General features: G+C 62.5%; 47 protein-coding genes and 1 tRNA gene (1 of these 48 running past the window's edge). 25 read left to right on the top strand and 23 right to left on the bottom strand.

Annotated features, from left to right (window positions below; translation table 11 throughout):
- From ACK41V_RS01970 to ACK41V_RS01945, 6 genes are all read right to left on the bottom strand, one after another.
- A protein-coding gene (locus ACK41V_RS01970; protein WP_409777055.1) for a lysophospholipid acyltransferase family protein crosses the window boundary here: on the bottom strand, positions 1-269 show its 5' portion. Its footprint begins 469 nt before the window's first position; 269 of the gene's 738 nt are visible here — the first part of the coding sequence; its start codon is at positions 267-269; its stop codon lies beyond the left edge, outside the window.
- A 27-nt stretch (positions 270-296) separates the two neighbouring features.
- Complete coding sequence (locus ACK41V_RS01965) at positions 297-1,592, bottom strand: dihydroorotase (protein ID WP_409777052.1); 1,296 nt, start codon at positions 1,590-1,592, stop codon at positions 297-299.
- Positions 1,593-1,671: 79 nt separating this feature from the next.
- Positions 1,672-2,634, bottom strand: a complete 963-nt coding sequence (locus ACK41V_RS01960; RefSeq protein WP_409777049.1) for an aspartate carbamoyltransferase catalytic subunit — start codon at positions 2,632-2,634, stop codon at positions 1,672-1,674.
- A gap of 2 nt (positions 2,635-2,636) precedes the next feature.
- Positions 2,637-3,158, bottom strand: coding sequence for a bifunctional pyr operon transcriptional regulator/uracil phosphoribosyltransferase PyrR (gene pyrR / locus ACK41V_RS01955; protein WP_409777046.1), 522 nt, complete (start codon positions 3,156-3,158; stop codon positions 2,637-2,639).
- Positions 3,155-3,574 (bottom strand): Holliday junction resolvase RuvX, encoded by a 420-nt coding sequence (gene ruvX / locus ACK41V_RS01950; RefSeq protein ID WP_409777043.1) that lies wholly within the window; start codon positions 3,572-3,574, stop codon positions 3,155-3,157. Before ruvX ends, pyrR begins: the two co-directional genes overlap by 4 nt.
- Positions 3,571-4,170, bottom strand: a complete 600-nt coding sequence (locus tag ACK41V_RS01945) for a YqgE/AlgH family protein (protein ID WP_409777040.1) — start codon at positions 4,168-4,170, stop codon at positions 3,571-3,573. Before ACK41V_RS01945 ends, ruvX begins: the two co-directional genes overlap by 4 nt.
- 21 nt (positions 4,171-4,191) lie before the next feature.
- On the opposite strand from ACK41V_RS01945, the gene ACK41V_RS01940 reads away from it, so the two are divergent.
- Entirely contained in the window at positions 4,192-5,679 is a 1,488-nt protein-coding gene (locus ACK41V_RS01940; RefSeq protein WP_409777037.1) for a cryptochrome/photolyase family protein, read from the top strand.
- A gap of 51 nt (positions 5,680-5,730) precedes the next feature.
- On the opposite strand, the gene ACK41V_RS01935 is transcribed toward ACK41V_RS01940, so the two are convergent.
- From ACK41V_RS01935 to ACK41V_RS01905, 7 genes are all read right to left on the bottom strand, one after another.
- Entirely contained in the window at positions 5,731-6,921 is a 1,191-nt protein-coding gene (locus tag ACK41V_RS01935; RefSeq protein ID WP_409777034.1) for a PilT/PilU family type 4a pilus ATPase, read from the bottom strand.
- Between the two features lie 85 nt (positions 6,922-7,006).
- On the bottom strand, positions 7,007-13,141 hold the full coding sequence (locus ACK41V_RS01930) for an Hpt domain-containing protein (RefSeq protein ID WP_409777031.1): 6,135 nt from the start codon (positions 13,139-13,141) through the stop codon (positions 7,007-7,009).
- A 44-nt stretch (positions 13,142-13,185) separates the two neighbouring features.
- Positions 13,186-15,459, bottom strand: coding sequence for a methyl-accepting chemotaxis protein (locus ACK41V_RS01925; protein WP_409777028.1), 2,274 nt, complete (start codon positions 15,457-15,459; stop codon positions 13,186-13,188).
- Positions 15,460-15,480: 21 nt separating this feature from the next.
- Positions 15,481-16,008: a chemotaxis protein CheW gene (locus ACK41V_RS01920; RefSeq protein WP_409777025.1), complete on the bottom strand. Its 528-nt coding sequence runs from the start codon at positions 16,006-16,008 to the stop codon at positions 15,481-15,483.
- A gap of 15 nt (positions 16,009-16,023) precedes the next feature.
- Positions 16,024-16,389, bottom strand: a complete 366-nt coding sequence (locus ACK41V_RS01915) for a PleD family two-component system response regulator (RefSeq protein ID WP_010459520.1) — start codon at positions 16,387-16,389, stop codon at positions 16,024-16,026.
- Positions 16,389-16,787, bottom strand: coding sequence for a PleD family two-component system response regulator (locus tag ACK41V_RS01910; protein WP_034692846.1), 399 nt, complete (start codon positions 16,785-16,787; stop codon positions 16,389-16,391). Before ACK41V_RS01910 ends, ACK41V_RS01915 begins: the two co-directional genes overlap by 1 nt.
- Positions 16,788-16,836: 49 nt before the next feature.
- The gene (locus ACK41V_RS01905; RefSeq protein WP_008903269.1) at positions 16,837-17,010 is read right to left on the bottom strand and encodes a rubredoxin; all 174 of its coding nucleotides are present in this window, start codon (positions 17,008-17,010) and stop codon (positions 16,837-16,839) included.
- 94 nt (positions 17,011-17,104) lie between these two features.
- Here ACK41V_RS01905 and ACK41V_RS01900 point away from each other — a divergent pair, with 94 nt between their 5' ends.
- The gene (locus ACK41V_RS01900) at positions 17,105-18,064 is read left to right on the top strand and encodes a hydroxymethylpyrimidine/phosphomethylpyrimidine kinase (protein WP_409777019.1); all 960 of its coding nucleotides are present in this window, start codon (positions 17,105-17,107) and stop codon (positions 18,062-18,064) included.
- Positions 18,048-19,358, top strand: coding sequence for a glutamate-1-semialdehyde 2,1-aminomutase (gene hemL, locus ACK41V_RS01895; protein WP_409777016.1), 1,311 nt, complete (start codon positions 18,048-18,050; stop codon positions 19,356-19,358). Before ACK41V_RS01900 ends, hemL begins: the two co-directional genes overlap by 17 nt.
- A gap of 238 nt (positions 19,359-19,596) precedes the next feature.
- Here the strand turns inward: hemL and ACK41V_RS01890 are convergent, their stop codons facing one another.
- Positions 19,597-20,376 (bottom strand): IclR family transcriptional regulator C-terminal domain-containing protein, encoded by a 780-nt coding sequence (locus ACK41V_RS01890; protein WP_409777013.1) that lies wholly within the window; start codon positions 20,374-20,376, stop codon positions 19,597-19,599.
- Positions 20,377-20,620: 244 nt separating this feature from the next.
- Here ACK41V_RS01890 and pobA point away from each other — a divergent pair, with 244 nt between their 5' ends.
- A complete protein-coding gene (gene pobA / locus ACK41V_RS01885) occupies positions 20,621-21,814 on the top strand; it encodes a 4-hydroxybenzoate 3-monooxygenase (RefSeq protein WP_409777011.1) in 1,194 nt (397 codons plus the stop codon).
- A gap of 225 nt (positions 21,815-22,039) precedes the next feature.
- Here pobA and purH read toward each other — a convergent pair whose 3' ends face one another.
- The 4 genes from purH to ACK41V_RS01865 form a co-directional block, all read right to left on the bottom strand.
- A complete protein-coding gene (purH, locus tag ACK41V_RS01880) occupies positions 22,040-23,641 on the bottom strand; it encodes a bifunctional phosphoribosylaminoimidazolecarboxamide formyltransferase/IMP cyclohydrolase (RefSeq protein ID WP_409777008.1) in 1,602 nt (533 codons plus the stop codon).
- A 95-nt stretch (positions 23,642-23,736) separates the two neighbouring features.
- Positions 23,737-23,970 carry a Fis family transcriptional regulator gene (locus ACK41V_RS01875; protein WP_063458953.1) on the bottom strand — a complete coding sequence of 78 codons (234 nt, stop codon included), beginning with the start codon at positions 23,968-23,970 and terminating at the stop codon, positions 23,737-23,739.
- A complete protein-coding gene (gene dusB / locus ACK41V_RS01870) occupies positions 23,967-25,013 on the bottom strand; it encodes a tRNA dihydrouridine synthase DusB (RefSeq protein ID WP_409777005.1) in 1,047 nt (348 codons plus the stop codon). Before dusB ends, ACK41V_RS01875 begins: the two co-directional genes overlap by 4 nt.
- 177 nt (positions 25,014-25,190) lie before the next feature.
- Complete coding sequence (locus ACK41V_RS01865) at positions 25,191-25,790, bottom strand: M15 family metallopeptidase (RefSeq protein ID WP_409777002.1); 600 nt, start codon at positions 25,788-25,790, stop codon at positions 25,191-25,193.
- A 169-nt stretch (positions 25,791-25,959) separates the two neighbouring features.
- Here ACK41V_RS01865 and ACK41V_RS01860 point away from each other — a divergent pair, with 169 nt between their 5' ends.
- Positions 25,960-26,430: a YqaA family protein gene (locus ACK41V_RS01860; protein ID WP_409776999.1), complete on the top strand. Its 471-nt coding sequence runs from the start codon at positions 25,960-25,962 to the stop codon at positions 26,428-26,430.
- Positions 26,431-26,457: 27 nt separating this feature from the next.
- Here ACK41V_RS01860 and ACK41V_RS01855 read toward each other — a convergent pair whose 3' ends face one another.
- From ACK41V_RS01855 to ACK41V_RS01845, 3 genes are all read right to left on the bottom strand, one after another.
- The gene (locus tag ACK41V_RS01855; protein WP_409776996.1) at positions 26,458-27,693 is read right to left on the bottom strand and encodes a diguanylate cyclase; all 1,236 of its coding nucleotides are present in this window, start codon (positions 27,691-27,693) and stop codon (positions 26,458-26,460) included.
- 312 nt (positions 27,694-28,005) lie between these two features.
- The gene (gene ychF / locus ACK41V_RS01850; RefSeq protein WP_409776993.1) at positions 28,006-29,097 is read right to left on the bottom strand and encodes a redox-regulated ATPase YchF; all 1,092 of its coding nucleotides are present in this window, start codon (positions 29,095-29,097) and stop codon (positions 28,006-28,008) included.
- 84 nt (positions 29,098-29,181) lie between these two features.
- Positions 29,182-30,054 carry an MOSC domain-containing protein gene (locus ACK41V_RS01845; protein ID WP_409776990.1) on the bottom strand — a complete coding sequence of 291 codons (873 nt, stop codon included), beginning with the start codon at positions 30,052-30,054 and terminating at the stop codon, positions 29,182-29,184.
- 92 nt (positions 30,055-30,146) lie between these two features.
- On the opposite strand from ACK41V_RS01845, the gene ACK41V_RS01840 reads away from it, so the two are divergent.
- The 5 genes from ACK41V_RS01840 to ACK41V_RS01820 all read left to right on the top strand — a co-directional run bounded on the left by ACK41V_RS01840 (position 30,147) and on the right by ACK41V_RS01820 (position 34,933).
- Positions 30,147-31,280, top strand: coding sequence for an FAD-dependent monooxygenase (locus ACK41V_RS01840; protein WP_409776987.1), 1,134 nt, complete (start codon positions 30,147-30,149; stop codon positions 31,278-31,280).
- Between the two features lie 58 nt (positions 31,281-31,338).
- A complete protein-coding gene (locus ACK41V_RS01835; protein WP_409776984.1) occupies positions 31,339-32,070 on the top strand; it encodes a DsbC family protein in 732 nt (243 codons plus the stop codon).
- A 78-nt stretch (positions 32,071-32,148) separates the two neighbouring features.
- On the top strand, positions 32,149-33,978 hold the full coding sequence (locus ACK41V_RS01830) for a M61 family metallopeptidase (RefSeq protein WP_409776981.1): 1,830 nt from the start codon (positions 32,149-32,151) through the stop codon (positions 33,976-33,978).
- Positions 33,979-34,051: 73 nt separating this feature from the next.
- A complete protein-coding gene (locus tag ACK41V_RS01825) occupies positions 34,052-34,831 on the top strand; it encodes an enoyl-CoA hydratase (protein ID WP_409776979.1) in 780 nt (259 codons plus the stop codon).
- A 25-nt stretch (positions 34,832-34,856) separates the two neighbouring features.
- Positions 34,857-34,933: transfer RNA gene (locus ACK41V_RS01820), tRNA-Met, on the top strand.
- Between the two features lie 148 nt (positions 34,934-35,081).
- Here ACK41V_RS01820 and ACK41V_RS01815 read toward each other — a convergent pair.
- Positions 35,082-36,296, bottom strand: a complete 1,215-nt coding sequence (locus ACK41V_RS01815; protein ID WP_409776976.1) for a methyltransferase domain-containing protein — start codon at positions 36,294-36,296, stop codon at positions 35,082-35,084.
- A 95-nt stretch (positions 36,297-36,391) separates the two neighbouring features.
- Between ACK41V_RS01815 and ACK41V_RS01810 the strand changes: the two genes are divergently transcribed.
- From ACK41V_RS01810 to ACK41V_RS01775, 8 genes are all read left to right on the top strand, one after another.
- Positions 36,392-36,823, top strand: coding sequence for a hypothetical protein (locus ACK41V_RS01810; protein WP_409776973.1), 432 nt, complete (start codon positions 36,392-36,394; stop codon positions 36,821-36,823).
- Between the two features lie 95 nt (positions 36,824-36,918).
- A complete protein-coding gene (gene miaB / locus ACK41V_RS01805) occupies positions 36,919-38,262 on the top strand; it encodes a tRNA (N6-isopentenyl adenosine(37)-C2)-methylthiotransferase MiaB (RefSeq protein WP_409776970.1) in 1,344 nt (447 codons plus the stop codon).
- 21 nt (positions 38,263-38,283) lie between these two features.
- Complete coding sequence (locus ACK41V_RS01800; protein ID WP_409776968.1) at positions 38,284-39,744, top strand: sensor histidine kinase; 1,461 nt, start codon at positions 38,284-38,286, stop codon at positions 39,742-39,744.
- Positions 39,745-39,796: 52 nt separating this feature from the next.
- On the top strand, positions 39,797-40,426 hold the full coding sequence (locus tag ACK41V_RS01795; protein ID WP_409776965.1) for a hypothetical protein: 630 nt from the start codon (positions 39,797-39,799) through the stop codon (positions 40,424-40,426).
- A 17-nt stretch (positions 40,427-40,443) separates the two neighbouring features.
- Positions 40,444-41,856: a sigma 54-interacting transcriptional regulator gene (locus ACK41V_RS01790; RefSeq protein WP_409776962.1), complete on the top strand. Its 1,413-nt coding sequence runs from the start codon at positions 40,444-40,446 to the stop codon at positions 41,854-41,856.
- A 182-nt stretch (positions 41,857-42,038) separates the two neighbouring features.
- Positions 42,039-43,607 (top strand): glucan biosynthesis protein G, encoded by a 1,569-nt coding sequence (locus ACK41V_RS01785; RefSeq protein WP_409776959.1) that lies wholly within the window; start codon positions 42,039-42,041, stop codon positions 43,605-43,607.
- The gene (gene mdoH, locus ACK41V_RS01780) at positions 43,580-45,655 is read left to right on the top strand and encodes a glucans biosynthesis glucosyltransferase MdoH (RefSeq protein ID WP_409776956.1); all 2,076 of its coding nucleotides are present in this window, start codon (positions 43,580-43,582) and stop codon (positions 45,653-45,655) included. Before ACK41V_RS01785 ends, mdoH begins: the two co-directional genes overlap by 28 nt.
- A gap of 336 nt (positions 45,656-45,991) precedes the next feature.
- On the top strand, positions 45,992-46,753 hold the full coding sequence (locus ACK41V_RS01775) for a C13 family peptidase (RefSeq protein ID WP_409776952.1): 762 nt from the start codon (positions 45,992-45,994) through the stop codon (positions 46,751-46,753).
- Between the two features lie 83 nt (positions 46,754-46,836).
- Here the strand turns inward: ACK41V_RS01775 and ffh are convergent, their stop codons facing one another.
- On the bottom strand, positions 46,837-48,216 hold the full coding sequence (gene ffh / locus ACK41V_RS01770) for a signal recognition particle protein (RefSeq protein ID WP_409776949.1): 1,380 nt from the start codon (positions 48,214-48,216) through the stop codon (positions 46,837-46,839).
- Positions 48,217-48,316: 100 nt separating this feature from the next.
- On the opposite strand from ffh, the gene ACK41V_RS01765 reads away from it, so the two are divergent.
- The 7 genes from ACK41V_RS01765 to ACK41V_RS01735 form a co-directional block, all read left to right on the top strand.
- Positions 48,317-49,114 carry an inner membrane protein YpjD gene (locus ACK41V_RS01765; protein WP_409776946.1) on the top strand — a complete coding sequence of 266 codons (798 nt, stop codon included), beginning with the start codon at positions 48,317-48,319 and terminating at the stop codon, positions 49,112-49,114.
- A complete protein-coding gene (locus tag ACK41V_RS01760; RefSeq protein ID WP_409776944.1) occupies positions 49,111-49,338 on the top strand; it encodes a PP0621 family protein in 228 nt (75 codons plus the stop codon). Before ACK41V_RS01765 ends, ACK41V_RS01760 begins: the two co-directional genes overlap by 4 nt.
- A gap of 4 nt (positions 49,339-49,342) precedes the next feature.
- Positions 49,343-51,049: a sensor histidine kinase gene (locus ACK41V_RS01755; RefSeq protein ID WP_409776941.1), complete on the top strand. Its 1,707-nt coding sequence runs from the start codon at positions 49,343-49,345 to the stop codon at positions 51,047-51,049.
- 12 nt (positions 51,050-51,061) lie between these two features.
- Positions 51,062-52,576, top strand: coding sequence for a sigma-54-dependent transcriptional regulator (locus ACK41V_RS01750; RefSeq protein ID WP_409776938.1), 1,515 nt, complete (start codon positions 51,062-51,064; stop codon positions 52,574-52,576).
- Positions 52,560-53,174, top strand: coding sequence for a 1,6-anhydro-N-acetylmuramyl-L-alanine amidase AmpD (gene ampD, locus ACK41V_RS01745; protein ID WP_409776935.1), 615 nt, complete (start codon positions 52,560-52,562; stop codon positions 53,172-53,174). The genes ACK41V_RS01750 and ampD overlap by 17 nt, the downstream gene beginning before the upstream one ends.
- Positions 53,175-53,552: 378 nt before the next feature.
- The gene (locus ACK41V_RS01740) at positions 53,553-56,474 is read left to right on the top strand and encodes a ribonucleoside-diphosphate reductase subunit alpha (protein ID WP_409776932.1); all 2,922 of its coding nucleotides are present in this window, start codon (positions 53,553-53,555) and stop codon (positions 56,472-56,474) included.
- Positions 56,475-56,609: 135 nt separating this feature from the next.
- Positions 56,610-57,671 (top strand): ribonucleotide-diphosphate reductase subunit beta (locus ACK41V_RS01735; protein WP_409776929.1); only part of this gene is annotated, 1,062 nt, incomplete at its 3' end.

Here is a 57,671-nt window from a genome sequence, read left to right as displayed (position 1 = left end):
AAACGACAGTGCCGCGCAGCGTGCATCACCGGGATATCGAGCCAAGAAATATGGTTGGCCACCAGCATCACCGGCCCGATGAGCGGCGGCTGGCCCTGAATGCGCAGGCTGATGCCAAGGTGCGCCAACAGCTGCAGCGACCACACCTGCACCCTGGCATGCTGCTGGTCGGGTGAGAGCCCCGGGAAACGCAGCGCCACGATGCCAAGGCCTTTGGCGATGTGGCCCAGTAGACGCAGCAGGCGCCAGATGGCGCGCAAAGACTTCACCTCAGGGCCGCTCCGCACCGCACATGCTTAGGCACGGTCAAAGGCTACCTGCCCACCGACCAGCGTCATGCGCACACGGCCGGGCAGCTCATATCCCGAGAACGGCGTATGTTTGCCCTGGCTGCACAGCGCGTCGTCCTGCACGGTCCAGGACGCCAGCGGGTCGAGGATGCAGATGTCTCCCACGCCGCCTTCCACGATCTGGCCCACGCTGGCCTGCAAGGTGCCCAGGGCGTTGCCCAGCACGCGTGCGGGTTCGGACGTGACCACGGCCAGTGCGCGCTGCAGCGGCACGCCGCTGTCCTGCGACCACTTGAGGGCCAGGCTCAGCAGCAGCTCCAGGCCCGTGGCGCCGGGTTCGGCCTCGGCAAACGGCAAAGTCTTGGCGTCTTCATCAACAGGCGTGTGGTCGGATACCAGCGCATCGACGGTGCCATCGAGCAGCGCCGCGCTCAGGGCATCGCGGTCGCGCTGCTGGCGCAGTGGGGGCGTCAGGCGCGCGCGGCTGTCGAAGAAGCCGATGTCGTTTTCGGTCAGGTGCAGCGTGTTGATGCTGATGTCGCAGGTCACCTGGAGGCCCTCGGCCTTGGCCCGGCGCACCAGTTCGACACCGGCCGCACTGCTGAGGCGGCACAGGTGCACACGCGCGCCGGTGGTCTTGAGCAGCTCGAAGATGGTGTGCAGTGCAATGGTCTCGGCCGCCACGGGAACGCCCGACAGGCCCAGGCGCGTGGCCAGCGCACCGCTGGCGGCCACCCCACGCCCCAAGTGCATCTCCTGCGGGCGCAGCCACACGGTGTAGCCAAAGGTGGCGGCGTACTGCAGCGCGCGCTGCAGCACCTGGGTGCTGGCCAGAGGCACCTCGGCCTGGCCAAAGCCCACGCAGCCCGATTCGGTCAGCTCGGCCATCTCGGTCAGCACCTCGCCCGCGAGGTTGCGCGTGAGCGCGCCCAGCGGAAACAGGCGTGACTGGTGCAGCTTCTCGGCGCGGAACTTGAGCATCTCCACCAGGCCCGGCTCGTCGAGCACGGGGTCGGTATCGGGCGGACACACCAGGCTGGTCACGCCACCGGCCACCGCAGCGGCCATCTCGGATTCGAGCATGCCTTCATGCTCATGGCCGGGCTCGCGCAGGCGCGCGGCCAAGTCCACCAGACCGGGCAGCACGATGCAGCCCGTGGCGTCCACCACGCGCTTGGGCGCAAAGTCGGGCGGCACACGGTTGACGCCGACGATGCGGCCCGCCGCAATCGCGATGTCACAGATCTGGTCGAGGCCCGAAGCGGGGTCGATCACACGGCCGTTCTGGATCAGTATCTTCATGATTTCAAGCCAAATTGGCTGCTAGCGCTTATGGGATAAACGCTAGCAGCTATGAAAACAGGAGTATTCATCCCGAGCGTCATGCTTCGTTACCAGCAACGATGGACATCACAGCCATGCGCACAGCGATGCCAAAAGTCACCTGCGGCAGGATCACGCTCTGCTTGCCATCGACCACGGCGGAGTCAATCTCGACCCCTCGGTTGATCGGGCCGGGGTGCATCACGATGGCATCAGGCTTGGCCAGTTGAAGCTTGTCCTGCGTGAGGCCGAAGCTCTTGAAATACTCCTGGCTCGACGGCAGTAGCGCACCGCTCATGCGCTCGTTCTGCAGGCGCAGCGTGATGATCACATCCGCGTCCTTGATGCCTTCTTCGAGCGTGTGGCACACGCGCACGCCCATCTGCGCCATGTCCGACGGCACCAGGGTGCGCGGGCCCACCACGCGCACTTCAGCGCAGCCCAACGTGGTCAGGCCATGGATGTCCGAGCGCGCCACGCGTGAGTGCAGCACGTCGCCGACGATGGCCACCGTGAGGTTGCTGAAATCCTTCTTGTAGTGGCGGATGGTGTACATGTCCAGCAGCCCCTGCGTGGGGTGGGCATGCCGACCATCGCCCGCGTTGATCACGTGCACATGCGGCGCCACGTGCTGGGCGATGAGGTAAGGTGCGCCCGATTCGCTGTGCCGCACCACGAAGATGTCAGCCGCCATCGCACTCAGGTTGGCGATGGTGTCGAGCAGCGATTCGCCCTTGCTGGCCGAGCTGCGCGCGATATCGAGGTTGATCACGTCGGCCGACAGCCGCTTGGCCGCGATCTCGAAGGTGGTGCGCGTGCGGGTGCTGTTCTCGAAGAACAGGTTGAACACGCTCTTGCCGCGCAAGAGGGGCACCTTCTTGACCTCGCGGTCGCTCACGCTGACAAAGTTGGCGGCCGTGTCGAGGATGTGCGTGACGATGTCGCGCGGCAGGCCCTCGATGGACAGCAGGTGGATGAGTTCGCCGTTGCCGTTGAGTTGGGGGTTGCGCTTGTGCAGCACGGTCAGGCCTCTTTGACTTGGAATTGGAAGGTGCCGCTGTCGTCACGCGCCAGGGCCAGCGACTGGGCGGCAGGCAGCGCTACGCGGGCTGCGGCAAAGTCGGCCTGCACGGGCAGCTCACGCCCGCCCCGGTCCACCAGCACGGCCAGGCGCACGCTGGCCGGGCGGCCATAGTCGAACAACTCGTTGAGCACGGCGCGGATGGTGCGGCCGGTGTAGAGCACGTCGTCGAGCACCAGCACGTCGGCGCCGTTCACATCGAACGGCAGCGCGGTTTGCGCGCCGGCCGAAAGGCCACGCTGGGCAAAGTCGTCGCGGTGCATCACCGACGAAAGCACACCGGCAGGCCCTTCCAGGCCCAGGTCTTTTTGCAGGCGCTCGGCCAGCCAGGCACCACCCGAGGCGATGCCTGCCAGGCGCGTGGTGGGGGTCAGCATGCTGCGCACGCCGCGCAGCAGCTCGCGGTACAGCGCCTCGGCATCTAGCACCAGGCTGCCTGCGGCGGCGGGGGATGGGTTGCTCATGGAAGATTCCTCAAAAACTGTTCCAGGATGATGCAGGCCGACGCAGCGTCCGCATCCTTGGCGCCACCGGAGAGGGCTTCGGTGGTGCTGTAGCGCTCGTCCACCTCAAAAACTTGCAGGCCAAAACGACCGCGCAGCTGGCGGCCGAACTTGAGCGCACGCTCGGTGTTCTCGTGGCTCGCGCCATCGGGGTGGTAGGGCACGCCGATCACCAGTGCGTCGGGTTGCCATTCCTTGATGCGCTGCGCCACCTGCACAAAACGGGCATCGCCCTCGGCCTTGATGGTGGCTTGCGGCGTAGCGCCGCGCAGCATGCGGTTGCCCGAGGCCACGCCCGTGCGCTTGAGGCCAAAATCGAAAGCAAGAAAGGTCTGGAAATGCGCAGGAACAGCGGGCTGAGCGGGCAAGCCGGTCATGCGTGCCCCGCTTCGGGCGACAGCATCCACGCCTTGAGGCCCAGCAGCGCCAAGGCGCGGTCGTAGCGCTCTGGCACGGGGGTGTCGAAGATCACCGACAGATCCGCCGCCACGGTCAACCACGCGTTCTCGGCCAGTTCGGATTCGAGCTGGCCTTCGCCCCACGACGAATACCCCAGCGTGATGAGCACCCGGCGGGGGCCCGCCCCGGTGGAAAGCGCTTCGAGCACGTCCTTGGAGGTGGTCATCTCCAGCCCACCCGGGATGGTCATGGTAGAGGCGTAGGCTGATTCGTCGGTCTCGGCCCTGTCCATGAGCATGGGCTCGTGCAACACAAAGCCACGCTCGGTCTGCACAGGGCCACCCTGGAACACGGGCTCTCTGGTGAGGTCCTCGCGCCGCAACGACAGGTCCACCTTGTCGAAAAGACTTTTGAGGGTGATGTCAGAGGGCTTGTTGATGATGAGACCGAGGGCACCGCGCTCGCTGTGCTCGCACAGGTAAACGACGCTGCGGGAGAAAGACTCATCTTCCAGACCGGGCATCGCAATCAGGAAGTGATGCGTCAGGTTGATGGGCGCAGAATCGAAAGACATCCGGCAATTTTAACGGTGAACATGCCCCCCTCCCTCGAGCCTTCGTACCCCAGCGGTCTTGTCTGGTTCCGCCGCGACCTGCGCGCGCACGATCAGGCTGCCCTGTACCGCGCACTGACACAGTGCCAGCAGGTGCATTGCGCCTTTGTTTTTGACCGCGAGATCCTGGACGCCCTGCCCCGGGCCGACCGGCGGGTGGAGTTCATCCGAGAGTCGCTGGTGGAACTGGATGAAACGCTGCGCACGCTCTCCGGCCATGCGCAGGCTGGTCTGATCGTGCTGCACGCGGTGGCCAGCGATGCCATTCCGGCACTGGCCAACGCCCTGGGCGTACAGGCCGTGTTTGCCAACCACGACGACGAGCCCCAGGCGCTCGCGCGCGACAGCCTGGTGCGCACGCAACTGGCCGCCGCTGGCAAGGCCTTTCACACCTTCAAAGACCACACGCTCCTGGAGCGCAGCGAAGTGCTGACGCAGACCGGGAACCCGTACAGCGTGTTCACGCCCTACAAAAACGCCTGGCTCAAAAAGGTCGATGCCTTTCAGCTCAAGAGCTACCCGGTAGAGCGCCATGCACACCACCTCGCTCCGCGCCCGCCGGAGCACTGCCAAGCGGTGCCAATGCTGGCATCACTGGGTTTCGAGGCCACCGCACTGTCGCAGCTGCGCTTGCCCACAGGAGCCAGCGGCGCGCAGCAGTTGTTTGACGATTTCCTCGGTCGCATGGAGCGTTACGACGACACACGCAACTTTCCGGCCATCAAAGGGCCCAGTTACCTGAGCGTGCACCTGCGTTTTGGCACCATGTCGCCGCGCTTGTTGGCGCGCTCCGCACACCGCCTGATGCTGCAGGGCAACCCGGGCGCCACGACCTGGCTGAGCGAGCTGATCTGGCGCGACTTTTATTTTCAGATCCTGCACCACCATCCGCATGTGGTGGGCAACAGCTTCAAACCGGCCTATGACGCGATCCAGTGGGAATCAGGCGCTGAGGCCGATGCCCTGTTTGCCGCCTGGTGCGAGGGCCGCACAGGCTACCCGCTGGTGGATGCGGCCATGGCGCAGATCAACCAGACAGGCTACATGCACAACCGACTGCGCATGGTGGTGGCGAGTTTTCTCGTGAAGGATTTGGGCATCGACTGGCGCTGGGGCGAGGCCTACTTTGCCAAGCACCTCAATGACTTTGACCTGGCCGCCAACAACGGTGGCTGGCAATGGGCCAGCTCCAGCGGCTGTGATGCCCAGCCCTACTTCCGCATTTTCAACCCGGTCAGCCAGAGCGAGAAGTTTGATTCGGAGGGCAAGTTCATCCGCCGCTACCTGCCGCAGTTGGCGCAGTTGCCTGCCAAGGCGTTACACGCCCCGTGGCTGGCACGGCCGCTGGAATTGCAAGAGGCGGGTGTGCAGTTGGGCGGCAACTACCCTTTGCCGGTGGTGGAACACGATGTGGCACGACAGCGGACGCTGGAGCGCTATGCAGTGGTCAAGGCCGCTGCCACTCACTGACGGAGTGCTAAGAGGACTAAGAGGAGCACGCGGCTTCCGCTGAAGGGGTTGTTAGCGCCCGTTCTGGGAATTGGCCTCTTGTTGCGCGCTCATGCTCATGCCGTCCACGCTCAACGTACCGCCAGCGGCCAGGCGCAGCTTGAGAGAAAGGTCTGTGCGATTGTCTGCATGGGCAATCGCCTCCTCGACAGAAATTGCGCCAGATTCGACCAGTTTGAACAGAGACTGGTCAAAACTGCACATGCCCTGCTCTGTCCCCCGGTTGATCGCCGTTTTGAGCTCGTCAACCTGCCCTTTCTGAATCAAGTCAGCCACATAAGGGGTGAGCAACATGATCTCGGTGGCGGGCACCAGTCGGCCCTGAATGCCCTTGATCAAGCGTTGTGCCACTACAGCCCGCAGATTGAGCGATAGGTCCATCTGCAATTGCTTGTGCGCATGCTCCGGGAAAAAATTGAGAATGCGTTGCACCGCCTGATTGGCGTTGTGGGCATGCAGCGTAGACACACAAAGGTGCCCAGACTCGGCGTAGTGCAGCGCGTGCTGCATGGTGGCGCGGTCTCGAATCTCCCCGATCATGATCACGTTGGGTGCCTCGCGCATTGCGCGGCGCAGGGCTTCGTCGTACGAGCGCGTGTCGATACCCACTTCACGCTGCGTGATCAGTGACTTTTTGTGCGGGTGCAGGTACTCGATGGGATCTTCGATGGTGAGAATGTGACCACTCTCGTTGGTGTTGCGATGGTCTATCAGCGCTGCCAATGTAGTGGTCTTGCCGGAACCCGCTGAACCCACCGTGAGGATGAGCCCGCCTTTGAGGAAAGCCAGATCCTTCAGCACCTGGGGCAAGCCCAACTCATCCAGGCTGGCAATGCTGCCAGCCACATGGCGAATCACCATGCCCACCTGGCCGCGCTGCAGGTGCACATTCACGCGAAAACGATCGCCCTCCGCGGTCGCATACGAAAAATCGCATTCCATGGTGGATTCAAACTCATGGTGCTGCGCCTTGCCCATGATCGAGTAGGCCATGGTGCGAATGTCCTGCGCCTTGAGCACCTGCTGGCTGATGGGCAAGAACGCGCCCTGCCGCTTGACAGTGGGTGGGGCTCCGGCCAACAGAAAGAGATCGGATGCTCGCTCGCGGGCCACCAGCGCCAAACACGCCAGCAAGCGGCTGTCCCCATACGGAGCCGGGGCCTTGGCGTCCAAAGAGACCCCTGATTGATTCACAGAATCCATAGGAGAGGGCACAAATGGTTGGCGAAAAAGACTTCAGGAGAAGACTGCACGCCCCATCCTTGACAGGAAGGGGCGTGCGGAGGTGTCAAACCTCTGCGGCGGCAGCGAGGCGGGCGTAGTGCTGAATGAGGCTCAGCAATTCTTCGTCTGAATAAGGCTTGCCCAGGTAGTGGTTCACACCCAGTTCCATCGCATGCTCGCGGTGCTTTTCAGCGATGCGCGAGGTGATCATGATGATGGGCAGATCACGCAAGGCGCCATCTGCGCGGATGTTGCGCGCCAGGTCGAACCCGTCCATGCGGGGCATTTCGATGTCTGACAACACCACGGTGGGGCGCTCTTCCTGCAAACGCTCCAACGCCTGCAGACCATCTGCGGCCAGCGCCACCCGGTAACCTTCGCGCTGTAGCAGACGCTGCGTCACACGGCGCACCGTGATCGAATCGTCCACCACCAACACCAGAGGCACCAGGCTAGGGCCCGCCAGTTGTGACGAAACCACCGACTTGCCAGCACCCGCGCCGCCAGCTTCCAGCACCGGCGGCAGACCCACGCTGGAGGCGCGGACCTGATCACCGTACACGGTCGACAAAGCCACAGGGTTGTAAATCAACACCACAGCGCCCGACGCCAGAACGGACATTCCAGCCAGACCAGGCAGACGCGACAGCTGAGGACCCAGGTTCTTCACCACCACTTCCTGGTTGCCCAGAACTTCGTCCACATGCATCGCGATGCGCTGTGCGGCGCTGCGGAAGATCACCACAGGGCGAGACTTGCCTCCCGGTTCATAACTGCGAGGAGAGGCCTGAAGCAAAGCGCCTGACCAGAAGAACGGCAACTTTTCTGTCCCGTCATCAAAGGTGCCTGTGCGGTAGGCCTCTTCCAGGTCGGCAGCCGAGGTGCGGCGCACGATTTCGACCACGCTGGCGGGTACACCCACGGCCAAGTCACCCGCGCGCAGCATCACCACCTGCGTCACGGCGGTGGTCAGTGGCAGCACCATGCGGAAGGCTGCACCCTTGCCCATTTCGGTGGAGGTTTCAATGCGGCCACCCAAAGCGTTGATCTCGGCACGGACCACGTCCATACCAATACCGCGCCCAGACAGACCCGTGACCTCTGACGCCGTGGAGAACCCTGGCATGAAAATCAGATTTGCGGCGTCCGCATCGCTGAGCTCCACATCTGCGTTCACGATGCCCTGTGCCAGAGCCTTCTCGCGGATTCGGGGCAAGTTCAGACCCGCGCCATCGTCGCGGAACTCCACCGACACGTCATTGCCTTCATGGTGCAGATCAATGGTGATCGTGCCCGATGCCGGTTTGCCTGCTGCTGTCCGGACTTGGGGATCTTCAATGCCATGACCGACGCAGTTACGAAGCAAGTGTTCGAACGCAGGGGTCATGCGGTCCAGCACGCCGCGGTCCATTTCAATGGAGCCGCCGGTGATGTCCAGCTTGATTTGCTTGCCGGTTTCCTTCGATGCCTGTCGCACCACTGCGTACAGTCGCTCGGAGATGCCTTCGAACTCCACCATGCGGGTGCGCAGCAGATCGCGCTGCAGCTCCCGCGCCTGACGTCCCTGGGCGATCAGATCGTCTTCGGCACCTTCCATGGCACGTTGGAGGTTGCGCTGCACGGTGGCCACGTCGTTCACCGACTCGGCCATCATGCGGGTGAGTTCCTGCACGCGGGTGAAGCGGTCAAATTCCAGCGGATCAAATCCGGCGGCAGAGTCTTTGGACAGCGCCAGACGCGATTGCATCTGCGACTCGGCCTGCACTTCAATGTCGCGCAGCTGCTGGCGCAAGCGGTCCAAATTGCCCGACAGATCTGTCAGCGAACTGCGGAACTGACCGAGGCGGACATCCAGGCGCGAACGGCTGATCATCACCTCGCCCGCTTGATTCACCAGGCGATCCAACAGCTGGGCGCGCACGCGCACCGACTGGCTGGCCGCCGCCCGCAAAGGCGCAAGTTGTGATGGGCCAGGCAGGCGCACTGAAGGCGCAGAAGGCCTCGACACGCTCTGGCCAGCTGCTGGCGCGGCTGCAGCGGTATCAGTCGCTGGCGAGCTGGAACCTGCGGGCACCACGGGCAGTGACATCACCGTATCCGCAGGACTCTGGCCAATGGCACGCAGCGCTTCGAAGTTCGCCTGCAGCCCGTCAAAGCTACCTTGCAGAGGCTCAATCTGGTCTGTGGTGACCGTATCGACATCGAGTTGCTCAATGGCCGACTCCAAGCGGTGGGCCATTTCACCCAAGCGCATGGCGCCCGCCAGTCGCGAACTCCCTTTGAGTGTGTGCAACGCACGCAGCACTTCACTGCGGGCACCAAGGTTGTCAGGGCGTGAAGCCCATTGACGCAATGCGCCGCCAAGCTGGGGCAACAACTCTGCGGCCTCTTCCTCAAAGATCGGGAACAGATCGGGATCAATGACGTCAATGGCATCGATATCGTCGTCAACGTCCGAGCCCATGGCAATGGCATGTGCAATAGCGTTGTCAACCTGCTGATCGTGATCTTGGTCGTGCACGACCACGGACAGCGCGGGCGCGACATGACCTGCCGGTATGACCAACGGGGCTGGTTCAGGGGCGGCTTCTGTAACCGGCTCAGGTTCAGGCTCGGTAAGGGCTGCAACCGGCAATTCCGTCACCGCGTCTTCGCGCTCCAGTGGCAAATCGTCGTCCTCTTCTGGCGGCGACAAGGTGTTGTCCACCTCGGTTTCCAGAATCTCCCGCAACTGGGCTAGCACGTCCTGGCTGGGCTCTTTGAGGAAACCCGCAGCAAACTGGTGCAATAACCGGCGAATGTCGTCGGCCGCAGCCATGAACGCCTGAGCTTGCTCTTCGGTGCCCCCCGACTGCAGTTGCACGTGCTGAAGGGCATGCTCCAGAACACGCGACAACTCTGACAGGGCATTGAAACCCACTGTCGCCGAACTGCCCGCCAGCGAGTGCGCCAACGCTACCGCGGTATCGGGCAAGGGTTGATGCAGTTCCAGCGCCCACTCCTGCAAACAGGTCACCAGACGGCGTGACCATTCGTCCGCCTCATTGAGGTAAACGTTGTACAGCGGGATACCGATGCGCAAAGTTTCAATGACCTTCACCGCGTCATCGCTGGCGTTGTCCTCTTGCGGCAGGACTTCATGAACGTCCAGAGCCGCAGGGAGCGAGTCTGGAGCGACCACCTCGGCGGCTGGCTCCTGCACAGGCGTCTCCACCACGGGTGGTGCGTCGAGCATGCTTTCCAGCTCTGCCAGCGCCGCAGCATCCAGGTCGGCCACGTCGAAAGCCTCTGTCGGCAGTGACGAGGTGGCCTCTGCAGTGACTTCGTCGGGCAACGTGAACTCGTCTGATGGAGCCTCTGCCACCGGCGTTGGGGCAGCGACCGGCTCCAGATCGGGCAGTTCAAGATCCAGCACAAAATCTGCACTCGATGGATCCACTGCCGCGTGTTCGCCAGGCGTCTCATTCAAAGCGGCAGCAAACACCGAGAAGTCGATGTCCTCCGCCACATCAGCCGCTGCTGCACCCGCAACCTCTGCAGGATGCTCGGGAACATGGTCGGACATCTGGGTGGACTCGAAGTCCGGCATCTCCAGCACTTCGTCATCGGACTGTGGCAACTCTGCGGCCACCAACGGCTGCTCGTCGGCAAAGGGCTCCAAAACGGGCACTGGCACATCATTCAGCGCGTCCACAACCACCGCGGGTTCGTCGATCACGCCGGCAGAAATGCCTGCTTCTGCAGGCGCCGCCAATGGCAACAAGGTGCCATCCAGACGCATCGCGTCGGCAGACTTTCGGAACGCCTCTGTGCTCCAGCCCGACGTTGTGCCCGCCGCAATGTCATCAGCCCAGCGGCTGAAAGCACGCATTGCGTCCGACGACAGCTGCAGCAAATCGGGATGCATGGGCTTTTGCTCTGCCAACCAGGCGTTCAGCAATTGCTCCATCGACCAAGCGGCTTCGCCAAAATCGTTCAGCCCGACCATCCGCGAACTGCCCTTGAGGGTATGGAAAGCGCGGCGCAGTGTGGTTTGCTCACTGAGGTTACCGGCTTCATCCTTGAGCACATCAATGGCAGCAAGGCCCGTCACCACGACTTCGCGCGCCTCTTCGAGGAACACTTCCAAGAGTTCGTCTTCGATTTCCAGGGGCCGAGTGACGGGCACTGGCAACGCTGCTGCAGGCGCTGAAGAACTTTCCGTTGAAGGAAGTGCGTCGAAAGAAATTTCAGGTGCCAATGCAGCGGGTTCAGCCTCGGCCAATAGCGCCGAAGGCGCTGCGAAATCGGGCAGAGGAGCGAAATCAGTGGGTTCACTGACAGGCTCCGGCACAGGGAATCGGGGCACGACATCCGGCAGCGGAATCGACGAGCGCTCATCCAGCTTGACGGGAGTTTCCTCGACGGCATCCGAAGCGCGACCGCGCGTCTTGCCCATCAAGATGCGCAACTCACCCAACTCTTCGTCGTACACAAACAGCTTGCGCGCCATGGTGCGCTGGTAGCTGAGCATGTCGATCAGGAAACCCAGAGCGCCGAGGCTGTTACCCAGCTTCTCGAAAGCGGTTTGGCGATCTTCGTCGGCGATTTCATTGATGAGCAAACGCTCCACCGTATCGCGCATACGAACCACAGCGAGCGAAGCCTGGTCCAGCCCCAACACCGACAACACGCCGCGCATTTGCGCAAGGTGACCCGGTACTGTCGCAAGAACGGCTGTGTCCTGGGTGTTGCGGAAAAATTGATCCAGTGACTTCTCTGCTTCACCCAACGTGGCACGGAGTTCGTCGACCACGCTGCCCATGGTCTGGTTATCGCTGACGCGGCGGTACAGCTCTTCCATCCACTGTTCGAGGGGTTCGGGCTCTGCGCCAGCGGCGACTGCATCAAGACGCTCCGCGAGACGCGCGGCACGCGCCTCCATCTGCTCGTCTGCAGCATCCAGTTCTTCAAACGCAGCCTGGAGGTACAACACGGAGGTCGCGACTTCCATGGCCAATGCGGCTGAAGGAGGTTCGCCCGAACGGGTGGTAGCTTCGACCGCGCGGGTCAGGGCCTGCGCCAGGCTTTCGCTGCCGGGGTGCAGCTTGCGCAGGGAGTCACACACCAAACTGAATTGATCTGCGGCGGGTTTCAGCTTGTTGCGGTCTCCACCGGCCAATGCAGACCATGTCTCTGTCGCTGACGCGATCCGCTTGCGGGCCTGGGTCAGCAACGCAGGGTCAAAACGACCGAAACGCGTTGTTTCGTAGTCCACCGGCTTGAAACGATCCAAAGCAAACGCCTGGCGCACAGCGGTCAGCGAAGGCAATGCGTCTGCTGAATTTTCTGCGGGCTTCGCCTGCGAGCAAAAGAACAACAAATCCTGAACCAGGCGGTCAGCAATGGTCGTGTCGCCTTTGGCCAACGTCGCGTACTGCATCAAGACCCGCGATGCCACGCGTTTGACGTACACATCGGGGGGCAACAGCCCCGCACCGAAAGCTTCGAAGAAACCTGCGCAAATCTTCCAAAACGCGCGCGACTGTCGGTCCGGTTGTGCTGCCACAAAACAGAGACAGGTCTCGTGAAGGCTGCGAGCCGCCTTCAAATCGCCCGACTTGACGATCCGCAGAACGGCGGAGTCCAGGCGCGCGCGGGCTTCTGGACCATAGGGCAGAGGCGTCGCTGCGATGGTGCCCTCGGGTTCTCGGAAGCGGCGCTCCACCGGCCACAGATCGGCGGGGTGCACGCGCTCAGCACCTGCCAGAGCCTGCGCGTCGCGGTACTGCGGAAACAGTGCCACTGGTGACGTGGCCTTGCCCGCCAGCACTGTTTCCAGATATTCGATCAGCGCAAAGCTTGCGCGCTCGATGACAGCAGCCGCCTCATCGCTGCAAGTCTCCGGGCGCTGCACAAACTTTTGAACAGCAGACTCCATGGACCGCAAGACCAGTGCCGGAGGGCCCATGCCCACCATTTCCAGTGCCCCGCAGGCTTGGTGAAGCTGCTGGCGCGCAATGCGCAGTGGACCAGCGTCCAGCGCGGCCAAATCGGATTCACGCGCGGCTTCTGCATCACGCACGAAGCGCCGCATGGCCTTGACCGCACCGTCTAACGACTTGCGCAGTTCGTCAAGCACCCAGGCCAATGGACCCAGGTCATGATCTCCCTGTGTCCCATCCGCGGCCGGTGCATTGTTGACATCAATAGATGGCATGGATTCGTCCCCGGCTGCAATGAGCCAGCTAGTTGATGACTACGTCAGGCGATCTTGAACCGGGCCACCGATTGGCGCAGCTCTTCAGCCATGTGCGAGAGCTCGCGCACCTGCTGCGCTGTGGTACGGGTACCTTCACCCGTTTGCTCGGTCACCGCAAAAATGTGCTGGATGTTGTCGGCCACTTCATTGGCCAGAACAGCTTCCCGGGACGTCGAAGAAGAAATTTGCTCAATCAGTTCAGCGAGTCGGCGTGACACACGGTCAATTTCAGACAGTGCCGTACCCGCGCTGTCGGACAGTCGCGCCCCTTCCACCACACCCTGCGTGGAGCGCTCCATAGCGGCCACGGCATCCTGGGTGTCGGTCTGAATGGCCTTCACCAGGGCAGAAATCTGACGCGTCGCATCGGCGGAACGCTCAGCCAGTCGTTGCACTTCTTCCGCCACCACCGAGAAGCCTCGGCCGGCTTCACCGGCAGATGCGGCCTGGATAGCAGCGTTCAGAGCCAGCACGTTCGTCTGTTCCGTAATGTCGGAAATCAGCTCTGTAATTTCACCAATCTCTTGAGACGACTCACCCAGACGCTTGATGCGCTTGGAGGTGTCCTGAATCTGATCTCGGATGGAGTTCATACCACCGATGGCGTTCTGTACGGCCTGCAGACCGGAGTCAGCAGCTTGCAGCGACTGACGGGCCACCGTGGCGGACTCTTGCGCCTGAGTCGACACTTCGTTGATTCGGGTCGCCATGTCCAGAACGGAGCGGCCGGTTTCGCGAATTTCGCGCAGCTGCTCGGTCGAAGCGGCGAGCAGTTCGGTCGACGTGCTGTCCACCTGGGCCGTCGTCTGGGCCACCCGGGTCGCCGTGTTCTGCACGCTGCCCACCAGCTGACGCAGCTCTTCCACCGTGTAGTTCACCGAGTCGGCAATAGCGCCAGTAATGTCTTCCGTCACCGTTGCTTCTTGGGTCAAGTCACCTTCAGCCACCGATTGCAGTTCGTTCATCAATCGCAAAATGGCGGCCTGGTTGGCGTCGTTGACACGCTTGGCTTCCTGCTCCTGGCGCTTGGCGTCTTTTTGCTGCATTTCAGCGTTGGCCTGACGGCCCCGGCTGTCCAGCAGCTGAACACGGGAGATCCCGATACCGCAAAGAACCACGAACAAGCCGGCCAGTGCAAGCGCGGCGACTTGACCACCACCCAGACCCGTCTGTGCAGACAGCTTGGACTGCAAGCCTTCCAGCTGGCGACGCAGCGGCTCGCTGTCGGCAATGATCGCGGATTGCGCTTCGCGGGCGGACACCAGACCTTGCAGGTTGCCCAGAATAGCGCTGGCTTGTGTTCGGGTCTGCTCATAGAGCTTCACCAAGGCTTCCAGCTGCTCACGGGTCTGCGCATCCTTGGTGGCGGCCAGACGCAGTTCAGGGCTGCCATCCAGCAGGCCTTGGGCGATTTCCTTGAAGGAGTTCAAGTCCTTGCCCAGCAAGAACACGGCCTCAGGGCTCACGCCTTCCATGGTCTGGAATTCGTTGGCCGACTTGCCGATCCGCTGGGTCAACATCACAAGCTGACCAGCCGCAGAGATTTCTGCAGCAGGGGCGTTTTGTTGAAGTTTCAGCGACGACACCGTCTCGGCAATTTCCAGCAGATCAGACGACTGGCGATTGATGGTACGCAGCGCGTCACCCACCTGCGTCAGAATTTTTTGCTGCCCCATCACCACCGTCGCGTTGCGCTCGGCGCGCTCCATCAGGGGATTCACGGATTCCAAGTCTGGCTTGTAGGGCTCACCCAGCGACTGGACGCCGAGTTCGTTGTCGCCTGCATTGAGCGCGCGCACGTTGCGCGCCAGCACGCCAGAGCTTTCCACCACGTCGGGGAATGCCTGCGGGCTACCCACCAGGGCCTGCGACACCGACTTGGCAAGCCGCTGCGACTGCATCAGCGACTGACCGGTAGCAGCCAGTTGTTGCGCGGCCCGGTCTGCTTGCTGCAGCACCCAACCAGCGATCAGCGCCAGCACCACCACACCGATGGCCAGCAAGGCCAGCAAACGGCGCTGATGCCCCGCCGCGGTCGAACGACCGAGCAGCGGCAGAGAAATCAGATCTTCATCAGAGTCTGGCGAGGTGAGTTCTGGCGAATAACCGTCCGGATCGCCCTGGACGCTGTTCATGGCTTCTGCCTGATAGGCATCACCGAGCTGCGCTCCATCGAGCGAGCCGGTAGCCAGGAGGTCCCGCCCGTCGTCGGCAGTGCCGGCATCCGAGCCGGGTTTCCGGTTGAACAGTTTTCCAAATTGATTGACGACGGACATGGTGCAGCCTTACAGAAAAACTCAAGCACTGATGCTCAGGAAAGCGGGATGTTGGGACAGGATCTGCAAGTTCAGCTCCTGCCAGCGTGTGCCGCTGGAATCGATATAGACGGTGCCAAAGAACCCGGGGGAATCCTCAGTGGGCGGCTCGGACGTGACAAACGCATCGGTCCCGCGCAGGCCCGCCAAGCGATCCACCAGCAATGCGGCATTGACTTCAAGCGCGGCATTGAACGACAGCAGACTGGTTTCCGCCATGGCTTGGTCAGTGCGTGGAGCCGCAGCGCCCATCAGGCCCGCAAGATCCACCACGCCCACCAGCCCACCGCGAAGGTTGGCAACGCCTAAAAACCAGCTCTGGGTATAGGGCACCGCCTGAACGGGCACCCACGGGAAAATCTCCCCGGATTGGCCCAGTGGCAGCAAATAGAAAGCCCCGGCAGACTCTACAGCCAGCCAGGACGAAACAGACGTACCTTCGGTTCTTGCAGCCTGCAGGCGGCTGGCAAGTCGGGTCTGGAGCTCTCGAAGGGCTTCGCGGTTGGCCATGAACGCGCCGCAGCCTCAGTTCAGAGCGTCAATTTTGGCCTGCAGCTCAGCGGGATCGACCGGCTTGGTGATGTAGCCGCGAGCACCCTGACGCATACCCCAGACGCGATCTGTTTCCTGATTCTTGCTGGTGCACATAATGATGGGCACATCGGCATACAGCGGGTCACGGGTAATGGCGCGCGTCAGCTGAAAGCCATTTTGGCCCGGCATCACCACGTCCATCAAAATCAGATCGGGCTTTTCTTCGGCCAGACGACGAAACGCTTCATCGGCATTTTCTGCCGTGCGCACTTGCATGCCTTTTTTCTGAAGCAGGTCCGTCAAAAACATCAACTCGGTCTTCGAGTCGTCGACGACCAGCACTTTCTGGATGGGCATTACATCGCTCCTTGTTGGGCATTGCCGAACTGCTGCACGGCTTGCAACAGCTGGTCTTTGGTAAACGGTTTGGTGAGATATTCCTGGCAGCCGACCATGCGCCCACGCGCTTTATCGAACACGCCGTCTTTGGAGGACAGCATTACCACTGGAGTATCTGCAAAACGGGCATTGCGCTTGATAATGGCGCAGGTCTGGTACCCGTCGAGCTTGGGCATAAGGATGTCGCAGAAAATCAGCTGAGGCTGGTAATCATTGACTTTGGCCAAAGCGTCAAAGCCGTCGTCGGCCAACAAGACTTCGTGCCCCCCCTGCTTGAGGAAAATCTCGGCGCTTCGACGGATGGTGTTGCTGTCATCCACCACGAGCACTTTGAAAGATGCGCCTGTTGTAGTCAATTGTTACTGCTCCCGATGGAAAAATAAACAACGCAGCGGTGGCTGCGTCTCAAATCTGAACCATCTCGAAATCTTCTTTGCGGGCGCCACATTCTGGGCAGGTCCAATTCATGGGAACCTGGTCCCATGGAGTGTTGGGTGCAATGCCGTGCTCAGGTGAACCCTCCGCCTCGTCATAAATCCAACCGCAAATCAAGCACATCCAAGTTTTAGAGTCGATCACAGCTTAAAGGGCCTTCACATAGAATGCAACGATTGTATCTAGTCATCTCAGCCGCCTGCAGCTTCTGTGCCACCCATCTAGCAGGAACTGGTCCATGACCATCAAAGCCCCCCTCCCCCCCTCAGAAATCACCGATATTGACGATGAAGACGCGGAGGATGCCAGCCCGGCCTGCGTTCTGGTCTTCAATGCCAGCGACCCCAGCGGAGCAGGCGGACTGACCGCTGACATCACCACCATTGCGTCCGTTGGCGGACATCCGATTGCGGTCGTCACCGGCGCTTACGCCCGCGATACGGCAGAGATTTTTGACCACTTCAGCTTTGACGACGAGGCCGTAGCCGAGCAGGCCCGGGCCGTGCTGGAGGACCTGCCGGTCCAGGCCATCAAGATCGGTTTTGTGGGCAGCCCCGAGAACATCAGCACCATTGCCGAAATAACGACAGACTATGACGAAGTTCCGGTGATAGCGTACATGCCCAACCTCTCCTGGTGGCGTGAAGAGCTGATCGACGAGTACCTGGACGCCTTCCGGGAATTGTTGTTACCGCAGACCTCGGTGTTGGTTGGAAACCACAGTACGCTGTGGCGCTGGCTGTTGCCCGACTGGACCGGCGACCGCAGCCCCACCGCGCGCGACATCGCCCGTGCCGCATCCGAAATGGGCGTGCCCTACACATTGGTGACCGGCATCCCGCTGCCCGAACAGTTTGTTGAGAACGTCCTGGCGTCGCCCCAGACGGTCATCGGCAGCGGCAAGTTCGAACTGTTCGATGCCACGTTCTCGGGCGCGGGCGACACCCTGTCGGCCGCCCTCACCGCCCTGGTGGCCAGCGGCAACGACCTGGGCGAAGCCACCAGCGAAGCACTGGGCTACCTCGACCGCTGCCTTGACGCGGGCTTTCGCCCCGGCATGGGGCACATCGTGCCCGATCGCATGTTCTGGGCCCTGCCTGACGAAGACGAAGCGGGCGGCGACGACGACGAACCCATGATTGATGAAGCACAGGCCCTGGAAGGCTTTGTGATGCCCCCCCATGACACCAAGCACTGACCTCAACATCCCCCTGTTCGAACGCGCCAAAGCGCTCATCCCCGGCGGCGTCAACTCGCCCGTGCGGGCCTTCAAGGCGGTGGGTGGCACGCCCCGTTTTGTGAAGCGCGCTAAAGGCGCCTACTTCTGGGACGCCAACGACCAGCGTTTTATTGATTACATCGGGTCCTGGGGCCCGATGATCCTGGGCCACGGCCACCCCGCCGTGCTCGAAGCCGTGCAAGCTGCGGCGCTCGAAGGCTTCAGCTTTGGCGCACCGACCGAACGGGAGGTGGAGCTGGCCGAGGAAATCCTGAGCCTTGTGCCGTCGATGGAAATGATCCGCCTCGTCAGCTCGGGCACCGAAGCCGGCATGAGCGCCATCCGCCTGGCGCGCGGCGCCACAGGCCGCAGCAAATTCATCAAGTTCGAAGGCTGCTACCACGGCCATGCCGACTCACTGCTGGTCAAGGCGGGCTCGGGCCTGGCCACGTTCGGCAACGCCACCAGCGCGGGCGTGCCACCCGAAGTGGTGCAACACACCCTGGTACTTGAATACAACAACGTCGCCCAGCTGGAAGAAGCCTTCGCCCTGTACGGCAAGGAACTGGCCTGCGTGATGATCGAGCCCATCGCGGGCAACATGAACCTGGTGCGCGCCAGCGTGCCGTTCATGAAGCGTTGCCGCGAACTGTGCACCGAATACGGCGCGCTGCTGGTGTTCGACGAAGTGATGACGGGTTTCCGCGTGGCCTTGGGCAGCGCGCAAAGCGTGTACGCCAAAAGCATCCCCGGCTTCAAACCCGACATCACGGTGCTGGGCAAGGTGATCGGCGGTGGCATGCCGCTGGCGGCCTTCGGCGGCCCGCGCGCCATCATGGAACACTTGGCCCCGCTGGGCGCCGTGTACCAGGCCGGCACGCTGTCGGGCAACCCGGTGGCCACGGCCTGCGGGCTGGCCACGCTGCGCGAGATCAAGAAGCCCGGCTTCTTTGACGCACTGTCGGCCAGCACCCGTTCCCTGGTCGACGGGCTGGCGGCGGCGGCCGCGGCCGAAGGCGTGCCCTTCAGCGCTGACTGCGAAGGCGGCATGTTCGGTTTCTTCCTGCTGCCCGAGCTGCCCCAGAACTACGCCCAGGTGCTCAAGACCGACAATGCGCGTTTTAACCAGTTGTTCCACGGCCTGCTGGACCGCGGTATCTATATAGCGCCTGCGCTGTACGAGGCGGGTTTTGTCAGCTCAGCCCACACCGCAGCCGACATTGCGACCACCGTGGCGGCCGCGCGCGAAGTGTTCAAAGAATTATCAAAATAATAGCTACTAACGCTTTACCATCAAGCGCTAGAGGCTAATTTGACCTGATTTTTTACCTGTCTCAGACTTGCCCCTGTCCGTTCGGGCTGAGCCTGTCGAAGCCAGGGCTTTTTGCGAACAGCCCTTGGCCCTTCGTCACGCTCAGGGCAGGCAGGCTCAGGGCGAACGATCTATCTGAGGCAAGTACCCCATCAAGCAATTGGATGGATGTTTTCGCGCGCCAGATTCGCTGATTCGTTCACAACAGCCCCCGCAACTCGCGGGCGGCCTCCTGCAGCAGCGGCAGCATGTCGCGCTGCAGGGTTTGCGCCTGCACCTGCTGGGGCGACGCCACAACGTTGAGCGCCGCCACCGTCTGGCCCTGCAGATTGCGCAGCGGCACGGCCAGCGCGTGCACGCCCAGCTCGTGCTCTTCCACCGCCAGACAACAATCGTCGCGCCGGGCCTGCGCCACCACCTTGCGCAGCGCGCCCAGTTGCGTGATGGTCTGCGGCGTCAGCCGCTGCAGCGTGCAGGTCTTGAGCCACTCTGAGAACTGCGCTGCGGGCAACGCCGCCAGCAACACCCGGCCCGTGGATGTCGGGTGCGCTGGCAGCCGTGCGCCCAGGTGCAGCCCATAGGCCATCGTGCGTGACGGCGCGCCGTACACCCCGCTGCGCGCCACGATCACCACCTCATCCCCATCCAGAACCACGGCCGAGAAGGACTGCTGCGTCTGCGCCGCCAGCCGGTTCAGCGTGGGCTGCAACACGCGCGGCAGCCGGGCCGACGCGAGGTAGCTGCCGGAAAAACGCAGCACCTTGGGTGCCAGCCAGAAGTAGCTGCCATCTGTCTCCAGATACCCCAGGTGCGCCAGCGTCAGCAGGTGCCTGCGGGCAGCGGCCCGCGTCAGGCCCGTTCGCTGCGCGGCCAGCGAGGCGTTCAGGCGCTGGCGCTCGGTGTCAAAACTCTCCAGCACGGCCATGCCCTTGGCCATGCCTTCGATGAGATCGGACTTTGCAATGGGGACAGTGGCCATGGGTGTTGTTGCTCCTTCAGCAGGGCCGCAAAACCTGCAGGGTGGTGACGGCTGCAAGGGGAGAGACCAACCGCTGATACGTGACGCGCGCACAGGACGCACATCAATAACTGCGCGATCATCGCACAAGCACTTTGTTATTCGCACGCTATCCCCCGAAGCCACTGGCTTACGGACGCCCCGGCACCTACGCTCAACCTGGTTGTTTCCCCGGTCTTTCCGATCCATCACGAGGTACAGAGACATGCGTACACAGGTTGCCATCATTGGCGCAGGCCCCGCCGGGCTGCTGCTCGGCCAGTTGCTTTACAGGTCCGGCATCGACGCCGTCATCATCGAACAGCGCAGCCCCGACTACGTGCTGGGCCGCATCCGCGCCGGGGTGCTGGAGCAGGTCAGCATGGACCTGCTGGACCAGGCGGGGGTCGGCGCCCGCGCGCAGGCAGAAGGCCTGCCCCACGACGGCATCGAGCTGCTGTTCAAAGGCGCGCGCCACCGCATTGATCTGCACGCGCTGACGGGCGGCAGCCGCGTGACGGTGTACGGCCAGACCGAAGTGACCCGCGACCTGATGGACGCCCGCTCCGCTGCCGGGCTGACCACGGTGTACGACGCGCAGAACGTGAGCGTGCAAGACTTTGACGGCCAGCAGCCGCGCGTGACGTACGAGAAAGATGGACAGACCCACGAGCTGGCCTGCGACTTCATCGCGGGCTGTGACGGCTACCACGGCGTGTGCCGCGCCAGCGCCCCGGCCGACCTGCTAAAGACTTACGAACGCGTTTACCCCTTCGGCTGGCTGGGCGTGCTGGCCGATGTGCCGCCCGTGTCGCACGAACTGATTTATGCCAACACCGAACGCGGCTTTGCGCTGTGCAGCATGCGCAGCGCCACGCGCAGCCGCTACTACGTGCAGGTGCCCAGCACCGACAAGATCGAGAACTGGACCATTGCCCAGTTCTGGACCGAGCTGGGCAACCGCCTGGACCCCGAGGCACGCGCCAACTTGGTCACGGGCCCGGCGCTGGAGATGAGCATTGCCCCGCTGCGCAGCTTTGTGGCGGAGCCCATGCGATTTGGCCGCATGTTCCTGGCGGGCGACGCGGCGCACATCGTGCCACCCACAGGTGCCAAGGGGCTGAACCTGGCCGCCAGCGACGTGGGTTACCTGTGGACCGCACTGACCGAGTTCTACCAAGAGAAGTCCGCCGTGGGCATCGACACCTACTCCGACCGCTGCTTGCGTCGCGTGTGGCGCGCCGAGCGGTTCTCGTGGTGGTTCACCTCGCTGATGCACCGCTTTCCAGAAACCGGCGAATTCGGCCAGAAAATCCAGGAGGCCGAGCTGGACTATCTGGTGAACTCGCGCGCGGCGTCGACGTCATTGGCAGAGAACTATGTGGGCTTGCCGCTGGACTTTGCGGTGCAGCGGCACTGACCAGTTCAAAAAATCAAAATTCATAGCTATCAGCGCTTGATAGATAAGCGCTAGAGGCCAAAAAGGCTAAGTTTTTTAGCCCCCACATGATCTCAACCTAGGCGTGACCTAAGCCAGCGACCGCCGCGCAAGGGCCGCCCCGCCGCGCTGGCGGTGTCCCCCTTCCCGAATTGCGCAGCAATTCGAGAGAAGGGGGAAGGCGCGAAGCGACTCAGGGGGTTGTACTCAATGCCTGAAGTGCCGCACGCCACTGAACACCATCGCCACGCCGCGCTCGTTGGCAGCGTCAATCACCTCGTTGTCGCGCATGGAACCACCGGGCTGGATCACGCAGGTAGCGCCTGCATCGACCACCACGTCGAGGCCGTCACGGAAGGGGAAGAACGCGTCGCTGGCCACCACGGTGCCTTGCAGCGACAGATTTGCATGGCCCGCCTTGATGCTCGCGATGCGGGCGGAATCCAGGCGGCTCATCTGGCCAGCGCCCACACCCATGGTCATGCCGCCCTTGCAGAACACGATGGCGTTGCTCTTGACGTACTTGGCGACCTTCCAGGCGAACAGCAGGTCTTCCATCTGCTCCAGCGTGGGCTGCTTTTGCGTCACCACCTTGAGGTCGATGAGCGACAGCTCGTGGTTGTCAGCCGTCTGCAGCAGCAGGCCGGAGCCGATGCGCTTGGCGTCCATGGCATTGCGGCCACGCGCCCAGTCGGTTTGACCGCCGTGGGCTGGCAGTGCGATCTTGAGCAGGCGCACATTGGCCTTGGCCTTGAACACTTCCAGCGCTTCGGCCGTGAAGTCAGGCGCCATCAGCACTTCGACAAACTGCTTGGAGATCTGCTGCGCCGCATTGCCATCGACCGGGCGGTTGAAGGCGATGATGCCGCCAAAGGCGCTGGTGGGGTCGGTCTGGAAGGCCTTGCTGTAGCTGTCCAGCGCATCCAGGCCCACGGCCACGCCGCAGGGGTTGGCGTGCTTGACGATCACGCAGGCCGGGGCCTCAAAGCTCTTCACACATTCCCAGGCAGCGTCGGCATCGGCGATGTTGTTGTAGCTCAGCTCCTTGCCCTGCAGCTGCACGCCCGTGACGAGCGAGCCGGGTGCGGGGTAGAGGTCGCGATACAGCGCGGCCTGCTGGTGGCTGTTCTCGCCGTAGCGCAGGTCCTGCACCTTGGTGAAGATGCCGTTGCTCTGGCCCGCGAACTGGGCGCGCGTGGGTACGTAGGTTTCTGACAGTTTCTCTTCTTCGAACGTGACGGACGACAGGTAGTCGCTGATAGCACCGTCGTACTGGGCGATGCGGTTGAACGCCGCCACCGACAGCGCAAAGCGCAGCTTGTCCGACAGCTTGCCACCGGCCTTGAGTTCAGCCAACACGGCGTCGTACTGGTCGGCCGAGGTGATCACGCCCACGTCCTTCCAGTTCTTGGCGGCACTGCGCACCATGGCGGGGCCGCCGATGTCGATGTTCTCGATGGCGTCGGCCAGCGTGCAACCGGCCTTGGCCACGGTGGCTTCAAACGGGTAGAGGTTGACCACCAGCAGGTCGATGATGTCGATGCCGTGTGCCTTCAGCGCTGCCATGTGTTCGGGCAACTCGCGGCGGGCCAGCAGGCCGCCGTGCACCTTGGGGTGCAGGGTCTTCACGCGGCCGTCCAGCATCTCGGGGAACTGCGTGACCTCGGCCACCTCGGTCACGGGCAAGCCCTTGTCGGCCAGCAGCTTGGCGGTGCCGCCGGTGGACAAGAGCTTGATGCCCAGCGCGTGCAGGGCTTGCGCAAATTCGACGATGCCGGTCTTGTCGGAGACGGAGAGGAGTGCGTTCATGGTGGTGGTGCGGAGGTTTTGAATAAAAACAGGCTCCAGCGCTTATCCATCAAGCGCTAGCAGCTATAAATTTGATAGTTAGTGACCCGTCAGTGCTAGAGCAGCTTGTGCTCGACCAGCTTCTTGCGCAGGGTGTTGCGGTTCAGACCCAGCCATTCGGCTGCGCGCGACTGGTTGTTGTCGGCGTGGGTCATCACCACCTCCAGCAGCGGCTTTTCAACCACACGCACCAGCATGTCGTACATGCCATCGGGCGTCTCGCCGCCCAGGTCGCGAAAGTAGCCCTGCAGGCTCTCGCGCACGCATTCTTCTATGTGTTTCTTGCTCATGCAGCCAATCCCTCTTGTTCTTCTGTGTTTGCGCCCACGTCGGTGGCCACCGGCAGCCGGTCCATCTGTTGCCCCAGGGCATCCAGATAGTCGGCCACGGCCTGCCACTGCGTGGTGCAGTCGTCAATCGTATTGATGTGTGCCCGCAAGGCCTCGCCGCCCGGCAGTGCGCGCAGGTACCACGCAATGTGCTTGCGCGCACTGCGCACCCCGGTCAGCTCGCCGTACAGACGGTAGTGGTCTTGCAGGTGGTCCAGCAGCAGGCGGCGCACCTCGGCCACCAGGGGTGGCGCCAGATGTTCACCCGTGGCCAGAAAGTGGCCGATCTCGCGGAAGATCCACGGTCGACCCTGGGCGGCGCGGCCGATCATGATCGCGTCGGCGCCAGTAGCGGCCAGCACATCACGCGCCTTCTCGGGCGAGGTGATGTCGCCATTGGCCACCACGGGCACCTTCACTGCGGCCTTGACGGCCGCGATGGTGTCGTACTCCGCAAAACCTTTGTAGCCCTGCTCCCGCGTGCGGCCATGTACGGTGAGCATCTGGATGCCGACGGATTCAAACTGCTTTGCGAGCGCCACGGCGTTCTTGTGCTCCTGGCACCAGCCGGTGCGCATCTTCAGCGTGACAGGCACATTGAAAGGCGCGCAGGCCTCGACCACTGCCGCGGCAATTTCCACCGCCAGGGCTTCGTTCTGCATCAGCGCGGAGCCCGCCCACTTGTTGCACACCTTTTTGGCCGGGCAGCCCATGTTGATGTCGATGATCTGCGCGCCGCGTTCCACGTTGTAGACCGCCGCCTCGGCCATCATCGGTGCATCGGTGCCGGCGATCTGCACGGCAATGGGCCCCGGCTCCCCTTCATGGTTGGCCCGGCGCGAGGTCTTGAGGCTGTTCCACAAATCCTTGCGCGAGGTCACCATCTCGCTGACCGCATACCCTGCCCCCAGTTCTTTGCACAGCTGGCGAAACGGCCGGTCAGTGACGCCCGCCATCGGGGCAACGAACAACCGGTTCGCCAAAGGAATGTGGCCGATGTGCATGAAAAGGGAGCGGGATGGGGGCAGCAGCGATTGCTGAAAAAGGAGGCGGGATTGTACCTGCTCAAAATTTCAGCAGTTGAAATGTTTTGCAGGCTGAAATTCACGCCCTTCGCCCGACCCATCAACGCCCCGCAGTGTTGTTACTCATGAGCACTGCGGCTCTGGCGCGGAATGCTTTTAGCGGGCAGCCAGATCTGTTTCGCTGGCCTGCGCTGGCGCTGTGCCCCGCTGCGCAAAATGCCACCAGGCGTCCGGCAAGTTGTCAAACTGGTGGCGCGCCATCACCGCGTGCAACCACTGGCGGTTGTGCTGCACATCGGGCGAAAAACCACCGGCCGCAGTGGGTGCGCCTGCCAGCTGCACCCCCGCGGGTGTGCCCATGTCCACGTCATGCCCGTCTGCCAGTGGCCCCCGCACCACCGTGCTCGCTTTTGCGCCATCGGTCACTTGCACTTGAACCACCCAACCACCGCTCGCCACCTGGCAATGGGCCTTGAGCGCCATGCCTTGTGCGCGCAGCTCCTGGGTGATGTTCTGCAACGCGGCACGCGCCACGGGTGTTTCGCGGCACCCGGAAGCGCTGCTGATGCTGACCGCCTGTACCTCATCCACACCTGGGGTTGCCACGGCCGCCTTGGGACTGTGCGCACAGGCTGCCAGCAACAACGCAACCACCACGGCCCCGCCGCGAGCGGTTCGCGGGAAGCGCGCTGGGGAAGTGCCTGTGCTGTGCGCGGTCGTTTTTTGAGGAGCGATGTGGTGGTGGGCGAAGAACATGGGGACCTCCCGGTGGGGGTATGAAGGTGTTGTTGCTTCACGATACAAATACGCCGTGTGCCGGGCCATGCGCGCATGCCGCGGACCGGTGTAGGACAGCTCCCTCTGCGTCCCGATCGCCTCCTGCCCGGGCCTACACTCGCCGCTTATGGAAATCTGGGAAATATGGATGCATCAGCTGCTGCAGTGGCTGGCGCTGCCGCAGTTTGGTCTGAGCACGGTTTTTGTCGTGTCATTCGTCTCGGCCACGCTGCTGCCGCTGGGTTCAGAGCCCGCCGTGTTCGGGCTGATCAAAATCAACCCCGAACTCTTCTGGCCCGCCATCCTGGTGGCCACGGTGGCCAACACCCTGGGCGGCGGCGTGAGCTGGTGGATGGGCCTGGGCGCGCACAAGGTGGTGGACAAGGCGCGCGGCTATCAGACCGATGTGCGGGCGCTCAACTGGCTCAAACGTTTTGGCGCCAAGGCCTGCCTGCTGAGCTGGCTGCCGGTGGTGGGCGACCCGTTGTGTGCCGTGGCCGGCTGGCTCAAGCTGCCGTTCTGGCCTTGCCTGGCCTACATGGCAGTGGGCAAGTTCTTCCGTTACCTGTTCATGACCAGTGTGTTGCTGTATTTCATGCCGGGACAAATGGCGGTGTAGCGCAGCAAGTGCCGCAGTCCGGCAAAGCTACAGAAACGCGTGCGCACTCGGCTCCGAGAGCTGCGAATCGTCTTTGGTCACGGGCTCTTCCACTACCACCTGATTGCGCCCGCCTTCCTTGGCCATGTACATGGCTGTGTCCGCGCGTGAGAAGAATTCCAGCACGGACTCGCCCAGCACATACTGCGTCACTCCAATCGAGACGGTGACCCGCCCTTTCAACAGCCCGGTCCAGGCGTAGGTTTCGACTTGGGCGCGGATGCGTTCGCAGGTATTGAGCGCGGGCAGCAGCGAGGTGCCAGGGAAAATGAGCAAAAATTCCTCGCCACCATAGCGCCCGAACACGTCCCCACCCCGCACGCCCTGTTGCGCGATGCGCGCAAAAGTGCGCAGTACCTCGTCGCCCCCCAGGTGGCCCAACTCGTCATTGATGCGTTTGAAATGGTCAATGTCGAGCACGGCCAGACACAGCGGAATACCGCTTTCGTCCGCCAGCTGCTTTTGCTCTTCCAGGGCCGCCAGCACGTACCTGCGGTTGAAACAACCCACCAGCGTGTCGCGCTGCGCGTCTTCCTGGATGTTCTTGATTTTTCGGCTGGCCTGGTAGAGGCTCCGGTACAGCCGCTGCACCTTGCCCATGAGCACGATGAACGCTGGCAGCGACACCACCAGTGCCAACAGGTGCAGCGCCTCCAGCCGCAGCAACGCTGCGTTGTTCTGCTCGACGTAGTGCAGCCACACGACCACGGCGTAGGCCAGCAAGATACCGACGGCTAAGGCCAGCAACGTGCGCCGTGGCACCGTAAAAATGCCGTAAGCCACCGCCACAAAGGTAAAGGGCGTGAGAAGGATCTGCGTGACCGGTGCCAGATAAAACACCGCCAGCATGCCCGCCAAGGCTGCGGAGACAATGGCCAGTTTGAGGTGCCGAAGCCGGATTTTCTGAACCAGGCCCGCATTCAAAACGATCCAGAAGCCCGCACAGCCCACCGCGATCATGGCGGCAAGCACCCCGACCACTTCGGCATCCACCATGCCCAGCACCCAGAAAACGATCAACGCGCCGCTGTAGAGGCCAATCAACCCCACCGTGGCCAGCCACTCCTTGCCCGAGGTGGGCTGATGAGGACGCGCGCCGAATCCGTCCAAGGCGCGGCGAGCGGGACGCACCACGGCCGTGGACGAGTCGTCGAACTCCATGACGGCGTCGGACAGGGGAAAGGCGTCCGTGGCCGAAAATGGATTTTTGCGTCCAAAGAGCATAAAGGGGCAGGCGGCGGCCTGGGTTGTGCGGGTGGCTGTTTACCGAAAGTGTAGGGGCGTCGGGGCGCGGTGACCCGACACAGGCAAACCCGCGCATCTTACGGAGAACTGACACGTTCGCTCTCCGTGTTTTCCAGTAGCGCCGCAACGGGCGGGAACCACACTGAGCCCCCGAGGTTAGCGGTTCATTGCCTGCACTGGCCGACTAACCACGCAGAAACTGTGACAGGTCAAAAAAATCCCTGCGCAACCAGAGGTTGGGCAGGGATTTGCGGCACGGGCACAGCGCAACGCGCTGTCCCGCCCATGGGATCAGACGTTGAACAGGAAGTTGAGCACGTCGCCGTCCTTGACCACGTATTCCTTGCCTTCGGCGCGCATCTTGCCCGCATCCTTGGCACCTTGTTCGCCCTTGAACTGAATGAAGTCGTCGAACGCGATGGTCTGCGCGCGGATAAACCCGCGCTCAAAGTCGCCGTGAATCACGCCGGCAGCCTGGGGGCCGGTGTCGCCAATACGGATGGTCCAGGCGCGCACTTCCTTCACACCTGCGGTGAAGTAGGTTTGCAGACCGAGCAGCTTGTAGGCGGCGCGGATCAAGCGGTCCAGGCCCGGCTCGGTTTGGCCGATTTCGGCGAGGAACATTTTTTTGTCCTCGTCGTCCATCTCGCTCAACTCGGCCTCGATCTTGGCGCAGATGGCTACCACGGGCGCACCTTGCTTGTCCGCGTACTCGCGCAGACGGTCGAGGAAGGGGTTGTTCTCAAAACCGTCTTCGGACACGTTGGCAACAAACATCGCCGGCTTGGCGGTGATGAGCGAGAACTGTTTGACCAGCGGCAGGTCTTCCTTGCTAAATTCAAGCGCACGCACTGGAATGTTTTCATTCAGTGAGGCTTGGCACTTTTCCAGCAGCGCCACCAGCTTGATGGAATCCTTGTCGCCTGAGCGAGCCGTCTTGGTATGGCGGTGCAACGCCTTTTCGACCGTGGCCATATCGGCCAGGCACAGCTCGGTCTGGATGACTTCGATGTCGGAGATTGGATCGACCTTGCCGGCCACATGGATCACGTTGTCGTCTTCGAAGCAGCGCACCACGTTCACCGTGGCATCGGTTTCACGGATGTGGGCCAGGAACTTGTTGCCCAGGCCTTCGCCCGTGCTGGCGCCAGCGACCAGGCCGGCGATGTCGACGAACTCAACAATGGCCGGAACGATGCGTTCAGGCGTGATGATGTCAGCGAGCTGCTGCAGGCGCGGATCAGGCACCTCGACCACGCCCGTGTTGGGCTCAATGGTGCAGAACGGATAGTTTTCGGCGGCGATGCCGGCCTTGGTCAGCGCGTTGAAAAGGGTGGACTTGCCGACGTTGGGCAGGCCCACGATGCCGCATTGGAGGCTCATGGCAGGGCTTTCTGGAATTCGGAGACAAACCGCCTATTTTACGGGCCCAACAGCCAAGCCCTCCGGAGCGCTCCGTTTGGGCTGTCAGTCAAAGCGCAAATCCGCCCCGATACGCTGGCCCACACGCAGCATTTGGCCTGCGCCCTGCCGAACAATGGCATTCATGCCAAACGTGATGGCGCCATCCAGCCGCTTGTCCTGGCGGTATGTGCGCAACAGATCTCCCACCGCTGGGTCGCTCTGTGCGGTTGCGGGGTCGATGTTGGGTATGGGGCAGCGCGCACAGGGCTTTACGGGCTGCAAATGGACTTCACCCTCGGCCCCGCCATCGACGCGGATCAGGTCCACCCGGTCTTCGTCGTGTGCGCCCACCCCGGCAAGCACTACATTGGGTCGAAACCTCTCAATGCGGACCGCAGCGTGCCCTGCCGCCAGCATGCGCCCGTTGAGTTCCTCCATCGACGCCTCGCTGGCCACCAGAATCGGGAAGCCGTCCGCAAACTGGTTCGGCGCCTCAATGCCTCCAGTCCACTCCATGCTGGACAACCGCTGGTGCTCAGGGTCAAAACGGACCAGGCGACAAGGCTGACCCAAAAAGTCCGTAAACCACTGCGCAGCCACGGCCCCCATGTCCCAGGCGGGCACGGTGTCACGCCACACCGTCACGGTGGCCGGTGCTTCCACGGCATCAATGGCCACGTGCAAGGCGAGCATGCCGGGTGCACGCAAAACCATTTCCTCAGTTTTGAGTTGAGGCTGAATCAAAGCCATCCGGGGCAGCGTGCGTTGGGTCAAGAACATGCCGCGGGCGTCGACCACCATCCAGGCTCGGTCAAGGTCCAGACCGGTGTCGGTCAACAGCGCTTGCTGCACCTCAATGCCCGCACAGGACTTGACGGGATACACGAACAAACGCGCAATGGTGCCAGACAGATCGGAATCGGGGTTGAAACTCACGCCAGGGTGCTCCTCAAAATGGCCATACAGGTGGGAACCGCAATTCTGCACTGCGGCGCGGGGTGCGTAAGACCCCTCCTACAATGCCTCGCATGGCCCAAAACTTTGATATTTGTATCCGCGGCGCTGGCATTGTGGGCAAAACCCTGGCGCTCCTGCTGGCGCGGGACCGACTGAAAGTGGCCCTGGTGCAGGCCCCAGGCACCCCAAGTCCAGCCGTTGCGGATGTTCGGGCCTACGCGCTGAACATGGCGTCGCGCCAGCTGCTGGAATCGCTGCGCAGCTGGCCCGATGCAGAACATGCCACCGCGGTCAAACACATGCAGGTGCTGGGTGACCGGGACGGGGCCGTGCATTTTGACGCCGCAGACCAACGCGTAGACGCGCTGGCCTGGATTGTGGATGTGCCTGCGCTGGAGGCCCGGCTGGCCGAAGCGGTGCGCTATCAACCCCAGGTGGAAGTCGTGGATGCCCCGGTCTCAGCCGCTCTGACGGTGGTGTGCGAGGGCCGCGCCAGCAGCACGCGGGCGGAATTTGGCGTGGACTTTGACGTAACGCCCTATGCACAACATGCCGTCGCCACGCGGCTGCGCTGCGAACGCCCCCATGGGCAAACGGCCCGGCAGTGGTTTTCAGCCGATGGAATTCTGGCTTTTCTGCCACTCGAAGGGGCCGAGGGGAACTCTGTGGCTGTTGTATGGTCCGTCATGCAGGACCACGTAGATTCGCTGATGGGACTTTCGCCCGAGGCGTTTGCCGAAAAATTGCGGGCCGCCAGCCAGGGTGATCTGGGTGCATTGACCCTGTGTGCCGAGCGCGCTACTTGGCCGCTACAGCTGGCCACAGCGAGCCGATGGTGCGGCATGGGCCCAGCGGCAGGCAAAAACCCGCGCAACTGGGCGCTGGCGGGGGATGCAGCCCATAACGTACACCCCCTTGCAGGCCAGGGGCTGAATCTGGGGTTGGCTGACGCGCAGGCACTGGCGGATGTGCTGCAGCGGCGGGACTACTGGCGCAGCGTCGGGGACCTGCGGTTGCTACGGCGCTATGAGCGCGAGCGAAAGGCAGCTGTGCTGGCGATGGGCCTGGCGACCGACGGCCTGCAGCAACTGTTCTCGCGCCAGGAAGGGCCGTGGCAATCACTGCGCAACTTGGGAATGAAGGGGTTTGAGCGCAGTGGATGGCTAAAAACTTTTGTAGCGCGCCAAGCCATGGGCATGAACTGAAAAACACGGGGCCGCTGCACATTGCTGCGGCCCACCAGATCGACTGAACGAGACCACCATGAAACTGATCCCTACGCTGCTGACCGCACTCAGCCTTGCTTCCCTGGTCGGAACAGCAAGCGCACAAGAATCTGATATCCGCAAGGCCTTGGCCGAACGCATCCCGCAGATGGACAAAATCGACGAGGTCCGTCCTACGCCCATGAAAGGTCTGTATGAGGTGCGAATCGGCACCGACCTTTTCTATACCGACGCAAAAGGCAACTATGTGATTCAGGGCGAGCTGATCGACACCAAGGCGCGGCGCAACCTGACGGAAGATCGCATCTCCAAGCTCACCGCCGTTGACTTCTCGGCCCTGCCGCTCAAGGACGCCTTCACCATCGTGCGGGGCGACGGCAAGCGCAAGGTGGCCGTGTTTGAAGACCCCAATTGCGGCTACTGCAAACGGTTTGAGCGGGATTTGCAGAACGTCGACAACGTTACCGTCTATCTTTTTCTCTATCCGATCCTGAGCCCCGACTCGGCTGAAAAGTCGCGCAACATCTGGTGCGCCAAGGACAAGACGGCGGCGTGGCAGGACTACATGGTCCGAGACAAGGCACCTGCAGCCGCAAGCTGCGACACTAGCGCACTGCAACGCAACCTGGCTTTCGGCAAGAAGCACAAGATCACGGGCACCCCCACCTTGATCTTTGCCAATGGCACCAGAGTCCCCGGAGCCATCGGTGCACAGGATGTGGAAAAGCGCTTGGCGGAGGCCAGCAGCGATTCGCCAACGACCAACTAACGCCCCGCGCCCTTGATGGGCGCTTTCGTCCCGGGCGTGTGTCGAACCCATCGCAACGCCAGCATTCCACAAGCGCCCATGCCCTCTGCACGCCCCTCTGCCTCCAAGACTGCGCCCGCCGCCGTCCACTACCGGATAGAACCGTCGGACCTGAATGCCCATCTGTTCACGGTCACACTGACCGTGGCCAAGCCGAAGGCGCTGCAGGAGGTGTCGTTGCCGGTCTGGATTCCGGGCAGCTACCTGGTGCGTGAGTTCTCCAAGAATCTCCAGCAACTGAAGGCTCAGCAAGGCAAGCACGACACGCCCCTGACCCAACTGGACAAACACCGCTGGCAAGCCCAATGCGCGGCTGGCAAACCCCTCGTTCTGACGTATGCGGTGTGCGCCTATGACAACTCCGTGCGCACAGCCTGGCTGGATGCGTCGCGCGGTTTCTTCAACGGCACCAGCCTTTGCCTGCGCGTACATGGCGCGGAGACGTTGCGGCACACGATGGAGATCGTCAGCACACCCGCCATGGCGGGCTGGTCTGCGATCACAGGGCTGACAGCGGTCAAAACCGACAAGCACGGTTTCGGCTTGTATGGCGCCTCGGGATATGACGAACTGGTGGACTGCCCGGTGGAAATGGGGTTGTTCTGGATGGGCCGCTTCACCGCTGGTGGCGTGTCCCACCGTTTTGTGGTGGCGGGCGCTGCGCCCTCCTTTGATGGCAAGCGCTTGCTCGCCGACACGCAGAAAATTTGCGAAACGGCGATCCGCTTCTGGCATGGCGACGGCAAGGCGCCGTTCAAAAGCTACCTGTTCATGCTCAATGCCGTGGGCGATGGTTACGGAGGCCTGGAGCACCGCAACTCCACTGCACTCATCTGCGGCCGCCGAGACTTGCCCCGCGTGGGCGAGGCCAAGGCGCCCGAAGGCTACACCACGCTGCTGGGGTTGATCAGCCACGAATACTTTCACACCTGGAATGTGAAACGCTTGCGCCCTGCTGAGTTTGCGTCGTATGACTACACCCGCGAAAACTACACCGAGCTGCTGTGGTTTTTTGAAGGATTCACCAGCTACTACGACGATCTGCTGCTGTGCCGCGCAGGCTTGATTGACCAAGCCACGTACCTGAAGCTCATCACCAAGACCATCAACCAGGTGCTTCAAACACCGGGCCGGGCCGTACAAACCGTCGCCCAGGCCAGTTTTGATGCCTGGGTCAAGTACTACCGCCAAGATGAAAACACCCCCAACGCAACGGTGAGCTACTACACCAAGGGCTCACTGGTTGCGCTGTGTCTGGATCTGGCATTGCGTCGCGAAGGCAAAACCACGTTGGACGACGTGATGCGCGCGCTCTGGATGCGTTGCGCCGCTGGCCCCATGCAAGAGGCTGACTTGCGCGCCGTGCTTCTGGATTTGGCAGGCCGCCCTTTTGATTCGGAGCTGGACCAATGGGTACACAGCACCGAGGAGTTGCCTCTGCTTGCACTGCTGGCCGCGCACGGCGTGACCCTCAGAGCCGAGACACCGCAACTGGCCCAGCGACTGGGTCTGCGCGTGACGGAAAACCACAGCGTCCAGATCAAAAGCGTGCTGCGGGGTGGCGCCGCGGAGAAGGCGGGCTTGGCACCGGGTGATGAGTGGTTGGGGCTGGAGGTCAAAGGCCAGGAATGGCGCGTGTGCAAGTTGGACGACGTCGCTTTTTATGCGGGCACCGAAACGTCGCTGACGGCTGTCGTGGCGCGGGATGGCCGCATTCTTCATTTGCCTTTGGAGCTGGCGGCTGCACAAAAACATGCGACAGCGCAGAAGGCAGCATCCAAGGCAACCACACGGTTGCCCTTGCCGCAGCCCGACACCATCAGCTTGTCAGCCACAGACGCTACCGCATTGGCTCGCTGGTTGACTTAAGCCACACCCAGCCCCAACGCGCTTCGGTATATTTCTTCGTGCCTTCATAACAAACCACAAACCAGGAGATTTCATGGCCTACGAAACCATCGAGGTTCGCGTCGAAGCGGACAAGGTCGGCGTCATCACGCTCAACCGCCCCAAACAACTCAATGCGCTCAACGATCAGCTCATGAACGAGTTGGGCACGGCGCTCAAAGACTTCGACGCGGACGAAAAGATCGGCTGCATCATCATCACGGGTAGCGAAAAAGCATTTGCCGCCGGTGCCGATATTGGTGCCATGGCCAAGTACAGCTTTGCGGACACCTACAAGGGTGACTACATCACCCGCAACTGGGAAGCCATCCGTTCCATCCGCAAGCCCGTTATCGCCGCGGTGAGCGGTTTTGCGCTGGGTGGCGGGTGTGAGCTGGCGATGATGTGCGATTTCATCATTGCGTCGGACACGGCCAAGTTCGGCCAACCCGAGATCAAGCTGGGCGTGATCCCCGGAGCGGGCGGCACGCAGCGCTTGCCCCGCGCCGTGGGCAAATCCAAGGCCATGGACATGGCGTTGACCGGCCGCATGATGGACGCCGTGGAGGCGGAACGCGCCGGACTCGTCAGCCGCGTGGTGTCTTTCGACAAGCTCATGGACGAGGCGCTGGGCGCCGCCATCATCGTTGCCGGGTTCTCGCAGATCGCCGTGATGGCGGCCAAGGAGTCGGTCAACCGCGCCTTCGAGGGCACTTTGAGCGACGGCGTCATGTTCGAGCGCCGCCTGTTCCACGCACTGTTCGCCACCCAGGACCAAAAGGAAGGGATGGATGCTTTTATGAACAAGCGACCTGCCAACTTCACCCACCAATAAAATTTGTTCTATAATCTGCGGCTTCGGTCGTATAGCTCAGTTGGTTAGAGCGCAGCATTCATAATGCTGATGTCGGTGGTTCAAGTCCACCTACGACCACCAAATTGAAAACCCCCAGTGCGCAGGTGCTGGGGGTTTTTCTTTGCGCCAATCATCAAGTTCATATCAAAATTCATAGCTGGCAGCGCTCGATTTTATTGGCTTTCAATATAAAAACCAATCCAAAGTCAATAAAGACGAGCGCAAGCAGCTATTCTTTTGATAGAGATCGCTGCAGATAGAGGTATTTGCCGGGCACGCCGATCTCCTGGTCCCACCGCAGCGGGGCGCTGTGGGTATGGACGCACCGAAAGCCATGCTGCACAGTCAGCGCCTCGATGTAATTCAACGGGTGGGCGTAGCGCAAGCTGGGCAGCAGTTGGGGCTCATCCCACGGGCCCACGGCTTCTTCCATCGTGAAGGCCAGCCAGCCACCGGGCCGGATGCGCTGCGCCAACAGCGCAAAGACATCGTCAAGATGGCCCACATAAATGAACACGTCCGCCGCCAGCACCAGGTCGAACAGGGCTGTTTCGCTGCGCAGGGCTTCCACCAGGTCTCCTTCGATCAGCCGGTTGTACAGGCCACGCGCGCGGGCCTTGTCCAGCATGGCCGCCGACAGGTCCAAGCCCCAGAGCGCCTCCGCGCGAGACCTGATGTGCACGCCGCACAGCCCCGTGCCGCAGCCCAGGTCCAGTACCTGTGCAAACCGGGAAGGGCAGGCGGCAGGCAACTGCTCCACCAGAACCCGATGCCCTTGGTAGCGCAGTTGGCCGACCAGATGGTCCTCGAACTCGTCTGCGTACTGGTCGAACAGGGTCTGCACATACTGGCGCGGCGCGTGCGCAACGGGTGCCCCGTGCTGCAAGGCTGCGAGGTAGTAACGGTGAACATCTGCATCGGCCCCACAATCCAGCGCCTTCTGGTAGCAGCGCGCGGCCTCGGCGGGTTGCTGCGTTTCGCGGCGCAAATGGCCGAGTTGGCTCCACGCCTCGGCCAGGTTGGCGTCCTGCTGCACCGCTGCCTCCAGCGCGGCCAGCGCCTCCTGGGTGCGCCCCGCGCGCGCCAGGCACTGCCCCAGGCGCATGCGGACCGCGGCGGCACCCGCGCCGCGCGCCACGGCGTTTTCGTGGGAGCCCAGCGCCGCCGCCCACTGCCCCAGCTCCATCTGCGCCAGCCCGAGGGCAGCCCAACCTTCGGCCGGAGTGTCGTCGGCGGCCAGGGCGGCCTGCAGCAAGGGTTCCGCTTCGTCGAAAAGCTGCCGATGCACCTTGGTCACTCCCAGGTTCAGCAGCACGGACGCACGCCCCGGTGCCAGCGCCAGGGCCTGGGTGAATGCCTCGTCGGCAGGTGCGTACTGCCCGCCCTCGAACAGCGCGATGCCCCGCACGAAAGCCTGCCGCGCCTGCTCCAACGATTCGTTCATGAACGGTGCCTTGAGTGGTTGTTTGCCGCGCATCTTAGGGACAACCTTAGAATCGCCCCTCCAGCCCCTGGATATAAACCAAGCACTGCTGCCCCATGAAACCCACCAAATCCCCCTCCCCTACGAAGCTCCTGAAGCGCGTCCTGGCCGTTGGCCTGGGTTGTGCCGTGCTCTGGGGCGCCCTGCCCGCATCGGCGCAGGTGCAATCTGCCCTGGGAGTTACGCGCACATTTCCCGATGCCGCGCTGCGTGGCACGCTGACCATCACCGCCGCTTCGGACGCCACCCTCAACGGCCGCCCCATCCGCATGGCCCCCGGCATGCGCCTTTTCAGCCCGCAGAACAGCCTGATCATGGCGCACATGGTTCTCGGGCAGTCGTTCAAAGTCAACTACCTCATTGAGCCCAGCACCGGCATGCTGCAGTCCGCCTGGATATTGAGCCAAGGCGAGGCGGACCAGCCCCGCAAGGGCAGTGATTCCGTAGAGCGCAACTACCGCGCGGAATCCGACCCCGTCAAAAAATGACGCCCCGGGGGTCGCGCCGTGTGGCGCGGACCTTCGCCTCCTTGCGGCGCCGCCCGGGCGCGCCGCTGCGCCCCCTTTTCGAGTGCGATACAGCCATGGCCAAAAAAGTCTTCATCAAAACCTTCGGCTGCCAGATGAACGAGTACGACTCGGACAAGATGGCAGACGTTCTGCACGCTGCCCAGGGCTACGAACCCACGCAGAACGTGGACGAAGCCGACCTCATCCTCTTCAACACCTGCTCGGTGCGCGAGAAGGCGCAAGAAAAAGTGTTCAGCGACCTGGGACGCATCAAGCACCTCAAGGCCAAGGGCGTAAAGATTGGAGTGGGCGGCTGTGTGGCCAGCCAGGAAGGCGCTGACATCATCAAGCGCGCGCCCTATGTCGATGTGGTGTTTGGCCCGCAAACCCTGCACCGCCTGCCCGAAATGCTCAATCAACGCGACCGCACGGACAAACCCCAGGTCGACATCAGCTTCCCCGAGATTGAAAAGTTCGACCACCTTCCGCCCGCGCGCGTCGAAGGCGCGTCGGCGTTTGTGTCGATCATGGAAGGCTGCAGCAAATACTGCAGCTACTGCGTCGTGCCCTATACACGTGGCGAAGAAGTGAGCCGCCCGTTTGACGATGTGCTGGTCGAAGTGGCGGGGCTGGCAGATCAAGGCGTCAAAGAGATCACCCTGCTGGGCCAGAACGTGAACGCCTACCTGGGCAAGATGGGCGGCACGGCCGAGATTGCCGACTTTGCCCTGCTGCTGGAATACGTGTCTGACATCCCGGGGGTCGAGCGCATTCGCTACACCACCAGCCACCCCAACGAATTCACGCCCCGCCTGATCGAGGCCTACGCCAAGCTGCCCAAGCTGGCCAGCCACCTGCACCTGCCCGTGCAGCACGGCAGCGACCGGATTCTGATGGCCATGAAGCGTGGCTACACCGCCATGGAATACAAGAGCACGGTGCGCAAGCTGCGCGCCATCCGCCCCGACCTGGCCATGAGCAGCGACTTCATCGTGGGCTTCCCCGGCGAGACCGAGGACGACTTCAACAAGATGATGAAGCTCATCGACGATATTCACTTCGACAACAGCTTCAGCTTCATCTTCAGCCCCCGCCCCGGCACGCCTGCCGCGGGCCTGCACGACGACACGCCACACGACGTGAAGTTGCGCCGCCTGCAGCACCTGCAAAGCGTCATCAATGCCAACATCAAATCCATCAGCGAAAGCCGTGTGGGCACGGTGCAGCGCATCTTGGTGGAAGGCGCCTCCAAGCGCGACAACACCGAGCTGATGGGGCGTACCGAATGCAACCGTGTGGTCAACTTTGTCGGCCAACCCCGCCTGGTGGGCCAGATGGTGGAGGTGACCATCACCGAAGCGAAGGCCTATACCTTGCGGGGCGAGGTCCTCACCCGCGAGCCCGCCCTCGCGGCATAGCGCCTTCAGGCCATACCCGGGATGTCTGCAGACAGCACGCCGCTTGCGCGCACCAAGGCTGAAGGCTCCTTGCACGGGCTCTCATTTCAGCAAATGCTGCTGCTGGCTTTTTTGCTGATTGCGGGCTTGCTGGGGGTGAGTTCGTTGCGGGCGCTGTACACGCTCGAACAACTCATGGTGCAAAGCCGCCTCGGTGCCACCGAGGCCACCGTGCTCAATGCGGCCGCGCAGGCCCTCAACCTGCGCGGACAGGCACTGGAGCGAGCAGCGCGCCAGTCGCTGGTGCTGCGCGATGCGCCCTTGCGGCGCAGCTTCAACGAGATGACCGGGGAGGCCCAAACTCTTCTCGACAAACTGCAGAACGGGGGCCTGCCACAGGAACAGGCCGCGCAATGGCGCGACCGACTGGATACCGTCAAAGCGCTGCTGGATGCGCCGCCCGAACGTGCGCTGGAGAACGAGCGCCAGGTCGCTGAAGAGTTTGTGGCGCTGGACGTTCTGCACACCGTCATCGCGCAGTCCGTGCAAGACATCAATACCCAACGCAACCAGCTTTTGCAGGATCGCGTGGAAGAAAGTCGTCGCAATGTGACGCACCAGGTGGTGGGGGTGATTGTTCTGGCCCTGACACTCGCGCTGGCCCTGGGCATCTGGCTCGCCCGCCCGTTCAAACGCCTGGAAGGGGCGATACGCAAGTTAGGGGAAAACCAGCTCGATCAGCCGATTCTGGTGTCCGGTCCGGACGATATGCGCCGCGTAGGGCAGCAATTGGAATGGCTGCGACTGCGGTTGCTGGAACTGGATTCGGACAAAGCCCGGTTTCTGCGCCATGTGTCCCATGAACTCAAAACGCCACTGGCCGCGCTGCGCGAAGGCGTGGCGCTGCTGCAAGACGGGGTGACCGGTGAACTGACCTCGGGCCAGCGTGAGGTGACTCAGATCCTGCACCACAACACGCTGGTTCTGCAGGGCGAGATCGAAGCGCTGTTGCGCTTCAACGCCGCAGCCTTTGAGGCGCGCCAGTTGCAGCGCCAAGATACCGCCTTGCTGGCTCTGCTGGAGTCGCAGGTGGAATCACAGCGCCTGCAATGGCAGGCGAGAGGCCTGCGCGTGCTGGTGGAAGGGCCGGATCTGACCCTGCCCGTCGACGCAGAGAAAATCGGCTCCGCCATCAGCAACCTGCTGTCCAACGCCATCCGTTTTTCACCCAAAGGCGGCACGGTGCGGCTGATACTGTCACGCCAGGCTGGCCACGTACACATCGATGTCACGGACCAGGGCCCTGGTGTCGCGGGGACTGACAGAGACCGCATCTTCGAACCCTTCTACCGGGGCGTACGCCAGCCCGTTGACGCCGTGCGCGGTACCGGCATCGGGCTCTCTATCGTCCACGAATACGTCGTCGCCCACGGCGGCAGGGTTCAGCTGGTGGACGATGGCGTCCACGCATTTTTTCGCATAGAACTACCGCATGTTGACTAGTTGTTTATTGACTCGCCTGACCCCGCCAAAGTTAAGGGAGGCCTCGGTATGGGTGTCGTCGTTGGTTGCCGCGATGGTGATGGTGGGCTGCAGCACCAAGGCGCCAGCGCCCACGGCACCGCCTGCGCCTCCTGCCATCGAGGCGGCAGAGACGCCGGAGCCCCCAGAACCCGAGGTGGCGGAGCCCGCCAAGAAGCCCAAAAAACCCGTGGTTGTCGATCCCGCCGTGCTTGTCCTCGCGCAGACAGACCGCACGCTGCGCATGTCACCGGCGGATTTGTCCAAGGAAATCGCCCGCTTGACCGAACTGGAAGAGTCCGCCATCGAGACCCCGTTGCTGCTGGCAGTCGCTCTGGCGCAAACACGGCAACCAGTAGATACCGCACGCGCATTGGGCCTGGTGCAACGGGTGCTGGGCAACAATGCCCCGGCTGCGCAGGCGCTGCACCCACTGGCACGTCTGATGGAGTCACGCTTGCTACAACAACGGCGGCTGGAAGATCAGCTGGACCGACAAAACCAGCAACTTCGCGATGCGCAGCGCCGCAACGAACAGCTCAATGAGCGGCTGGAGGCCGTGCGCGCCATTGAGCGCAGCCTGACCACACGTCCAGCCCCAACCCCCGCACCCGCTACCCCACCCCCTGCCAACGGCGGCAATACTCCGCGGCCAGTGCCATAACACCCCAAAAAAACACCATGGCCGCCCAGACACCCTCCCGCGCATCCCCAGGCGCCCGCATCCTGGTCGTGGACGATGACGCCGACATGCTTCGGCTGTTGTCCCTGCGCCTCAATGGGGCGGGTCATGACGTGGTGGCGGTGACATCGGCCGAGGCTGCCCTGGCCCAGCTGGACATGGCGCGACCCCAGCTGGTTCTCAGCGACGTTCGGTTGCCTGGCAGGGATGGCCTGGCGCTGTTTGACGAAGTGCGTGCCCGCCATCCCTCACTGCCCGTGATCTTGCTCACGGCGCACGGCACCATCCCCGACGCCGTGGAAGCCACTTCGCGCGGCGTTTTCACGTACCTCACCAAACCCTACGACGGCAAAGAGCTGCTGGAGAAGATCGCCCAGGCGCTGGCACTCAGCGCGCCCGCCGTCACCCACGCCCACGCCAATGAGGCCTGGCGTGCCGAAATCGTCAGCCGCTCCAACCTGATGACCGACCTGCTGGCCGAGGCCTACATGGTGGCCCAATCGGATGCCAGCGTGCTTTTACTGGGTGACAGCGGGGCGGGCAAAGAGCTGCTGGCACAGGCCATCCACCGCGCCAGCCCGCGTGCTGCCAAGCCTTTTGTGGCCGTTAACTGCGGCGCCATTCCCGAGGCTCTGCTGGAATCCGAGCTGTTCGGCCATGTCAAAGGCGCCTTCACCGATGCAGTGAGCAACCACAAAGGCCTGTTCCAGGCCGCCGAAGGTGGCACCCTGTTGCTCGACGAAATTGGGGACATGCCGCCCGCTCTTCAGGTCAAGCTCTTGCGTGTCTTGCAGGAACGTGCGGTGCGCCCTGTAGGCGCCAGCCAGTCCATTCCCATCGACGTGCGCATCATCTCCGCCACGCACCGCGATCTGGAAACCGCGATGGCCACTGCGCAGTTTCGGGAAGACCTGTACTACCGCTTGAATGTGGTCACCCTGATGCTGCCGACGTTGGGAGAACGGCGCGAAGACATCTCGCTGCTGGCCAACCACTTTCTCGACAAGCTGGCCCGCAAATACGACAAACGCCTGTCGGGCTTTGCCCCCGAGGCACTCAAGGCACTGACCACAGCCGCATGGCCGGGCAACGTGCGCCAGCTTTTTAATGTGGTGGAGCAGGTGTGTGCCCTGTCTACGACGCCCTTGGTGCCACTGACCCTGGTGCAACGCGCGCTGCGCACTCCGTCTACCCAGGTGCTGAGCTTCACCGAGGCGCGCCAGCGCTTTGAGCGGGAGTATTTGGTCGGCCTCCTCAAGATGACTGACGGCAATGTGGCCGACGCCGCGCGTCTGGCCCAACGAAACCGCACCGAGTTTTATCGACTGCTCCAAAAACACGCCCTGACCCCCGGAAATTTCAAAAACGAGGGGACTGGTGGAGACGACGTCGCAGATGAGCGACACGAATAAGTCTTTGATTTATATAGATTTTTTACTCAACCCCTTCCACTTCGTCGCCAATCAGCGACAAAAATCGGTGTTTAAAGGGTGGATCGTCGCCTTGTACAAAACCTTACATGCCATACCAGCCATAAGCTGTTGATTTAAAACAGTTTTTCCAAGCTGGCACAGGGTTTGCCCTATATGTCGGCATGTACGCTGTTTTTCCCTCTTTTTCTCAGGCTGCCCGCAGCACGGCAGGACCGGCGATTGCGCTGGCTGCCTCGCTGCTCGCGGGCACAGCCTCTGCGCAGGGGTTTGATTTTGAGAACGTCACCCGCCTCGCCCGCGAGAGCGCGAACCAACCCTACCGGGCAGTTAGCGACAAGCTCCCTGCCGACCTTGCCAAGCTGAATTACGACCAGGTGCGCGACATCCGCTGGCGCCCCGACCGGGCCGTGTGGCGCGCAGACAAATTGCCATTCGAGGCAATGTTCTTTCACCTCGGCCTGTACCAGACTGCGCCCGTCTTGATCAACGAGGTGACCCCTGAGGGCACTCGCCACATCAGCTACAGCCGCGCAGATTTCGACTACGGCAAAAACCAGGTCAAGCCCCAAAACTGGGGCGATCTCGGATTTGCAGGTTTTCGCCTGCACAACCACCTGAACTCGCCCGAGTACAAGGACGAGCTGGTGGTGTTTCAGGGCGCCAGCTACTTCCGCGCGCTGGGCAAGGGGCAGCAATACGGGCTGTCTGCCCGCGGTCTTGCCATCGACACCGTCGGAGGTTCAGGCGAGGAGTTTCCGCGTTTTACCGAGTTCTGGCTGGTCAAGCCCCAGGCGCAGTCCCCCAAGGTGACGGTGTATGCGCTGATGGATTCGCCCCGGGCTACCGGGGCTTACCAGTTCGACATCACCCCCGGCCCCCAGACCACCACCACCGTGCGCAGCAGAGTGTTTGTGCGGGCGACTGCGGGCAAGCCCATTGCCACCCTGGGGATTGCACCGCTGACCAGCATGTTTTTCTTTGGTGAGAACCAGCCCCGCAAGGAAGACTTCCGGCCCGAGGTGCACGACTCCGATGGTCTGATGGTGGCTACCGGCGAGGGCGAGTGGCTGTGGCGTCCGCTGCAAAACCCCAAGCAGCCGGTGGTGACCTCCTTCGCCACCAAGAACCCCAAAGGGTTTGGGCTGATGCAGCGGGATCGCCAGTGGTCCAGCTACGAAGACGTCGAAGCCCGCTATGAACGCCGCCCCAGCGCCTGGGTTCGCCCACTGCACGACTGGGGTGCAGGGCGCGTGGAACTGGTGCAGCTGAGCACGCCCGACGAAACGCACGACAACATCGTTGCGTACTGGGTTCCGGCCCAGATGCCGCCCCCTGGCGAACCGCTGGAGTTTGCCTACGAACTGAGCTGGCAGGGCGACGCCCAACAACGCCCGCCCAGCGCCTGGGCCACCCAATCGCGCCGCGGCATGGGCTACACCAAGCTGAGCGCTGAGGCCCTGCGCCAACAGACGCAGTACGTGGTCGATTTTGACGGCCCCGCACTCAAGGCACTTTCGCCGGACGCCGCCGTGAAAGCGGTGGTCACCAGTGATGCCAACGGCAAGGTTCTCGAAAACCTTGTCTACCGCAATGCCGCAACCGACCAATGGCGCATGACCGTGCGCGTACAGCGCTTGAAAGCCGACCAACCCGTCGAGCTGCGCGCTTTTCTTCAACACGACAACCACGCTGTGAGTGAAACATGGACGCACATCATTCTTCCCGAGTAAGCCCCGAGGACCACCGTGCAGACGCCATTGCAGCCCCTGCTGTCGTAGCACGCCGTGGTGCCACCTACCACCGCCCGGTCGTCAGCCAGCGCAGCCCTCTGCGCGAGGAAAGACACCCCAGCGCGGTGACGGCTCCGCCCCTCCATCGTGGCTCCATGCCACCCGTGCCATGGCGCGGGTTCTGGAACAGCGTCGGTACCGCGGTGCTTCTGCGCCTGACCGGACGCAGGGCAACAGCCAACGCCGCCCCATCCGATACCAACCCACTGGACCAGGCCTGGCAGGGAGCAGCGCAACGCCGCCGCTGGACCTTCGCGTTGTTGACCGTGCTCACCACGGCGCTGGCCAGCACGCTGTTCGCGGGTGTTCAGCCGAACTACGAAAACCCTTGGATGGGTTATGGACAGATCGCGCTGTTTGCGCTGCTGTCGGCCTGGGTGGTCACTGGCTTTCTGACTGGGCTGATGGGCTTTTGGGTGATGCTGCGTGGGGACAAGCATGCGCTGTCGGTGCGCAGCGTGACCGAACACACCCTGGCACCCGACGCCCGCACCGCCATCATCATGCCGATCTGCAACGAAGACGTGGCCACGGTGTTTGCCGGGCTGCGTGCGACTTGCGAATCGGTGGCGGCCACGGGCCATGGCACCACGTTTGACGTGTTTGTGCTGTCCGACAGCTACAACCCCGATATTGCGCGCGCCGAGCGCGCGGCGTGGGAAGAACTGCGCAGCGCGCTGGCGCAGCACAGCCAGCAGCCCCAGGTGCAGGTGTATTACCGCCTGCGCACCCGCCGCACCCACCGCAAGGCGGGCAATGTAGCCGACTTCTGCCGCCGCTGGGGCAAGGACTACCGCTACATGGTGGTGCTGGATGCCGACAGTGTGATGAGCGGTGACTGCATCGTCTCGATGGCCAAGCTGATGGAAGCCAACCCCAGCGCCGGCATCATTCAAACGGCCACCCAGGCCATCGGTCACGTCACGCTGCACGCCCGGGCGCAACAGTTTGCCTCGCGCGTCACCGGTCGCCTGTTCACTTTGGGCATGCAGTACTGGCAGCTGGGCGAATCCCACTACTGGGGCCACAACGCCATCATTCGGGTCGCGCCTTTCATGCAGCACTGCGCGCTGGCGCCCATCAAAGGCAAGGGCGGCCTGGCAGGTGGAATCATGTCGCATGACTTTGTCGAAGCAGCGCTGATGCGCCGCGCGGGTTACCACGTGCGGCTGGTGTCCGACCTGATTGGCAGCTACGAACAGCAGCCCCCAGACCTGCTGGCCGAGTTGCAGCGCGACCGCCGCTGGTGCCAGGGCAACCTGCAAAACGCGCGCCTGATGGCCGAACCCGGCATCCACGCCGTGCACCGCTCCATGTTTGTCACCGGTGCGATGGCTTACTTGTCAGCGCCGCTGTGGCTGGCGTTTATGACGCTGGGTACGGCGTTGTGGCTGTCTGGCGCCAAGCTGGTGGCCGACTGGCACATCCTGCCTGCCGAATTGCTCGCCCTGTGGGCCTGGACGTTGTGCATGCTTTTTCTGCCACGCATTCTGGGTGTGGCCGCGGTGTTCATGCGCCGTGAACAGCAGCAATACGGCGGCGGTTTCAGCCTGCTCAAGAGCGCTGCGCTCGAAAGCGTGTTGGCCATCCTGCAGGCCCCTATTCGCATGTTGGCGCATTCGCTGTTTGTGTTGATCGCGCTCACAGGTCTGAAGCTGGAATGGAAGTCTCCTCCCCGTGAAGCCCACGCGGTGCCGTGGCGCCATGCGGTGCGCCAGCTGGCACCGATGAGTCTGGTGATTGGCCTGCTGGCGGTGGGTGTGGCGCTGATCGACAGCAGTGCCCTGCTGTGGCTCCTGCCCGTCGGCTTGCCCTTGGCACTGGCCATTCCGCTGGCCGTATTCACCAGCCAGATTGCATTGGGCAAGGCCATGCGGGCACAGCGCCTGCTGTTGATTCCCGAGGAGTCGTGGTCGCCGCCGGTTCTGCGCCGTGCCTGGCTGCATGCCAGTCGGCTGGCGCAGCCCGCGCCCCTTCCCGTGTTGTGACAATGTGAAAGATGTCACACAAACTACAAGCCGGTGCATGCACCGGCTTTTTTACGAACACTTCACTATTGATAGCTATAAACCCTTATCGGTAAAGCGATAGAGGCCAATTTGGCTCTATAAATTCGCCTACAAGCCAGCGCTACCCTCTTTTGGCAAGCCTTTACGATACCCATCCTTTCCAACCCCCCCGTTGCCGAGCGCCTCTGACATCGCGCTTCTGGGCAACGCATGGCCCTGACATTGATGCCTTCGCCTCTTTTCACACCGCCCCTCCATCGGCGGCTGCTCCCTGCCACCGCACTCGCACTGCTCCTGTCACTCACGGGCTGTGCCATGTTTCCCGGGCAAACACCCGTGGCAGCCCCCACACCGGTTGCCGCACCCGAGCCACCGCCGCCGCCGCCAGAGCCGCCCGGGCGCATCATCTTTGCGGGGTTTGCGATGCACTCGCAGTCCAAAGCCTTCCGCAACGACGTGGTGCTGGCAGAAAAGCTGGTCAAGGAGATTGATCCCAATGCGCTGATGCTCAAGCTGGCCAACCCTGCGCGCGATCAGAGCACCGATTGGCCGCAGGCCACGGCAGAGAACTTCGCGCTGGTGATGTCCAAGACGGCCGAGGTGGCGCGCCCCCAAGACCGGGTGGTGCTGCTCATCTCCACCCACAGCAACCCCGGCCTGCTGAACATCCACGCGGGTGGCAAACACCTGCCGCCCATCACCCCCAAAATTCTGAGCGATGCGCTTGCGCCACTGAACGGAGTGCCCACGCTGGTGGTGCTTTCGGCCTGCTACAGCGGCGCCTTCGTCGAGCCGTTGAAGGCGCCCAACCGGGTGGTATTGACGGCAACGGATGTGCGCCGGACGACGTTCAATTGCAAGTACAACGGGAACCACACACCTTTTGCAGAGGCCTTGTTTGACCAACCCGGAGCGGAAAACCGGTCCGTCTCAGATTGGATGGGCGAAGCACAAAAATCCATCGCGGCCCTCGAAAAGCGGCGCAAGTTGCCCGCCTCGCGGCCCCGGATCTTTGTGGGTGACGAGGCCAAGGCCTGGGCCGACCAGCCCCTCAAGAACTGGCTGCAAGCACCCTGAGCGTCCAGCACGGTCCCAAATAGAAAAACTCCCTGAAGAGGCGGCGCCTCTTCAGGGAGTTTTTGGTTGCGAGCGCCAGGGGCTCAGAAAGGCATTTTGGGCATGCCACCGCCGCCCATGCCCTTCATTCCGCCCATCTTCTTCATCATCTTCATCAGGCCGCCGCCCTTCATCTTTTTCATCATGCCCTGCATCTGCTCAAACTCCTTGAGCAGGCGGTTGACCTCCTGAACGTGCACGCCCGAGCCATTGGCAATGCGCTTTTTGCGGGTGGCCTTGATGAGTTCGGGCTTGCGGCGCTCCAGCGGCGTCATGCTCTGAATGATGCCTTCCTTGCGCTTGATGTCCTTTTCGGCCTTGTCCATGTCCATGGCGCCCGCCTTGGCCGTGAGCTGGGACGGCAGTTTGTCCATCAGGCTGGAGAGCCCGCCCATCTGCTTCATCTGCTGGATCTGCGAGAGAAAGTCGTTCAGGTCGAATCCATCGCCACTCTTGACCTTGGCTGCGAGCTTCTGCGCTGCCTCCATGTCCACGCCCGCCGTGACCTGCTCGACCAGGGCTACGATATCGCCCATGCCCAGAATGCGACCCGCGTGGCGTTCGGCGTCAAACACCTCCAGGCCGTCGAGCTTCTCGGACACCCCGGCAAACTTGATGGGCGCGCCGGTGATCTGGCGCACGGACAGCGCAGCGCCGCCGCGCGAATCTCCGTCTAGCTTGGTCAGCACAATACCGGTCAGCGGCAGCGCTTCCTTGAAGGCCTTGGCGGTGTTGATCGCGTCCTGGCCCTGCATGGCGTCGACCACAAAAAGGGTCTCAATCGGGTTCAGCGCGGCATGCAGGTCCTTGATTTCTTTCATCAGGACTTCGTCGATGGCCAGACGGCCGGCCGTGTCAACCAGCAGCACGTCGAAGTAGTGCTTCTTGGCGTAGTCAAGCGCCGCCAGGCCGATCTCCAGAGGCTTCTGGTCGGGCGTGCTCGGGAACCACTCGGCCCCTGCCTGCTTGGTGACTGTCTTGAGCTGCTCGATGGCCGCCGGGCGATACACGTCGCCCGACACGGTCAACACCTTCTTCTTGCGCTTTTCGATCAGGTGTTTGGCCAGCTTGGCCGTGGTGGTGGTTTTGCCCGCGCCCTGCAGGCCGGCCATCAAAATGACAGCGGGCGGCTGGGCAGCCAGGTTGATGTCGGCCACCCCATCGCCCATGGTGGCGGCCAGCTCGCGGTTCACGATGCTGACCAGCGTCTGGCCGGGCTTGAGCGAGCCCAGCACTTCCTGGCCCAGCGCCTTCTCCTTGACGCGGGCAATGAAATCACGCACCACGGGCAGGGCCACGTCGGCTTCCAGCAGGGCCATTCGCACCTCGCGCAGCATGTCCTGCACGTTGGATTCGGTGATGCGGGCCTGGCCACGCATCTCCTTGACGAGGCGCGTGAGTTTGTCAGTAAGGGCGGAGGCCATAGGAGAAGTTCCGGTGTTGCCTGCGCACCATCAACCGGAACGTTGTGGGTGCAGGCCCGCCAGGGCGCTGGCGGTGGGGCAAAAGGCTAAACTGTGACCCATGATTTTACCCAGTGCTTCCCCTGTCAGCTGGCTGCTGGCCCTGGCTGCCGCCATGGCATACGCCGTGCCCGCTGCAGCGGCGTCGCGTCTGGGCCCGGTTGCCTCGCGCAATGCGCTGCTAGTGGCCTGGATACTGCATGGCGCTGCGCTGGTCTGGGGCCTGTGGGGCGATGCCCCCCGGTTTGGCTTTGCACCCGCGTTGTCGATGACCGCCTGGCTGGTCCTCACGGTGTACGCGGTGGAGCGGCAGTTGTTTCCGCAGATGCAAGCGCGCTGGGTGTTGGCAGCCTTGGGCGCTGTGGCCATTCTGCTGGCCCTTGTCTTCCCGGGCCAGCCTTTGCATGTAGCCGCATCGGCATGGCTGCCGCTGCATCTGGCGCTGGGCATTGCGTGTTATGGCCTGTTTGCCGCGGCGGTCGTGCACGCGTGGCTCATGACACGCGCTGAGCGACACATTCGGCAGGCCGAAGACCCTCACAACGGCATCCCGCTGCTCACCCTCGAGCGCCTGACTTTCCGTTTTGTGACCGCCGGCTTTGTCCTGCTGACCGCCACATTGCTTGCCGGTTGGCTGTTTGGGGACACGCTATATGGACGTGCCTGGCGCTGGGACCACAAGGCGATTTTTTCGGTCCTGTCGTGGTTGACGTTCGCGGCCCTGCTGGTAGGCCGCGCGCGATTTGGCTGGCGAGGCCGCAATGCGGTGCGTGTGTTGTATATGGGCTCCGCCTTGCTTTTGCTCGCGTATGTCGGTTCGCGCTTTGTCATGGAAGTTGTTTTGGGCCGCAGTACATGAAATACCTGGTTTTGTTGATCGTTCTGGTCGTGGCCATTGGAATCTGGCGCAGCCGCCGCGCGCCGGATGCCTCGCGCGACAAGTCAACGCCCACCCCGCTGGCACTGCCCCAGGACATGCTTGCCTGTGCGCATTGCGGGATCCACATACCGCAAGCTGAAGCCTTGATGCTGGGAAATTACGCCTATTGCAGCGCCGAACACCGGCGACTGGGCCCGGCCTGACACCATGCAAGCAGTGCCTGCCGGTGCCTTTCTTCCCACGGTGGACGCCCCTTTTGTGCGTCTGTGGCGGGGGTTTCTGACGGGCCGTGTGATGGTCGCAATGGCACTGCTGGTGCTGCAGGGTGCGGGGCAGGCCATCAATCAGACCGGCGAGCCCAGCGTATTGACCGTGTGCCTGGCTTACCTTGTCGCGACAGTGGTGCTGCGTGTGCTCGCAAGGCATGGCCCGCCGCCGCCGGGTGCGGGCCCGCAGTGGTTGCCGTCTATTGGCGTAGACCTGGCAGCCATTACTGCGCTGCAGCTGCTGCATGCAGGCACCATGAACTACACCCCCTTGTTCGGGCTGCCGGTGCTGATCGCCGCCGTGCTGGGAACACTCACGCTGGCGCTGGGCACCACCGCCGCGGTCACCCTGCTGCTGCTGGGCTGGGCATGGTGGCTGGGCTTGCGCACCACCGCCGGTGAAGATGCACAACGCTATCTGCAAAGTGCGCTCACGGGCACGGGCTACTTCATCGTGAGCTACCTGGTCCATCAACTGGCGACCCGATTGGCCCGCGAGCAGGAGCTGGCGCAGCAAAGCCAGGTTGCTGCACGGGTTCAGACCCAGGTCAGTGCGCTGGTCATACAGAACCTGACCGACGGCGTGTTGGTGGTGGATGAGAACGATGCCGTGCGCATTGCCAACCCTGCGGGACTCTTGCTGCTGGGCGGCGCGCCGCTGCCAGCGCCGCCTTTCTCGCTGGCTGCTGAAGCCCCGTGGCACCCACTGGTCCTGCTGGCACGACGCACCTTCCGGCAAGAGCAACCGCAAATGGCGGACGTTGACCTGCTGCACCCCGGGCAGAGCCCCACGGGCCTGCACGTGCGCACTTGGCTCACATCCACGCGAGCGGCGGCCCATCAGACCCAGGCTGAACGGCTTTGCGTGATGTTCCTGCATGACCTGCGGGAGATGGAAGCCCGCCTGCGCACCGAGAAACTCGCAGCCATGGGACGCATGTCCGCCGCTGTGGCCCATGAAATCCGAAATCCCTTGGCAGCCATCGTGCAAGCCAATGCGTTGCTGGAGGAGGACTTGCACGATCCGGCCCAAAAGCGGCTGGCCCGCATGGTTCAGCAAAATGCCGACCGGCTGGCGCGGATTGCGGAAGAAGTGCTGGACATCGCCCGGGTGCAACACCAGATCAGCCATGCCCCGGCGTCCACCCTGGCACTGGACGATACGGTGGCGCAGATATGGAATGACTGGCAAGCGCAAGACCCGGTACAGCGCCGTGCGCTGGTGACGCTTGAAGCCAGCGCCACCCAGGTGGAGTTTGACCCCGAACACCTGCGCCGTGTTCTGCTCAACCTGCTGGACAACGCCCTTCGCTACAGGGGCACCGAACCTGACTCCCTCTTCGTGGCCACACGTTCCGCGCCCAACGGCCAGATCAGCCTGCAGGTGTGGAGCGACGGGGCCCCGATGGACAAATCGGTGGAGCGCCACCTCTTTGAACCCTTTTTTTCCTCAGAGAGCCGATCCAGCGGCCTGGGACTTTATATTTGCCGCGAACTGTGTCAGCGCCATGGCGCGTCCATCAGCTACCAACGGCTCAATCGCACCACCACCCGCGGCGAGACGGGAGGAAACGCCTTCACCGTCGGGTTCCGCCGCATCACGCGCCCTGCCGATGCCGCGACGCTGTTTGACACCATCGTGGTCTGACCCCCTATTTGCATGAACGCCCCCACTGCCTCCATCCTTGTCGTCGATGACGAGCCCGATCTGCGCACTTTGTACGAACTGACCTTGCTGCGCGAGGGCTATCGCGTCGACACGGCCTCCACCGTCCAAGAGGCCCGCGAGCAACTGAAAGCCCACCGGTTCGACGCCGTCATCACCGACATGCGCCTGCCCGATGGGTTCGGCATGGAGCTGCTGCAGGATTTGCGGGACCAACAGCGCCGGGAGCGGTGCGTCGTCATGACGGCGTACGGCTCTGCAGAAAACGCCGTCGAGGCGCTGCGTGCAGGCGCCTTCGACTACCTGACCAAACCGGTTGACCTCAAGCAGTTTCGTTCGGTGGTGGCCTCGGCGGTGCAAGGCACCGGCGGGGTTCCTGCCCCTCGAACGAACCGCAGTGGTGGACAGAAAAATACATCCGCGGTCGCCAATGACGCGTTGGGCTCCGGTACGGCGCTCGACCGGCTGGTAGGCGAATCCGCAGCGATTAAAAACGTCAAACAACGGTTGGCCAAGGTGGCGCGGGGCATGGCGCCTGTGCTCATCCACGGCGAATCCGGCACGGGCAAAGAGTTGGTGGCGCAAGCGTTGCATGCGTGCAGCCAGCGCGCAGACGGCCCTTTGGTGGCGGTGAACTGCGGTGCGATTCCAGAGAACCTGCTGGAGGCCGAATTCTTTGGCGCACGCAAAGGCTCCTATACCGGGGCATCGCAAGACCGCGACGGGTATTTTCAGGCCGCCCGTGGCGGCACCCTGTTTCTGGACGAAATTGGTGACCTGCCGCTGGTCATGCAGTCCAAACTTCTGCGCTCCATCCAGGAACGCAGCGTTCGACCGCTGGGCTCCACACAGGAAGAGACGGTGGATGTACGCATCGTCAGCGCCACGCACCGGGACTTGGCAGCGGACGTGCAATCGGGTCGTTTCCGCCAGGACTTGTACTACCGGCTCAATGTCATCGAAATCTTGATCCCCCCGCTGCGCGAGCGGCGGGAGGACTTGCCCGCGCTGTGTGCCGCCCTTCTGTCGCGAATTGCCCAGGAGTCCGGAATGCCGGTGCCAGCGATTACCGAGCGAACGCTGAGCGCTATCGCAGCCCATCCACTCACAGGCAATGTCCGGGAGCTGGAAAACCTGCTGCACAGAGCGGTGGCCTTGAGTGACGGCGACGAACTGCATGTAGATCCCCCCTCCGGCACGGCGGAGGCCGTGGCGCCACGCGCTGCAATGGCCCACCTCCCCTTGGGTACACACGCACCAAACGCCGGGACCGCGCACATCCCACCGCCATCCACCCTGGGCAGCGGCGTACCCCTGCCCAGCGACCTGCAGGCCTGGCTGGACCAGCAGGAACGCGACATCCTGATCCGGGCGCTGCGCGAGGCGGGGTTCAACCGCACGGCTACCGCTGCTCGGCTGGGCATCAGCCTGCGGCAAATTCGCTACCGCATCGCACGCCTGAACATTGCGGCACCGAACGACGTGGATCCGCATGACGACATCGGCTGACGCCGTGGATGGCACCTCCAGCATGTGGGACGGGGGCTGGCACCGCTTGGCCAAGCGGCTGGTGTCGCCCAACCAGGGGATGCGCCCCCATGTGATGACCGCCATCGACCTGATCGTGGTGCACTCCATCAGCCTTCCACCGGGCGAGTTCGGCGGCGGTGCGGTACAGCAGTTGTTCACCAACCAACTGGATTGGGACGCACACCCCTACTTTCAGAGCATTCGCGGACTGCAGGTTTCGTCCCACTTCTTTATCGACCGCGCAGGCGCCCTTTGGCAGTTTGTGGACTGCGACCAGCGCGCCTGGCACGCCGGGCAATCCAGTTACCGCGGGCGCAGCCAGTGCAATGACGACTCCATTGGCATAGAGCTGGAGGGCCTGGAAGGCCTTCCGTTTGAACCGGCGCAATATTCTGCGCTGGCGGCCCTGTGCCGCGACATCACGCTGCGCTACCCCATACAACACGTCGCGGGGCATGAACACATCGCCCCCGGTCGCAAGCAGGACCCGGGTCCGGGGTTTGACTGGTATCACCTGCAACAGTCACTGAACTGGCCCCCAGACCGCTTCCCCGAAGCATTTCGACCCGCGCCCTAGTGTGCAAGTGGCCGCTCTGTCGCAACACGGCCTCAGAGTCCAAAATTTCTTTGTGCAAACGCACAAAATTGGATCGCTAGACATGGCGCGGCCTGCAAAGGAAAACCCGCCAAAATCGCCCGTCCATGCGTGATTTGCGATGCCATTTTCAGTGACCACAAGGGATCGCGGCGGGGTCCGACTGGTGTCGCTGGCGCTCAAAAACGGCCTGTTTCACTTTTCCCGCGATTCACCGCGATACACTACCGGTAGTGTCTTGAATGCATTCGACACACCATATATAGTGTGCGGCAGACTGAAGTTCGCCGCAACACTCGCACACCGCGGCCGCATTTCCAGCCGCGCACCACCCCAGACAGCCCACAGAAGAGGACTCCCATGCAAGCTGCTTTGAACACGCCTTCCACTACCCACGCCACCTCGGCTACTGACCCTGCGCACCAGTCTGCGCAAACCGCCGCTGCCAATGGATTGACGCACTACCAGATCATTCGCCGCAACGGCGCCGTGGTGCCGTTTGAACCGCAAAAAATCGCGGTGGCGATGATGAAGGCGTTCCTGGCAGTGCACGGCACACAGGGCGCTGCATCGGCCAGCGTGCGAGAAGTTGTAGACACCCTGACCCAGAACGTAGCCCGCGCGCTGATGCGTTCGCGCCCCGGTGGCGGCACCTTTCACATTGAAGACGTGCAAGATCAGGTGGAACTGGGCCTGATGCGCGGTGGCCACCACGAAGTCGCTCGTGCATATGTTCTGTACCGCGAGCGCCGCACGCAAGAGCGCGCCCGCCAGACCGAACAACAATCCCCGGCGACTGCAGCCCCCCTGCTGCATGTGCTGGACGGTGGCGAGCGAATCGCGCTGGACCTGAACCGCCTGCAGTCGCTCATCGAGTCGGCGTGTGTGAATCTGGGTGCCGACGTGAAAGCCGATCCCATCGTTGCAGAAACCATGCGCAACCTGTACGACGGCGTCCCCATGGACGAGGTCTACAAAGCGTCCATTTTGGCCGCCCGCACGCTGATCGAAAAAGATCCGGACTACACCTACGCCACTGCGCGCCTGCTGCTGCACACCATCGTTCGCGAGGTGCTGGGGCGCGAAGTGACCCAGAGCGACATGGGTCAAGCCTACATCGACTACTTCCCACAATTCATCAAGAAGGGTGTCGAAAACGAGCTGCTGGACGAACGTCTTCTGCAGCAATACGACCTGCGGCGCCTGGGCGCTGCGCTCGATGCGGACCGCGACTTGCAGTTTGACTACCTCGGCCTGCAGACCCTGTATGACCGCTACTTCCTGCACGTCAAGAAAACCCGCATCGAACTGCCCCAGGCATTTTTCATGCGTGTGGCCATGGGCCTGGCACTCAATGAAGTCGACCGCGAAGCCCGTGCCATCGAGTTCTACGAAGTGCTGTCCTCGTTTGACTTCATGTCCTCGACCCCGACGCTGTTCAACAGCGGCACCTTGCGCTCGCAGCTGTCCAGCTGCTACCTCACCACCGTGCCCGACGACCTCGATGGCATCTACGAATCCATCAAGGAAAACGCCCTGCTGTCCAAGTTTGCGGGCGGTCTGGGCAACGACTGGACCCGCGTGCGCGCCCTGGGCAGCCACATCAAGGGTACCAACGGCGAATCGCAAGGCGTGGTGCCGTTCCTGAAGGTGGTCAACGACACGGCCGTGGCAGTGAACCAGGGCGGCAAGCGCAAGGGCGCCGTCTGCACCTACCTGGAAACCTGGCATTTGGACATAGAAGAGTTCCTGGAGCTGCGCAAGAACACCGGCGACGACCGCCGCCGCACGCACGACATGAACACGGCCAACTGGATTCCTGATCTCTTCATGCGCCGCGTGATGGAAAAGGGCACCTGGACGCTGTTCTCGCCCTCCAACGTGCCCGACCTGCACGACCTGTTCGGTGCAGACTTCGAGAAGGCATACGTCGCCTATGAACAAAAGGCGGCGCGCGGCGAGATCAAGCCCGCCAAAACGGTGCAAGCCACCGACATGTGGCGCAAGATGCTGACCATGCTGTTTGAGACCGGCCATCCCTGGATCACGTTCAAGGATGCCTGCAACGTGCGCTCGCCCCAACAGCACGCCGGCGTAGTGCATTCGTCCAACCTGTGCACCGAGATCACGCTGAACACGAGCGACACCGAAACCGCCGTGTGCAACCTGGGCTCAGTCAACCTGCTGCAGCACATCAAAGACGGCCAACTCGACCACGACAAGCTCAAGAAGACCATCAAGGTCGCCATGCGCATGCTCGACAACGTGATCGACATCAACTACTACGCCGTCAAGAAGGCCCGCGACTCCAATCTGCGCCACCGCCCCGTGGGCCTGGGCCTGATGGGCTTCCAGGACAGCCTGTATGAGCTGCGCATTCCTTACGCTTCGCAACAAGCCGTGGAATTTGCCGACCGGTCGATGGAAGCCATCTGTTACTACGCCTACTGGGCCTCCACCGAGCTGGCCAAGGAACGCGGCCAGTATGCGAGCTACAAGGGCTCGCTGTGGGACCAGGGCATCCTGCCCTTCGATACGCTGGACATGCTCGCCAAGGCACGTGGCGGCTACGTCGAAGTGGACCGTTCGGTCACGCTGGACTGGGATGCACTGCGCAAGAAGATCGCCCAGGACGGCATGCGCAATTCCAACTGCGTCGCCATCGCCCCTACGGCCACCATCTCCAACATCATTGGTGTGGACGCATCGATCGAGCCTTCGTTCGGCAACCTCTCGGTCAAGTCCAACTTGTCGGGAGAGTTCACGGTCATCAACGGCGGCTTGGTGCGTGACCTCAAGCGCCTGGGCCTGTGGGACGACGTGATGATCATGGACCTCAAGCACTTCAAGGGTTCGCTGCACCCCATCGACCGCGTGCCGCAAGACATCAAGGACCTGTATTCCACCGCGTTTGAAGTCGAGGCGCAGTGGCTGGTCGAAGCCGCATCGCGTCGCCAGAAGTGGATTGACCAGGCACAGAGCCTGAACATCTACATGGCGGGCGCGTCGGGCAAGAAACTGGACGACACCTACAAACTGGCGTGGATCCGCGGCCTCAAGACCACGTACTACCTGCGCACGCAAAGTGCCACGCACGTCGAAATGAGCACGGTGAACACACGCCAGCTCAACTCGGTTTCTTCGGGAAATGACGACGCACCAACCGGTGCATCTGCGCCCATCCAAAGCAAACAACACGCGATGGAAGTAGCCGCAGCAGTGCCCGCCACAGACGTCCAGTTTTCCCCCATCGACGATCCAGGCTGCGAAGCCTGCCAATAAAAACTTCGCGTGTGATGCCTCGCATGCATTCGAGGCATCGCACATGTGCTGTGAAGCAACAAAACGTTGCTGCACAACGCTTCAGTGCTTTTCTTTTTGCAGCACTGCTTTCATAATCCGAACACTGGAAAATCTATGTTGACCTGGGACGAAGAAGTCAAGCCCTCATCGCAAAATCAACTGGACGGTGGACTGAACAAGAGCCACCCGGCGGGACAGCCGCCTTTGCCTTTCCAGACCCCTTCCCTGCAGGAAGTGCACGCGTCGATGACGGCATCCGCAGCGCCGCAAGCAGCCGCAGCCACCGCGCACCGCCGCGTGAACGCTGCCGACAAGCGAATCATCAACGGCCAGACCGACGTCAATCAGCTGGTGCCGTTTAAGTACAAGTGGGCCTGGGAAAAGTACCTCGCCACTTGCGCCAACCACTGGATGCCGCAAGAGGTGAACATGACGCGCGACATCGCGTTGTGGAAAGACCCGAACGGCCTGACCGAAGACGAGCGCCGCATCATCAAGCGCAACCTCGGCTTCTTCGTGACCGCTGATTCGCTGGCCGCCAACAACATCGTGCTGGGCACCTACCGCCACATCACCGCGCCCGAGTGCCGCCAGTTCCTACTGCGCCAGGCGTTCGAGGAAGCGATCCACACGCATGCCTACCAGTACATCGTGGAGTCCCTCGGCCTGGACGAAGGCGAGATCTTCAACGCCTACCTGGAAGTGCCCTCGATCCGCGACAAGGACCAGTTCCTGATCCCCTTCATCGAAGCGATCATGGACCCCAACTTCCACACCGGCACCTTCGAAACCGACCAGACGCTGCTCAAATCGCTGATCGTGTTCGCCTGCCTGATGGAAGGCCTGTTCTTCTACGTGGGCTTCACGCAGATCCTGGCGCTGGGCCGCCAGAACAAGATGACCGGCGCGGCCGAGCAGTACCAGTACATCCTGCGCGACGAGTCGATGCACTGCAACTTCGGCATCGACCTGATCAACCAGCTCAAGCTGGAGAACCCGCACCTGTGGACGGCCGAGTTCAAGGCCGAAATCAAAGACCTGTTCATGCAGGCCGTGGAACTCGAATACCGCTATGCCGAAGACACCATGCCGCGTGGCGTGCTAGGCATGAACGCGTCGATGTTCAAAGGCTACCTGCGCTATATCGCCAACCGCCGTGCCACGCAGATCGGGCTC

Origin of the sequence: Acidovorax sp. (assembly GCF_046291265.1) — a bacterium.
Classification (GTDB): domain Bacteria; phylum Pseudomonadota; class Gammaproteobacteria; order Burkholderiales; family Burkholderiaceae_C; genus Acidovorax.
Note: the sequence above shows the minus strand (reverse complement) of the source record. Positions and strands in the feature narration are given on the sequence as shown.

What these genes read in the sequence shown, in the direction of transcription:
- ACK41V_RS01965 (WP_409777052.1), bottom strand. Translation starts at nt 1,592, where the DNA reads ATGAAGATACTGATCCAGAACGGCCGTGTGATCGACCCCGCTTCGGGC.
- pyrR (WP_409777046.1), bottom strand. Translation starts at nt 3,158, where the DNA reads ATGAGCAACCCATCCCCCGCCGCCGCAGGCAGCCTGGTGCTAGATGCC.
- ruvX (WP_409777043.1), bottom strand. Translation starts at nt 3,574, where the DNA reads ATGACCGGCTTGCCCGCTCAGCCCGCTGTTCCTGCGCATTTCCAGACC.
- ACK41V_RS01945 (WP_409777040.1), bottom strand. Translation starts at nt 4,170, where the DNA reads ATGTCTTTCGATTCTGCGCCCATCAACCTGACGCATCACTTCCTGATT.
- ACK41V_RS01940 (WP_409777037.1), top strand. Translation starts at nt 4,192, where the DNA reads ATGCCCCCCTCCCTCGAGCCTTCGTACCCCAGCGGTCTTGTCTGGTTC.
- ACK41V_RS01935 (WP_409777034.1), bottom strand. Translation starts at nt 6,921, where the DNA reads ATGGATTCTGTGAATCAATCAGGGGTCTCTTTGGACGCCAAGGCCCCG.
- ACK41V_RS01930 (WP_409777031.1), bottom strand. Translation starts at nt 13,141, where the DNA reads ATGCCATCTATTGATGTCAACAATGCACCGGCCGCGGATGGGACACAG.
- ACK41V_RS01925 (WP_409777028.1), bottom strand. Translation starts at nt 15,459, where the DNA reads ATGTCCGTCGTCAATCAATTTGGAAAACTGTTCAACCGGAAACCCGGC.
- ACK41V_RS01920 (WP_409777025.1), bottom strand. Translation starts at nt 16,008, where the DNA reads ATGGCCAACCGCGAAGCCCTTCGAGAGCTCCAGACCCGACTTGCCAGC.
- ACK41V_RS01915 (WP_010459520.1), bottom strand. Translation starts at nt 16,389, where the DNA reads ATGCCCATCCAGAAAGTGCTGGTCGTCGACGACTCGAAGACCGAGTTG.
- ACK41V_RS01900 (WP_409777019.1), top strand. Translation starts at nt 17,105, where the DNA reads ATGACCATCAAAGCCCCCCTCCCCCCCTCAGAAATCACCGATATTGAC.
- hemL (WP_409777016.1), top strand. Translation starts at nt 18,048, where the DNA reads ATGACACCAAGCACTGACCTCAACATCCCCCTGTTCGAACGCGCCAAA.
- ACK41V_RS01890 (WP_409777013.1), bottom strand. Translation starts at nt 20,376, where the DNA reads ATGGCCACTGTCCCCATTGCAAAGTCCGATCTCATCGAAGGCATGGCC.
- pobA (WP_409777011.1), top strand. Translation starts at nt 20,621, where the DNA reads ATGCGTACACAGGTTGCCATCATTGGCGCAGGCCCCGCCGGGCTGCTG.
- purH (WP_409777008.1), bottom strand. Translation starts at nt 23,641, where the DNA reads ATGAACGCACTCCTCTCCGTCTCCGACAAGACCGGCATCGTCGAATTT.
- ACK41V_RS01875 (WP_063458953.1), bottom strand. Translation starts at nt 23,970, where the DNA reads ATGAGCAAGAAACACATAGAAGAATGCGTGCGCGAGAGCCTGCAGGGC.
- dusB (WP_409777005.1), bottom strand. Translation starts at nt 25,013, where the DNA reads ATGCACATCGGCCACATTCCTTTGGCGAACCGGTTGTTCGTTGCCCCG.
- ACK41V_RS01865 (WP_409777002.1), bottom strand. Translation starts at nt 25,790, where the DNA reads ATGTTCTTCGCCCACCACCACATCGCTCCTCAAAAAACGACCGCGCAC.
- ACK41V_RS01860 (WP_409776999.1), top strand. Translation starts at nt 25,960, where the DNA reads ATGCATCAGCTGCTGCAGTGGCTGGCGCTGCCGCAGTTTGGTCTGAGC.
- ACK41V_RS01855 (WP_409776996.1), bottom strand. Translation starts at nt 27,693, where the DNA reads ATGCTCTTTGGACGCAAAAATCCATTTTCGGCCACGGACGCCTTTCCC.
- ychF (WP_409776993.1), bottom strand. Translation starts at nt 29,097, where the DNA reads ATGAGCCTCCAATGCGGCATCGTGGGCCTGCCCAACGTCGGCAAGTCC.
- ACK41V_RS01840 (WP_409776987.1), top strand. Translation starts at nt 30,147, where the DNA reads ATGGCCCAAAACTTTGATATTTGTATCCGCGGCGCTGGCATTGTGGGC.
- ACK41V_RS01835 (WP_409776984.1), top strand. Translation starts at nt 31,339, where the DNA reads ATGAAACTGATCCCTACGCTGCTGACCGCACTCAGCCTTGCTTCCCTG.
- ACK41V_RS01830 (WP_409776981.1), top strand. Translation starts at nt 32,149, where the DNA reads ATGCCCTCTGCACGCCCCTCTGCCTCCAAGACTGCGCCCGCCGCCGTC.
- ACK41V_RS01825 (WP_409776979.1), top strand. Translation starts at nt 34,052, where the DNA reads ATGGCCTACGAAACCATCGAGGTTCGCGTCGAAGCGGACAAGGTCGGC.
- ACK41V_RS01815 (WP_409776976.1), bottom strand. Translation starts at nt 36,296, where the DNA reads ATGAACGAATCGTTGGAGCAGGCGCGGCAGGCTTTCGTGCGGGGCATC.
- ACK41V_RS01810 (WP_409776973.1), top strand. Translation starts at nt 36,392, where the DNA reads ATGAAACCCACCAAATCCCCCTCCCCTACGAAGCTCCTGAAGCGCGTC.
- miaB (WP_409776970.1), top strand. Translation starts at nt 36,919, where the DNA reads ATGGCCAAAAAAGTCTTCATCAAAACCTTCGGCTGCCAGATGAACGAG.
- ACK41V_RS01800 (WP_409776968.1), top strand. Translation starts at nt 38,284, where the DNA reads ATGTCTGCAGACAGCACGCCGCTTGCGCGCACCAAGGCTGAAGGCTCC.
- ACK41V_RS01790 (WP_409776962.1), top strand. Translation starts at nt 40,444, where the DNA reads ATGGCCGCCCAGACACCCTCCCGCGCATCCCCAGGCGCCCGCATCCTG.
- ACK41V_RS01785 (WP_409776959.1), top strand. Translation starts at nt 42,039, where the DNA reads ATGTACGCTGTTTTTCCCTCTTTTTCTCAGGCTGCCCGCAGCACGGCA.
- mdoH (WP_409776956.1), top strand. Translation starts at nt 43,580, where the DNA reads ATGGACGCACATCATTCTTCCCGAGTAAGCCCCGAGGACCACCGTGCA.
- ACK41V_RS01775 (WP_409776952.1), top strand. Translation starts at nt 45,992, where the DNA reads ATGTTTCCCGGGCAAACACCCGTGGCAGCCCCCACACCGGTTGCCGCA.
- ffh (WP_409776949.1), bottom strand. Translation starts at nt 48,216, where the DNA reads ATGGCCTCCGCCCTTACTGACAAACTCACGCGCCTCGTCAAGGAGATG.
- ACK41V_RS01765 (WP_409776946.1), top strand. Translation starts at nt 48,317, where the DNA reads ATGATTTTACCCAGTGCTTCCCCTGTCAGCTGGCTGCTGGCCCTGGCT.
- ACK41V_RS01760 (WP_409776944.1), top strand. Translation starts at nt 49,111, where the DNA reads ATGAAATACCTGGTTTTGTTGATCGTTCTGGTCGTGGCCATTGGAATC.
- ACK41V_RS01755 (WP_409776941.1), top strand. Translation starts at nt 49,343, where the DNA reads ATGCAAGCAGTGCCTGCCGGTGCCTTTCTTCCCACGGTGGACGCCCCT.
- ACK41V_RS01750 (WP_409776938.1), top strand. Translation starts at nt 51,062, where the DNA reads ATGAACGCCCCCACTGCCTCCATCCTTGTCGTCGATGACGAGCCCGAT.
- ampD (WP_409776935.1), top strand. Translation starts at nt 52,560, where the DNA reads ATGACGACATCGGCTGACGCCGTGGATGGCACCTCCAGCATGTGGGAC.
- ACK41V_RS01740 (WP_409776932.1), top strand. Translation starts at nt 53,553, where the DNA reads ATGCAAGCTGCTTTGAACACGCCTTCCACTACCCACGCCACCTCGGCT.